General features: G+C 41.9%; 71 protein-coding genes (2 of these 71 only partly in view). 32 read left to right on the forward strand and 39 right to left on the reverse strand.

The window, feature by feature from the left end; translation table 11 throughout:
- From IRQ78_RS12255 to IRQ78_RS12335, 18 genes are all read right to left on the reverse strand, one after another.
- Positions 1-172, reverse strand: partial view of a hypothetical protein gene (locus tag IRQ78_RS12255; RefSeq protein ID WP_194442357.1) — the 5' portion only. The gene continues 287 nt to the left of window position 1, outside the view; only the first 172 of its 459 coding nucleotides appear in the window; it begins with the start codon at positions 170-172; the stop codon falls past the left edge of the window.
- Between the two features lie 2 nt (positions 173-174).
- Positions 175-594 (reverse strand): phage tail tube protein, encoded by a 420-nt coding sequence (locus IRQ78_RS12260; RefSeq protein WP_194442358.1) that lies wholly within the window; start codon positions 592-594, stop codon positions 175-177.
- A gap of 3 nt (positions 595-597) precedes the next feature.
- Positions 598-993, reverse strand: a complete 396-nt coding sequence (gene gpU / locus IRQ78_RS12265; protein ID WP_194442359.1) for a phage tail terminator protein — start codon at positions 991-993, stop codon at positions 598-600.
- Between the two features lie 2 nt (positions 994-995).
- The gene (locus tag IRQ78_RS12270) at positions 996-1,544 is read right to left on the reverse strand and encodes a phage tail protein (protein WP_194442360.1); all 549 of its coding nucleotides are present in this window, start codon (positions 1,542-1,544) and stop codon (positions 996-998) included.
- A gap of 2 nt (positions 1,545-1,546) precedes the next feature.
- A complete protein-coding gene (locus tag IRQ78_RS12275) occupies positions 1,547-1,828 on the reverse strand; it encodes a hypothetical protein (protein ID WP_194442361.1) in 282 nt (93 codons plus the stop codon).
- Entirely contained in the window at positions 1,829-2,080 is a 252-nt protein-coding gene (locus IRQ78_RS12280; RefSeq protein WP_062570614.1) for a hypothetical protein, read from the reverse strand. It abuts the gene before it with no gap.
- Between the two features lie 58 nt (positions 2,081-2,138).
- On the reverse strand, positions 2,139-4,019 hold the full coding sequence (locus IRQ78_RS12285; protein ID WP_194442362.1) for a phage major capsid protein: 1,881 nt from the start codon (positions 4,017-4,019) through the stop codon (positions 2,139-2,141).
- A gap of 1 nt (position 4,020) precedes the next feature.
- Positions 4,021-5,574, reverse strand: a complete 1,554-nt coding sequence (locus tag IRQ78_RS12290) for a phage portal protein (RefSeq protein WP_194442363.1) — start codon at positions 5,572-5,574, stop codon at positions 4,021-4,023.
- 5 nt (positions 5,575-5,579) lie between these two features.
- Complete coding sequence (locus IRQ78_RS12295; RefSeq protein WP_062570611.1) at positions 5,580-6,101, reverse strand: hypothetical protein; 522 nt, start codon at positions 6,099-6,101, stop codon at positions 5,580-5,582.
- Between the two features lie 2 nt (positions 6,102-6,103).
- Positions 6,104-8,161, reverse strand: coding sequence for a phage terminase large subunit family protein (locus tag IRQ78_RS12300; protein ID WP_194442364.1), 2,058 nt, complete (start codon positions 8,159-8,161; stop codon positions 6,104-6,106).
- Positions 8,106-8,555: a hypothetical protein gene (locus tag IRQ78_RS12305; protein ID WP_062570609.1), complete on the reverse strand. Its 450-nt coding sequence runs from the start codon at positions 8,553-8,555 to the stop codon at positions 8,106-8,108. Before IRQ78_RS12305 ends, IRQ78_RS12300 begins: the two co-directional genes overlap by 56 nt.
- 144 nt (positions 8,556-8,699) lie before the next feature.
- Positions 8,700-8,996, reverse strand: a complete 297-nt coding sequence (locus IRQ78_RS12310) for an HP1 family phage holin (RefSeq protein ID WP_194442365.1) — start codon at positions 8,994-8,996, stop codon at positions 8,700-8,702.
- Positions 8,977-9,261, reverse strand: a complete 285-nt coding sequence (gene lysC, locus IRQ78_RS20910) for an Rz1-like lysis system protein LysC (RefSeq protein WP_456107210.1) — start codon at positions 9,259-9,261, stop codon at positions 8,977-8,979. Before lysC ends, IRQ78_RS12310 begins: the two co-directional genes overlap by 20 nt.
- Positions 9,155-9,583 (reverse strand): hypothetical protein, encoded by a 429-nt coding sequence (locus IRQ78_RS12315; protein ID WP_194442366.1) that lies wholly within the window; start codon positions 9,581-9,583, stop codon positions 9,155-9,157. Before IRQ78_RS12315 ends, lysC begins: the two co-directional genes overlap by 107 nt.
- On the reverse strand, positions 9,576-10,049 hold the full coding sequence (locus tag IRQ78_RS12320) for a lysozyme (RefSeq protein WP_194442367.1): 474 nt from the start codon (positions 10,047-10,049) through the stop codon (positions 9,576-9,578). The genes IRQ78_RS12315 and IRQ78_RS12320 overlap by 8 nt, the downstream gene beginning before the upstream one ends.
- A 188-nt stretch (positions 10,050-10,237) precedes the next feature.
- Positions 10,238-10,597 carry an antiterminator Q family protein gene (locus tag IRQ78_RS12325; protein WP_194442368.1) on the reverse strand — a complete coding sequence of 120 codons (360 nt, stop codon included), beginning with the start codon at positions 10,595-10,597 and terminating at the stop codon, positions 10,238-10,240.
- Between the two features lie 314 nt (positions 10,598-10,911).
- On the reverse strand, positions 10,912-12,270 hold the full coding sequence (locus tag IRQ78_RS12330) for a virulence-associated E family protein (RefSeq protein WP_194442369.1): 1,359 nt from the start codon (positions 12,268-12,270) through the stop codon (positions 10,912-10,914).
- Positions 12,270-13,319 carry a PriCT-2 domain-containing protein gene (locus IRQ78_RS12335; RefSeq protein ID WP_194442370.1) on the reverse strand — a complete coding sequence of 350 codons (1,050 nt, stop codon included), beginning with the start codon at positions 13,317-13,319 and terminating at the stop codon, positions 12,270-12,272. Before IRQ78_RS12335 ends, IRQ78_RS12330 begins: the two co-directional genes overlap by 1 nt.
- 81 nt (positions 13,320-13,400) lie before the next feature.
- Here IRQ78_RS12335 and IRQ78_RS12340 point away from each other — a divergent pair, with 81 nt between their 5' ends.
- Positions 13,401-13,841, forward strand: coding sequence for a hypothetical protein (locus tag IRQ78_RS12340; protein WP_194442371.1), 441 nt, complete (start codon positions 13,401-13,403; stop codon positions 13,839-13,841).
- Here IRQ78_RS12340 and IRQ78_RS12345 read toward each other — a convergent pair.
- On the reverse strand, positions 13,801-14,040 hold the full coding sequence (locus tag IRQ78_RS12345; RefSeq protein ID WP_194442372.1) for a hypothetical protein: 240 nt from the start codon (positions 14,038-14,040) through the stop codon (positions 13,801-13,803). The genes IRQ78_RS12340 and IRQ78_RS12345 overlap by 41 nt on opposite strands.
- Before the next feature lie 108 nt (positions 14,041-14,148).
- Positions 14,149-14,370, reverse strand: a complete 222-nt coding sequence (locus IRQ78_RS12350) for a YdaS family helix-turn-helix protein (protein ID WP_194442373.1) — start codon at positions 14,368-14,370, stop codon at positions 14,149-14,151.
- A gap of 127 nt (positions 14,371-14,497) precedes the next feature.
- Here IRQ78_RS12350 and IRQ78_RS12355 point away from each other — a divergent pair, with 127 nt between their 5' ends.
- The 14 genes from IRQ78_RS12355 (at position 14,498) to IRQ78_RS12425 (ending at position 21,780) form a co-directional block, all read left to right on the forward strand.
- Entirely contained in the window at positions 14,498-15,136 is a 639-nt protein-coding gene (locus IRQ78_RS12355) for a LexA family protein (RefSeq protein ID WP_194442374.1), read from the forward strand.
- Positions 15,137-15,171: 35 nt separating this feature from the next.
- A complete protein-coding gene (locus tag IRQ78_RS12360; protein WP_194442375.1) occupies positions 15,172-15,915 on the forward strand; it encodes a zinc ribbon domain-containing protein in 744 nt (247 codons plus the stop codon).
- 152 nt (positions 15,916-16,067) lie between these two features.
- Complete coding sequence (locus tag IRQ78_RS12365) at positions 16,068-16,472, forward strand: helix-turn-helix transcriptional regulator (protein ID WP_194442376.1); 405 nt, start codon at positions 16,068-16,070, stop codon at positions 16,470-16,472.
- Positions 16,473-16,489: 17 nt separating this feature from the next.
- A complete protein-coding gene (locus tag IRQ78_RS12370) occupies positions 16,490-16,654 on the forward strand; it encodes a hypothetical protein (protein ID WP_158679763.1) in 165 nt (54 codons plus the stop codon).
- 100 nt (positions 16,655-16,754) lie between these two features.
- Positions 16,755-17,018, forward strand: a complete 264-nt coding sequence (locus IRQ78_RS12375; RefSeq protein WP_105182034.1) for a hypothetical protein — start codon at positions 16,755-16,757, stop codon at positions 17,016-17,018.
- Positions 17,019-17,126: 108 nt separating this feature from the next.
- Positions 17,127-17,891, forward strand: a complete 765-nt coding sequence (locus IRQ78_RS12380; RefSeq protein ID WP_194442377.1) for a hypothetical protein — start codon at positions 17,127-17,129, stop codon at positions 17,889-17,891.
- Positions 17,878-18,048, forward strand: coding sequence for a hypothetical protein (locus tag IRQ78_RS12385; RefSeq protein WP_194442378.1), 171 nt, complete (start codon positions 17,878-17,880; stop codon positions 18,046-18,048). The genes IRQ78_RS12380 and IRQ78_RS12385 overlap by 14 nt, the downstream gene beginning before the upstream one ends.
- Positions 18,049-18,059: 11 nt before the next feature.
- Positions 18,060-18,647, forward strand: coding sequence for a 3'-5' exonuclease (locus IRQ78_RS12390; protein ID WP_194442379.1), 588 nt, complete (start codon positions 18,060-18,062; stop codon positions 18,645-18,647).
- A gap of 101 nt (positions 18,648-18,748) precedes the next feature.
- Entirely contained in the window at positions 18,749-19,120 is a 372-nt protein-coding gene (locus IRQ78_RS12395; protein WP_194442380.1) for a hypothetical protein, read from the forward strand.
- The gene (locus IRQ78_RS12400; protein WP_194442381.1) at positions 19,120-19,389 is read left to right on the forward strand and encodes a hypothetical protein; all 270 of its coding nucleotides are present in this window, start codon (positions 19,120-19,122) and stop codon (positions 19,387-19,389) included. The genes IRQ78_RS12395 and IRQ78_RS12400 overlap by 1 nt, the downstream gene beginning before the upstream one ends.
- Positions 19,390-19,398: 9 nt before the next feature.
- Positions 19,399-19,563 carry a hypothetical protein gene (locus IRQ78_RS12405; RefSeq protein WP_194442382.1) on the forward strand — a complete coding sequence of 55 codons (165 nt, stop codon included), beginning with the start codon at positions 19,399-19,401 and terminating at the stop codon, positions 19,561-19,563.
- The gene (locus IRQ78_RS12410; RefSeq protein ID WP_105182039.1) at positions 19,550-19,771 is read left to right on the forward strand and encodes a hypothetical protein; all 222 of its coding nucleotides are present in this window, start codon (positions 19,550-19,552) and stop codon (positions 19,769-19,771) included. The genes IRQ78_RS12405 and IRQ78_RS12410 overlap by 14 nt, the downstream gene beginning before the upstream one ends.
- Position 19,772: 1 nt before the next feature.
- Positions 19,773-20,948, forward strand: a complete 1,176-nt coding sequence (locus IRQ78_RS12415) for a tyrosine-type recombinase/integrase (RefSeq protein ID WP_194442383.1) — start codon at positions 19,773-19,775, stop codon at positions 20,946-20,948.
- 310 nt (positions 20,949-21,258) lie between these two features.
- Positions 21,259-21,780, forward strand: a complete 522-nt coding sequence (locus tag IRQ78_RS12425) for a KilA-N domain-containing protein (RefSeq protein ID WP_194442385.1) — start codon at positions 21,259-21,261, stop codon at positions 21,778-21,780.
- Between the two features lie 45 nt (positions 21,781-21,825).
- Here IRQ78_RS12425 and IRQ78_RS12430 read toward each other — a convergent pair whose 3' ends face one another.
- The 10 genes from IRQ78_RS12430 to lrp form a co-directional block, all read right to left on the reverse strand.
- Entirely contained in the window at positions 21,826-22,320 is a 495-nt protein-coding gene (locus IRQ78_RS12430; protein WP_194442386.1) for a DUF4468 domain-containing protein, read from the reverse strand.
- A gap of 108 nt (positions 22,321-22,428) precedes the next feature.
- The gene (locus tag IRQ78_RS12435) at positions 22,429-22,836 is read right to left on the reverse strand and encodes a LexA family protein (RefSeq protein ID WP_194442387.1); all 408 of its coding nucleotides are present in this window, start codon (positions 22,834-22,836) and stop codon (positions 22,429-22,431) included.
- A gap of 365 nt (positions 22,837-23,201) precedes the next feature.
- On the reverse strand, positions 23,202-24,527 hold the full coding sequence (locus IRQ78_RS12440) for an ABC1 kinase family protein (RefSeq protein ID WP_194442388.1): 1,326 nt from the start codon (positions 24,525-24,527) through the stop codon (positions 23,202-23,204).
- 166 nt (positions 24,528-24,693) lie between these two features.
- Positions 24,694-26,238 carry an arylsulfatase gene (locus IRQ78_RS12445; RefSeq protein WP_194442389.1) on the reverse strand — a complete coding sequence of 515 codons (1,545 nt, stop codon included), beginning with the start codon at positions 26,236-26,238 and terminating at the stop codon, positions 24,694-24,696.
- Between the two features lie 175 nt (positions 26,239-26,413).
- The gene (gene serS, locus IRQ78_RS12450; RefSeq protein WP_166340717.1) at positions 26,414-27,718 is read right to left on the reverse strand and encodes a serine--tRNA ligase; all 1,305 of its coding nucleotides are present in this window, start codon (positions 27,716-27,718) and stop codon (positions 26,414-26,416) included.
- A gap of 9 nt (positions 27,719-27,727) precedes the next feature.
- Positions 27,728-28,114: a fluoride efflux transporter CrcB gene (crcB, locus tag IRQ78_RS12455; RefSeq protein WP_082389253.1), complete on the reverse strand. Its 387-nt coding sequence runs from the start codon at positions 28,112-28,114 to the stop codon at positions 27,728-27,730.
- The gene (locus tag IRQ78_RS12460) at positions 28,107-29,444 is read right to left on the reverse strand and encodes a replication-associated recombination protein A (RefSeq protein ID WP_194442390.1); all 1,338 of its coding nucleotides are present in this window, start codon (positions 29,442-29,444) and stop codon (positions 28,107-28,109) included. The genes crcB and IRQ78_RS12460 overlap by 8 nt, the downstream gene beginning before the upstream one ends.
- 3 nt (positions 29,445-29,447) lie before the next feature.
- Positions 29,448-30,074: an outer membrane lipoprotein chaperone LolA gene (gene lolA / locus IRQ78_RS12465; RefSeq protein WP_194442391.1), complete on the reverse strand. Its 627-nt coding sequence runs from the start codon at positions 30,072-30,074 to the stop codon at positions 29,448-29,450.
- Positions 30,074-32,566 (reverse strand): DNA translocase FtsK, encoded by a 2,493-nt coding sequence (locus IRQ78_RS12470; protein ID WP_194442392.1) that lies wholly within the window; start codon positions 32,564-32,566, stop codon positions 30,074-30,076. The genes lolA and IRQ78_RS12470 overlap by 1 nt, the downstream gene beginning before the upstream one ends.
- A 141-nt stretch (positions 32,567-32,707) precedes the next feature.
- Positions 32,708-33,187, reverse strand: coding sequence for a leucine-responsive transcriptional regulator Lrp (lrp, locus tag IRQ78_RS12475; protein ID WP_054552971.1), 480 nt, complete (start codon positions 33,185-33,187; stop codon positions 32,708-32,710).
- A gap of 142 nt (positions 33,188-33,329) precedes the next feature.
- On the opposite strand from lrp, the gene ald reads away from it, so the two are divergent.
- Entirely contained in the window at positions 33,330-34,451 is a 1,122-nt protein-coding gene (ald, locus tag IRQ78_RS12480) for an alanine dehydrogenase (RefSeq protein ID WP_054552970.1), read from the forward strand.
- Between the two features lie 94 nt (positions 34,452-34,545).
- Here the strand turns inward: ald and rluB are convergent, their stop codons facing one another.
- From rluB to IRQ78_RS12500, 4 genes are all read right to left on the reverse strand, one after another.
- Positions 34,546-35,418, reverse strand: a complete 873-nt coding sequence (gene rluB / locus IRQ78_RS12485) for a 23S rRNA pseudouridine(2605) synthase RluB (protein WP_055198703.1) — start codon at positions 35,416-35,418, stop codon at positions 34,546-34,548.
- A complete protein-coding gene (gene scpB, locus IRQ78_RS12490) occupies positions 35,415-36,005 on the reverse strand; it encodes an SMC-Scp complex subunit ScpB (protein WP_194442393.1) in 591 nt (196 codons plus the stop codon). The genes rluB and scpB overlap by 4 nt, the downstream gene beginning before the upstream one ends.
- Before the next feature lie 130 nt (positions 36,006-36,135).
- Positions 36,136-36,657, reverse strand: coding sequence for an EF-hand domain-containing protein (locus IRQ78_RS12495; RefSeq protein ID WP_194442394.1), 522 nt, complete (start codon positions 36,655-36,657; stop codon positions 36,136-36,138).
- Between the two features lie 206 nt (positions 36,658-36,863).
- Positions 36,864-37,295, reverse strand: coding sequence for an exonuclease III (locus IRQ78_RS12500; RefSeq protein ID WP_194442395.1), 432 nt, complete (start codon positions 37,293-37,295; stop codon positions 36,864-36,866).
- A gap of 243 nt (positions 37,296-37,538) precedes the next feature.
- On the opposite strand from IRQ78_RS12500, the gene xthA reads away from it, so the two are divergent.
- From xthA to IRQ78_RS12515, 3 genes are read left to right on the forward strand one after another with little or no spacing between them, the layout of a single operon-like run.
- Entirely contained in the window at positions 37,539-38,348 is an 810-nt protein-coding gene (gene xthA, locus IRQ78_RS12505) for an exodeoxyribonuclease III (protein ID WP_138615750.1), read from the forward strand.
- Positions 38,345-38,995: an energy-coupling factor ABC transporter permease gene (locus tag IRQ78_RS12510; RefSeq protein ID WP_194442396.1), complete on the forward strand. Its 651-nt coding sequence runs from the start codon at positions 38,345-38,347 to the stop codon at positions 38,993-38,995. Before xthA ends, IRQ78_RS12510 begins: the two co-directional genes overlap by 4 nt.
- Positions 38,992-39,789 carry a putative RNA methyltransferase gene (locus tag IRQ78_RS12515; RefSeq protein WP_138600088.1) on the forward strand — a complete coding sequence of 266 codons (798 nt, stop codon included), beginning with the start codon at positions 38,992-38,994 and terminating at the stop codon, positions 39,787-39,789. Before IRQ78_RS12510 ends, IRQ78_RS12515 begins: the two co-directional genes overlap by 4 nt.
- Here IRQ78_RS12515 and yfbV read toward each other — a convergent pair.
- Positions 39,786-40,232, reverse strand: coding sequence for a terminus macrodomain insulation protein YfbV (yfbV, locus tag IRQ78_RS12520; protein ID WP_054552963.1), 447 nt, complete (start codon positions 40,230-40,232; stop codon positions 39,786-39,788). The genes IRQ78_RS12515 and yfbV overlap by 4 nt on opposite strands.
- Positions 40,233-40,522: 290 nt before the next feature.
- Here yfbV and IRQ78_RS12525 point away from each other — a divergent pair, with 290 nt between their 5' ends.
- The 7 genes from IRQ78_RS12525 to IRQ78_RS12555 all read left to right on the forward strand — a co-directional run bounded on the left by IRQ78_RS12525 (position 40,523) and on the right by IRQ78_RS12555 (position 47,158).
- Entirely contained in the window at positions 40,523-41,737 is a 1,215-nt protein-coding gene (locus IRQ78_RS12525) for an acetate kinase (protein ID WP_138600089.1), read from the forward strand.
- 4 nt (positions 41,738-41,741) lie between these two features.
- On the forward strand, positions 41,742-43,898 hold the full coding sequence (gene pta / locus IRQ78_RS12530; protein ID WP_138615758.1) for a phosphate acetyltransferase: 2,157 nt from the start codon (positions 41,742-41,744) through the stop codon (positions 43,896-43,898).
- Positions 43,899-44,107: 209 nt separating this feature from the next.
- A complete protein-coding gene (locus tag IRQ78_RS12535) occupies positions 44,108-44,500 on the forward strand; it encodes an ACT domain-containing protein (protein ID WP_054552960.1) in 393 nt (130 codons plus the stop codon).
- A 3-nt stretch (positions 44,501-44,503) separates the two neighbouring features.
- The gene (locus IRQ78_RS12540; RefSeq protein ID WP_054561267.1) at positions 44,504-45,001 is read left to right on the forward strand and encodes a PTS glucose transporter subunit IIA; all 498 of its coding nucleotides are present in this window, start codon (positions 44,504-44,506) and stop codon (positions 44,999-45,001) included.
- Between the two features lie 5 nt (positions 45,002-45,006).
- Entirely contained in the window at positions 45,007-45,351 is a 345-nt protein-coding gene (locus tag IRQ78_RS12545; protein ID WP_054561266.1) for an ArsC family reductase, read from the forward strand.
- Entirely contained in the window at positions 45,351-46,481 is a 1,131-nt protein-coding gene (gene dapE / locus IRQ78_RS12550) for a succinyl-diaminopimelate desuccinylase (RefSeq protein ID WP_194442397.1), read from the forward strand. Before IRQ78_RS12545 ends, dapE begins: the two co-directional genes overlap by 1 nt.
- Positions 46,478-47,158: a M15 family metallopeptidase gene (locus IRQ78_RS12555; RefSeq protein ID WP_194442398.1), complete on the forward strand. Its 681-nt coding sequence runs from the start codon at positions 46,478-46,480 to the stop codon at positions 47,156-47,158. Before dapE ends, IRQ78_RS12555 begins: the two co-directional genes overlap by 4 nt.
- 1 nt (position 47,159) lies before the next feature.
- Here the strand turns inward: IRQ78_RS12555 and IRQ78_RS12560 are convergent, their stop codons facing one another.
- Positions 47,160-48,032, reverse strand: a complete 873-nt coding sequence (locus IRQ78_RS12560) for a DMT family transporter (protein WP_228482621.1) — start codon at positions 48,030-48,032, stop codon at positions 47,160-47,162.
- Positions 48,033-48,166: 134 nt separating this feature from the next.
- Between IRQ78_RS12560 and IRQ78_RS12565 the strand changes: the two genes are divergently transcribed.
- From IRQ78_RS12565 to IRQ78_RS12580, 4 genes are read left to right on the forward strand one after another with little or no spacing between them, the layout of a single operon-like run.
- Complete coding sequence (locus IRQ78_RS12565; RefSeq protein ID WP_194442399.1) at positions 48,167-49,531, forward strand: COG3014 family protein; 1,365 nt, start codon at positions 48,167-48,169, stop codon at positions 49,529-49,531.
- Between the two features lie 8 nt (positions 49,532-49,539).
- Positions 49,540-49,965, forward strand: coding sequence for a YcfL family protein (locus IRQ78_RS12570; protein ID WP_054552954.1), 426 nt, complete (start codon positions 49,540-49,542; stop codon positions 49,963-49,965).
- 10 nt (positions 49,966-49,975) lie between these two features.
- Positions 49,976-50,587, forward strand: a complete 612-nt coding sequence (gene lpoB / locus IRQ78_RS12575) for a penicillin-binding protein activator LpoB (RefSeq protein ID WP_054552953.1) — start codon at positions 49,976-49,978, stop codon at positions 50,585-50,587.
- A 12-nt stretch (positions 50,588-50,599) separates the two neighbouring features.
- Positions 50,600-51,067 (forward strand): outer membrane lipoprotein, encoded by a 468-nt coding sequence (locus IRQ78_RS12580; RefSeq protein ID WP_194442400.1) that lies wholly within the window; start codon positions 50,600-50,602, stop codon positions 51,065-51,067.
- Positions 51,068-51,092: 25 nt separating this feature from the next.
- Here IRQ78_RS12580 and IRQ78_RS12585 read toward each other — a convergent pair whose 3' ends face one another.
- The gene (locus IRQ78_RS12585) at positions 51,093-52,310 is read right to left on the reverse strand and encodes a pyridoxal phosphate-dependent aminotransferase (protein ID WP_187490321.1); all 1,218 of its coding nucleotides are present in this window, start codon (positions 52,308-52,310) and stop codon (positions 51,093-51,095) included.
- A 93-nt stretch (positions 52,311-52,403) separates the two neighbouring features.
- Positions 52,404-52,748, reverse strand: coding sequence for an Hpt domain-containing protein (locus IRQ78_RS12590; RefSeq protein ID WP_054552950.1), 345 nt, complete (start codon positions 52,746-52,748; stop codon positions 52,404-52,406).
- Between the two features lie 121 nt (positions 52,749-52,869).
- Between IRQ78_RS12590 and IRQ78_RS12595 the strand changes: the two genes are divergently transcribed.
- Entirely contained in the window at positions 52,870-53,469 is a 600-nt protein-coding gene (locus IRQ78_RS12595) for a tRNA-uridine aminocarboxypropyltransferase (protein ID WP_138600097.1), read from the forward strand.
- A complete protein-coding gene (locus tag IRQ78_RS12600; protein WP_194442401.1) occupies positions 53,469-54,245 on the forward strand; it encodes a CLCA_X family protein in 777 nt (258 codons plus the stop codon). The genes IRQ78_RS12595 and IRQ78_RS12600 overlap by 1 nt, the downstream gene beginning before the upstream one ends.
- Here the strand turns inward: IRQ78_RS12600 and IRQ78_RS12605 are convergent.
- Positions 54,211-55,266 carry the final stretch of an EAL domain-containing protein gene (locus IRQ78_RS12605; protein ID WP_194442402.1) on the reverse strand. The gene runs 1,440 nt beyond the window's last position, so the window shows 1,056 of its 2,496 coding nt (coding positions 1,441-2,496); its start codon lies off the right edge, out of view; the stop codon is at positions 54,211-54,213. The genes IRQ78_RS12600 and IRQ78_RS12605 overlap by 35 nt on opposite strands.

A 55,266-nucleotide genomic window follows, 5' to 3' on the forward strand; every position in this document is an offset into this window, starting at 1 on the left:
TATCTTCTGCTTGGATTCGGCCTAACATGTCATGAATGATCACATAATCACTCGCGCCTAACTCCACTATAAAAAAATGACCAAGCTTTTGCTTGGCCACTATTCGGTGTTTAAAGTTCGGGTCAACTGGCATTGCGCGCTCTGCAAGCCATCTTTTAAGCCATGCAATCATAATTATGCCAATGATGATTCGGCAATAGGACCGTCAACTTTTACCTTGATTGAGCGTTTTACATGCTCACCAACAGGTGTTTGGTCGCCGACTTCAGTAACCAGGCATCGGAATGACTTTGACTTACTAATTGGCGAGGGAAACTGGAGTTGTAAATACTCTTTCGTATCGTTATCTAATGCATCAGCAATCGCTTCCATATCACTGTTGCCTGGCTCATATTTAAAAACAAAGGTGTATTCACCGCCATCCTTTAAGCCATAATCATATTCTTTGTAATCATGCTCAGCGCCATACGTGGTGTTTTCATGAGTCTCAGCTGTTTTTGCACCTGGTTGAAGGTCAACAATATTGGCAATCTTTTCGCCATAAGCTGTGCCGTTATCAGTTGAACGATGTAAAGTTACTTTATTGCCTAACATTGTTTAGTCCTCGTCTTCATATTGAACTTTAAAAAATAAGGTAAGTGATGCAGTTAATGATTCAGGGTCTCTGTCGTACTGAAAACCGACTCTGTAAATTGCATCGACCAAGCCATTTAAGGTGTTATCAGCTCGAATGGCAGCTTCAACTTGGCTAGCAAATACATCTAACTCTGTATCCTGCTTACCATTGCTATCTATAATTATTTCAATTGATAACTGCGCATTGGTGTCAGTATCATCATCAAAATCCCTTACAGATTCACCGCTATCAAAAAACACCGCACTGCATGGCAGCTCTTCTTTGTAAAATTGGGCTGGTCTAAAATCAAACGTTGCTGTAAAAAAGCCAGCTATCAATTGCTTGATGCTGGCTCTAATTTGTTGTCTGGTTGCCATAACTATTTTCTTAATATTCGCGTGTAACGTTTATTTATTTCTTTAGCCAACTCACGGCCATATCGACGTTCAAAGCGCGCTCGCGCATTTTCAAGCCCTCTTTTCACTTCTCGGTGTACAAAGCTTTTACCAATTTCCGTAGGTTGAAGTGGGTACCTTTTCTTACCATAACGTTTAACCCCCACCCTCTTACCGTATTTGCTTGTGACAATAAATCCACCATCCCATTCATAGGGCCCTAAGCTCAAACCGGTATCGGTTTCTTTTGCGCCGGCAACGACAGCGTTAATAGCGCGGGTCCTTGCAGTAATGATAATCCGCAATTTTTTAGGGCTTGCACGGCGTGTTGATGTACGCTTTCGCAGCACCTTCTGAGGCACAGCTAAGGCAATAGCAGACTCTTTAACAGCTTCTTTTCTAATTGAGGTTAGTCCACGATTCAGAACAGATTGGACAGCACGATCGCCTTCTTTGGTGATGCGCTTTAAATCTCTGTTTAACTCGTTCATCCCATAAGTAAGCTGTTTATGGTTTATATTAATAATGGTCATAATTACCCTGGTACCACTATTAGGTGAGTAACGTTGCCATGCTGGCGCTTAGTAACATACTTGTATAACTTCCCTGAAATGGTCAGTGTATCGTGACGCTGCAGATTAAAACCGGCACTCTGGGGAGTGATAAAAATATGCTGACTTGAGTCAACATCAGCCCATTGATATGCATTGATATCTAAAAACCCGATAACCTCAATGCCATCAATTACACTAACATCAGTAAAATCAGCAAAAAATACATTGGTCAGATCTGCATTAAGGTCATCGGAAAAGTTCATTTATTCTTCACCCTCTGGACCAAATGCAGCATCAAGATCTGCATCTTCCGATGAAGGCTCTTTCACCTGAGTGGTGACTTTATCATTTACAATTTCGCCTTTACTTGCATTCACAAGTTCCTTGGCCAGAGTTTCACGAATCGAGATAATCGTTGGTTTCTTTTTATCTTTGCCAGGATAAATACTTTCACCATTGATACGAATACCGCGGTCAACGCGGAAATTAACTTTTTTAACTGTTTGCTTTGCCATGATTTATACCTTTTTAAAAAAGAAATAAGGCACCAACTGGCGCCTTATTAAAGGGAGATTAAGAGCCGTAGCTGAATGCTTGGGCGTGACGAACCGCAACATCAACGTCTTGGAAAAGACGCATTACTAAACCACCAGATTTAACTTTAGTGGCGCGGTCAGGTACCACATCAAGCGCTCCCCACATACCAAACATAAGCTGTGAGAAGTCACCAAATAAGATTGAACCTGCATCCATTTGAGTACCAACGACACCTTGATAACCATTTACACGGTTATCATCACCCCACAAGAACTTAGCCGTGCCTGCTGCCTTTTCTGTGGTTTTTAAAGTGCCACGCATACTTGGGCGCATTAAGTAAGCCATGCTTTCTGAATCTGCATTTGCTTCTGCTACATCAGTTTCAAACTCAACAATTTTTGCCCAGTTAACGCCACCGGTTAAATCAACTGCGCCAATGCCTGCAGTGTTGATAATACCTGTTGGCTGATTTGCAGCACCGGTACCTTTAATACCAGCGCTATCTAATGCAAGCGCTAAACCTTCCATAATATCGTTGCGAACCAACGCTTCGATATCAGGAGTAGATTGGATCATCATTCGGCGGGTCATTGGCACTGCAGTAGCAACTGTATGCGGTGACATTTGAACTGTTGTAAAGCTAAGATCTGAATCAGTAGCTTCACCATCTTCACCCACCCAATAAAATGTCGCTGAGCCAGCATGCTTAGGAATATCTAAGTTACCTACTAAACCACTCATATATCGAGCACCTAAACCACCCAGCATTGCTTTTGCCCGTAAAGCCTCAATAAACAGTTCACTGTGTAGCTCAGTAGCAATTAACTCGGCACCCTTACCAGCGGTTCCAGCAGCCTGTTGGCGCATTAGCATCTGACGCTCTAACTGCTGACGAATACCAAAGCCCAATGCTTCAGGGCTTACATAACAACCATCAGGGTCTTTACCTGTGCGCTCAGCAATGGCATTTGATAGTTCACGCTCTAGGCCTGCTTGCTTAAAGTTCCCAGTTGCAACCGCACGGAATAACTTAAGAACGCTATAACGCTGCAGGTCCTTTTGCTCAACCCCCAAGTCAAACACTGTTGACTGTGCATCAGGTGCATTACGCTTGTTTTGTAGCTCACGTAATAAGGCCGAATTAAACTCTTCAAACGATTTACCATCACGGATACATTCGTTCGCAAGTGTTTCAGCACCATATTGAGAACCGGTCTGCGCTATACGCTGAGCATCATTTACTGGGGCACTAAATGGTGCTTGTTGCTGTGAGCGCTGATGTGTTTGTTGATTAAGAGCCGGAGTTTGACGAGTTTCATCTTCTGCCGGGGTGATGTCATCTAGGATTTCGTTCTCATCCATTTTGATTGCCTCTCTGATATTGACATTATTGCTATTTTCATCTGAACGACCCACCCCGACAGTGGGGTCGGCTGGTACAGAAACGGAAGATATTTCCATAGGTTGCCACTTGGTGATCCGATAATGCTCGTTATCACCTTCTCGCTTGGTTAGCGTGGCTTCTAAAATGCGGTAACCAACACTGATATTGGTGCGTATACTGTCTTGCATATCTATCAGTAATTGTTCACCTAAAGGATTTCGCGATAGTTTTATCTCGGCGTAGCCTCGGCCATTTTCTACCCAAGCCTTAGTGATTACGCCTCGTTGGTCTTGCCAATTGTGATCACATAAAAATGGGCCATTTTGTTCTATTCGTGATAAATCAACTTCATCTACCTCATGACCCAATGTTTCAAACCAGCCCCAGCGTTCAACTTCGTACTCACTTGAAAATGAAATTGTGACTGTGCGCTCTTCAACATTGATGCTGTCTTGCTCAACTTCTGCAAAACGATAGGCAATAGGACACTTACCGCCGACCAACATGTCACGGGTAATTTGATTAACTTTCATATTATTCCTCGTCTTCTTTTGGAGGGGGTTCGTTGGCCTTAACCGATGAGCCTTTGATCAGACCGATAGATTGAGCTAATTGAATGTTGTCGCCCATTAGCTCCAAGAAGTTTTGCCAACCCTCAGCGAGTTCTTGTGGATCAAGGCCTTTGTCTTGAAGAACTTCCATAGGGTTAACAGTGAAGTTTTTATAGCTTTCTGAAATTGCTTGTTCGTCTTTTAGTGGGTCAACCCACTGCCACCGACGGCCATAAAATTGATAATGATTTGCACGCTCTAGATCATAAGCATACAAACCTTTAATTTGATTTCTAATGAGCGCGTTACGAAGCCAGCGCTCATAAATAACATTCTTGATTTGGCTGATATACCAACCTTGCAAGCGTTTCCAATGCTCACGATCTTCAATGACAGCTTGCCTTAAGGTTGACCAGCTGACACCTTCAAAGTCGTTTGCTAGAACATTGTAATTTGCATCTACCCCACTTGCTGCACCACGCAAGATTGCTTTTTGAAAATCACCTGTTGAATCATCAGGCATGTCAAAGCGGCTCTCTCTGGCTTTGAAACCATCTGGTACCACATTACTTTTACCTGGTTCGAGTTCCTGAATAAACTCGCCATTCTCCCAATTTTCGTCATCTTCAGGAGGTGGCTGATCCGGGTCCCGCTCATAAATAAGCATATTGCTTGCACCGACTCGTGCACTAACAAGTGTTGCTTCACGAAAACCACGAATGTCATGCATATCTAGTAGCGACGCATGGGCCCAGGGTACGCCTCGTGTTTGACCTGGGCGCCACATAGGGAATGGCAATACAATCTCATCTGCAGGTACCCGAATATATCGTCTACCGCCCGTAGACCACATATATTCACCTGGGTGATTGGTAAGAATATGGTACGCAAGGTGACGACCAAAACCGTCCTGCTCAACCCCCATTTTGATAACGTGGCCATTAGACAGAACTTTATAGAGATTCACATCGAGCAAATCAGCTTCTATAAGCTGAAAAGCATAACCAAACTTATTAGGTGCGTTGTCTATATGCCTGATCAACATATCACCGTCTTGGCTGACGGTCTTCGCTATCAATTGGTCAGCTTCGGTCATATTCATACGACCTGATATTTCGCAAAAACCTTTACGACAAAACTCTTTATAAGCTAACTCGACAGATTTATTCGCATCTTTATCAAGTTCCCCTTGCGCATTTCGTATCTGCGATTGAAGACGAAAGCCCTTATCCCCGACAATATGCGTTTGCACCATGCCAAAGTACTTTTTGATATACCCAACATCCTCACCTGCAGATCGACTTGCAGCTCGTAAGCGCTCCACATCTCTTCGCAAGGTTTCATCAACACTTAAACCATAACCGATAGGGTTTTTAAACAAACGATCAGATTTAGATGCAGCATAGCGTTTTTGTGCCGCAATTTGTTGAGGTGATAACTTACGTGCAGCTTGCTCTGGTTGTTCGTAATCACGAACTTCAGGTGTTTGTTGCTGAGTGTTATCACCACGCCCCAGTATCTTATCCAATAAACCCATAATCTTTACCGAAACCTAATTGAACGTCGGCGAGTGATTTCACCGCGTGCTACTTTTTCGTTATGAACTTTCCAGGCGTAGTCATTTTCAAACTTCTTTAGACTCTCAAATGGAATGCGCGACAAGCTACGACCGTCAATACTGTAGTTTTCATGATCAGTTAAAACCCGCCCTTCTAAGCGCTTACGTATTGCAACTAACATTTTTTCGTTATGAGTTAATACAGTGCTTGTCTGAGCTGCTGTTGGATCAGCTTTAACTTCTATGCGTCCTTCATTTAACTGATAGTTCTCACCATGTAACGTTTGGATTAAATGCCAGGTGTAATGCCCTGCTTGAATAGCTGCGCTATCAGCTGAGCTCATGCTTACAATTACTTCGCCTGCAGCAAAGGTTGCATCAATTGATACTCGGTTTTGTTCTGATAAGAGAACATACTGAAATTGAGACACATCGCCTTCATCGCCAGTAAATTGAGCTGTCCAAACAACTTTGGTACCAGCAATGATGCTCTTTGGTTCTGACATAATTAATGACCTGAAATGAATCCTGAACCACGCCCAGCGCGCTGACTAGAACGCTTGGGCTTCATTGGTTTCTTAACTACTTCTGTTTCTTCTTGCTGAGGTGCAAATAAATCTATTTGAGACAAGCGTTGCTCTAACAAGTCCCAATCTTTAGGTTTTTTAGTGTGAACTTTTGTGGCCATTGCCGCATGCAATGCATAAACTTCGCAGTCTAACGCTTCATTTCGACGGCCTGACTTTACTTGCCAAATTCGAGCACCACGTAAGTTTCTTGATGGCGCTTTTATTTCCGATGTAACCTGCTCCCAATAATCGACTCGGGCATCTGAATAGCTGTGCATATAAGCACTTGTCCCATTTAGCCGTTTAGAGATCAGGTCTTTTGCTTTGTGCGTCCCAACCATATAAACCTGCACGCCATGTTTATCAGCTTTAGTGGCTTTACGCGCATTGTTATGGTCTAGCTTTTGTGGCAAACGAAATATTTCTCGCTTGCCGTTATCATGACTATCGCCCTTGCCTGCCATAATTAAGATGCGGCGATGTTTAGCGCTACGGGTTCTTACCCAATGATAGACAGAGTGGTTCGTAGAGCCGTCTGATGAATCTATAGTTACTGCGCTTAAATGTAAGTTTGCAAATGACTCATGCTGAAAACCACTAAATAAGATCCCGTCCAATTCTTTCCAAACAGGGTCATTCTTATCTGCAGTATCGCCGGCTATTTCTCGCCAAAGCATTAGCCAGCTTTCTTCATTCCTGCCAAATGCCCTGATGATAATTGCAAGTCTGTCATGCTGAACATCGATACCAGCAGTAACAATCAGCCCACCTCTTGGGCAAACTAACTCAGGGTAGTCTTCCGCCTTTTCTTGCAACTCTTCATGGTTAAGTGAGTCTTTATCCTTGTACTCATAAGGCTTACCAAGCTTTGAGTTTTGAAAAACAATACGGCCATTCTCATCCCCTAACCTCGCTTCGTACTCAGCTTCTAAGTAATCACGAACAATACTGGCTATTGATGAGCCTGGAATACATACGTACAGCTCAGACAAATCCTTAAAGGTTTCAACTACTCCGTCATTTTCAACAGTGGCTACCCAGCCACAATACTCATCACCCGCCTCTTTTGCATTTTTGCAGGTGTTAAATATATTCTGCTGACGCTGCCAATCAGACCAGGCCGACCCACAATGAGGACACGCATATAAAGCTGACTCTGGTATGTGGCGCCCAAAGATGGGATGAACCGGGCCATCTTCTTTTTCAATCCAACTCACATTTTCCCAATCAAGAATGTGTGATTCGCCACATTCATGACATATGATCGGTAATACTCTTTGCGAACCTAAGTTAACGTAGTGCTCAACTTTTGATAGGCCAGCAACACTTGGGGTTCCACCTAACACAAACTTACGTTTTCTAAAACGCTTGTTCCGCTCTCTTGCCAAGCGAATAGCATCACCTTGATCACCTACACTGTCATTTGTGTCATCGGGTTCTTCAACGACAACAACTGGCGAAGGTGTCGACTTAACGTTTGAAACAGAGTTAGAACCAAATACCTTAAGTGAACCACCAGGAAAGTTCTTTTTATTGTTTCGATTACCCGACTTACGGCTTGTTGATACATCAACACGCTTTGCTAGCTCAGGCGTCGCCTCTACGCAAGGTGTAAATTTCTCTTCCATGAAGTCAGTCGCTTTAGAGTCTTTAGGGAACAGACCCAACATACGACTTGGTTCAACACATATATTTTTAGATAACCACCCACATAACAGCATGGTCCAGCCAATTTGAGCGGCTTTAGTTAACCCAATGAACTCAACATGCTCATTATCTAAAGCATGCATTACGCCCCAAAAGTAAGGAACAAAGTCAGCGTTATATAAACCTGAAAAGTCTGAATCTTCAGCTGGTAGCCTAAAGTAAGTTTCTAACCACTCTTTGGTTGGTAAGCGCTCTACTGGCAACCACCCATCAGCTACCTCTTTGATAAGATCGTCAAGATTGGAACTGGAAATCTCCAATAACTCGGCAGGTAGACTCAACGATTCCATTAATAGATTCACGGTCTATCGATACCTCATACTGATCTTCAATAAGTGCAATGATTTTATCCACTGAGTTTTCATATTCAGACTTAGCAATAATGGTCCACTGGTCCATTGCATCGCGAACTTGAGTTCGGTCTAAAACAAGTTTGTGTTCTTTGAAAAGTTCGAGCTCTTTCATTTGCGCGCTAGCGATTGCTTCGCGCGTTTTTGCTTCATCAAGCTTTTGACGATGAGTCGTTGGCGTGCGCCCAGCGGCTTTTTCGCGCAAATCGCGAATATATGCCAAACGAATTTCTTCCAATGAATTTACTTTGTGGTCTAGCTTCAAACGTGAGAGCACATCACGAAGTTGTCGCTCTGAAATATCCAGATGTTCTGCAATTTCAACTTGATTCAATTTGAAACCTAACTATCTAATATCAATGAAAAACCGGAACCCCCTTATAGGAAGTTCTAGCTGTTAAAAATTCGCGAGTTCTGCTTCGTATACAGGGTATTGCTCAAAGGACCCGTGAATATATTTTTCAATTGAGCAGAGAAATTAATTACCATCTGAATCAGCCTGGCATAACAGCTGTGCATGATCGCTTTGTTGTAGCGCTTCCATTCTTGCTCGATGGAACTCTCTATCATCTTCATGCTTACGTGCTTCACGTTCGTCACGCTTATGTTGAAACCACGCATTAACTAAGAATGTTAATGCTGCGAATATAATCCCCAGTAATATAGCCCACTCATTCAAGCTAAATATCCCTCCAGCTGCAGTGCCTAAGCTTGCGCTGTAGGTCGTTACACTGACGGCCTTTTGCATAGCTATATCACTTGTTTCTATTCGCATTGTTCCACTCTCGCGCTCTTGATAGCTGCTCATTGCAGGTATCAATAACGGTCTCTAAATACACTGTGTACTGACTGTGAGATGTATTGTCTCCAACAACTTGAATGCTAACCTCACAAGGTTTAATGAACTCGTTAGGCATCCGCACAAACTCATACTCAGTTTGTACGACTGTTTTGATTACAGGCTCTAGCGTTGGCGTACTTGAACACGCTGATAACAGCGCTAGGCACACAGTCATTAGCCCAGTTTTTAGTTGTTTCATTAGTCGATAGCCTTAATGCATCAAGTTGTGAGTTAGTTGTTTGAAGCTTATTTTCGATAGAGGTAAGTTGTGCTAAGTGCTTTGCACGAATTTGTTCCAGTAAAGTGCGCTCTTTTAGTAATCGCTTATTTTGCTTCTCAGCATTCACTAAGTTGTTAGCTAGCATCTCAACCTGATTCTTATAGCTTTGAATGGTGCCGAGTAGCTGTTCGTTACTATCACGCGCTTCATCAAGCTCAGCGCTAACACCTAAATATCGAAACACTGATATCGCAAGCATCACTCCCAAGCCTGAAAACAATACTTTGTTTAAACTAAACATCGCTGAGCTCGCTTAAGCATAACTGGCGTTCTGCTTCACGGCGCTTAATTAAGCCTGGTAACTTCTGGCCATCAGCGTAAACCCAACGCGATAACTCATTACACGCTTTCACTCGTTGGTCATTGTTCAAAAGTTTTAATAACGTGCTACTACGAAAGTTCCCAGCACCCACGTTGTAATGAAATGACAAGTAAGCAGCATGTTCGCTTGCTAACATTGATACGCTAACAGCTCTTAGCAGCTGCTTGTTATGTTCGCCTAAGTCTTTAGCAAACAAACTTAAACATTCGTTCTCTGTGTAGTTCTTGCCAAGCTCAGCTGTCGCTGTGTGACCAAAACAAGCGGTAACCACACCAACAGGATCGACATAGCCCGTTCTTACCTCACCTTCAAACTGTGCAATCGTAACGCCTGCAAGCGCAAGTACACCGGTAACACCAGCGGCTAATAGCTTGTTTACTTTCATAGGGGCCTCAAACGAAAAAACCCGCTCAGGCAAAGCCAAAGCGGGTCAACAACAGGAACGTGAGCTAAAAAGCAGAAACAAAAAAGCCCAAGGCGTTAACCTCGGGCTTTATGTTGTAGCTTTGCTAAGCTTACCTGAATCAGTATAGTTTCTGTCTGGACAAAAGCAACAGTTTTTGAAAAAAAGATCTACGCCGCTTTAATAAGATCACTAGCAACCCAGCTCACAATCTCACCAACAATAGAAGACACCTTGTCTTTATTGATATCTGTTTCCTGAGCAATTATTCGGTAGCTCAACCCCAAGCTAAAGTACTGGCGAGCAATAAGCGGGTAAGTAGGATCTAAATGTCGCATTCTTGCAATACTGGCATCGAGTACTTGTGCATAGTCATCTTTTATCACTAAAGGGCAACCGTTAATATCTAGCTTCACTGAACGCGATGTAACGAGGTTCTGAGCCTTTAGCGTTGGTAAGTTCTTCTCTCTCGCCCAAAGGCCCCATTGTGCTAAATCGTTTTCAGCTTGTTCTCTTAGATCTAATTGCATCTTACATCCCCGCCGTATTGCTAATAACTTTAAAACTGTTTTGGTCACCCTGATTTTTACCGTGACCACCCACCGTGACCGCTACAACCCTTATAAATACTACTATGGTCATACTGGTCATAGTGGTCATAGTGTTTTTACATACATTAGGAAGTAACATTATTAAATAGAATATAGATATCAGATGCGTCCGCTCGCACGCGCGCGCGTATGTGTGCGTGAAAACACCGTGACCACCGTGACCACCATGACCAATCCAGTAAACACGCGGCTTACAGAGGTCACCCCCTGCGGTCATGGTCATAGTAAATAGGCTATCTAGCATCCCAAAAGCCCTCCGGCGGGTAATAAAAGGCAGGTCGTTTGCCATTTACGCGCTTTTTCTTTTTCTCAAAACCAAGGCGATGCATAATTTGGCCAACACGTTTTTGTTCAGGTGGACGCATAGCATGTGGGTCCATACTCAATGCTTCCCCCATAATGTCAGCGATTGAATAATCAACACGTCTGTTCTTTTGTAGCCAATCATAAATAAGCCCCTCCCATACATCGGAGTCGAACCTATCCTCTTGTTGCTCTTCAAATAGGTGTTTGTATTCATCAGTAGGCCACCAAGGTGTCCCCTCATTTAATAGGTGAACCGCCTCTGCCCATAACTGATCCCTATCTCGCTTTATGGCCTCTTGGCATATCTTTGTACACATCACAGGCCAATAGCGCCGGTTACCCGTTGAGTCTTTTAAATACCTATCTTGATTTGTGGTACCAATAAAAACACACTGTCGCGGGAACTCTTGAACCATGCGCCCATAACTGGGGCGATACCTATCAACCTGGGAACCAAAGAACTGTTTAGCTTTAGTGTTCTCAGCTTTATTAAACGCATCAAGCTCTGCAAGTTCAATTCCCCACATCCCCTGCATTTGTTGAAACGTATCTTTTTCACCCAAAGCCATCGGAGTATCAGTGAACCAATCACCAAATAGGTTGTGGCACATTGTCGATTTACCCAACCCCTGCAAGCCCTCTAAAATCAACACCGAGTCAACTTTTACAGGTGGCCGCATTACCCGAACTACAGCAGAAACCAAAAAGAATGTGCCAACCATAGCCGCATAATCTGAGTCTTCTACACCTAAGTAATCATGTAACCACATAGCCACCCGTGGCTTACCATCCCACTTTATTGACGTTAAATAATCCTGAACGGGATGAAAGGCATGCTCTTCGGAATGAACCAAAATAGCACCAAGTACATCACTGGGTTTAGGTGTAAAACCATAGCTTTCAGATAAGTAAATACGTAAGCGCTCAGTATCGGCATCAGTCCATTCACCAAGCTTTGCCATTTTAAACGGCGGTAACTTACGCTTAATGATCCGATAGCTAAAATTGCAATAACCTAAAACACCATCAAAAGCAGGATCATGTTCTAAAACCAACTTTGTATTACTGATATTCGCTTGCGGATTGCCAGCATTCGTTCTTTGGAAAAGCCGTTGCCACGGCTCATCCCCCAGTGAACGCTCCCGCGCGTCAGCGTTTTTCGGCGGAGGGTTATCACCATCATTAGCGCTAGGCTTATCAACAACAGCAGATAGCTGCTTTTTAACCTCAGCTAAACCTGCACTTACATGTAAGTCATTCCAATCTGTTAAAGAACGCGAGGCCATCAAGCAGCCTCCTTATTTAAAATACCAGAAAAATCTGGTGCAGCAACAAGGCCATTAACCGCAGCTGCTGCTTCATTCGCTTTAGTAATGCCAGGATTTCCCTTTGTATTAACGTCGTTATCTGCACAAAACAAAAAGGTCTTATCTTTTAGCTTTTCAGAAAATGCCAAAGCCACTGGTAACAAATTACCCGCATCAAGGGCCACCGCACACGGCCAACCAGTCGCCATATGAATGCTCGCGCCTGTTGCATACCCTTCACAAACAGCCAAAATATTACAGCTACTTGCTTTACCAATAAAATGAAACAGCCCTGATTTACGGCCATGCTTTAAAAATAACTTGGTACCAGTATTGTTGATTACTTGGATGTTCCAAATCTGCTTATTAATATCAATGAGGGGAATGGCCAAACTGCCACGCTTGATATGTAAAAACGAAAAATCTCTACCTTCATCTTCGCTAGGTAAAGTATCAAAGAAGGCTTTAATCTCTTTACCACCTTCAACTAACTCAGTAGTAAAGTTATCGCGAATAATCAAAATAAACGACTTCTTAAATCCCAGTACTCCATAGGCATTTACTTTTTTATCGCTTAAGTACTTATTTGATTTTATCGGTATAGTGAAGTTATCAATGATATATTTGGAAAAATCACTAATTACCCCATGCCAACGCTGGCGCGCTGCTCCTTCTTCTGCTTCTTTCGCTTCGCGCTCTTTTGCTCGTTTAGCGTAATCAGCGTTGAGTTTGGCTTGTTGTTCCACCGTCATAGGTTCTCGGCTAAATGTAAAGCCCTTATCTTTAGCCATGCCGATTACAGTACCAATCGTAACACCGCCGCCCGCTTTTACGCTGCGCCACATGCTTTTAACATCGCTTGGCTTATAACGCTCACCGCCAGCGCTCCACGAATCAAAAATATCAAAGCCTGCATCGGCAAACTCATTTTTAATGCCCATGGCAATTCTAACCCAGGTATCACGATCTAAATTTGGGTCAAGATACTGCAAAGCATCCCTTACATCATCTAACGTTGCCTGCTGCATAATTAAAATTCCTGTTAAAAAACGCTTCCCTAAATTAGTATGTTTAGTAACCACACCAACAAACTAAGATAAGGAAGCTAAATGTCGATATCACTAGACCCACAAAATAAATTTGTCTTAATTAGTTCACTTGTACTGCACCACACAGCCAAAGGCTTTCCCTTTGAAGTTGAATTAACCGATGAACAACTTAAGTCTTTTTTGTCAGAGCATGGAATCAACCGGCTTATAGAAAATCTAGAAGAAGTCTTTTTGCCAACGATTAATTGGCTTAAAGATGAAGGGTATATTCGCTTCGCAATAGATAGCCAAAACTCATACATTATTACTGAAAAAGGGTTAGAAGCAGCCCAGTTCAAAATAGAACAAGCGCCCGGCTGGTTTAACGAATTACTTGTAACCAAGCAAGGTGAAGAGTATTTCTTTGAAAACGATGAGCGCATATACGGTCGGACTAAATTGAAATGCACAGGCCCTGCCCTCAAACTTTTACCTGAGAACTGGCTACCGACTGACGAATAACGGCTAGTTTGTTTTCTAAATTAGCTTTTTCTTCAGCCACTTGCTCCAGGTGCTTTGATGTTTTATCAATTCGTTCTTGGAGCTTCATTTCTCTTTCTTTCAAAAGATCAAAGTCCTCTTGAGTTAAACCGAACTGCTTTGTTTCACCATCGATGTTAAAAGTCGCAACACCAATACATTCGCATTTTTCGTTTTCCATAAATCACCTGTATAAAAAAACATATATTCGTTTAGCTAAATTCCTTAATGCTGAATGGCTAATCTAAAAGCTCAACAACACAGGAACCAAACCATGAAAACAATCCAATCAAGCAGCTTGTTTTGTATCCTCTGGCGGATAAATGTCAGGTCTCAACTCATGACGAGAAACGCCCGTTACCCTCTCAATCAAAATAACTTTATTCGGGGCAATATTTCCCGTACGAAGCCAATTAGAAATATTTTGCTGAGAAGTATTAATTGCCTTAGCTAATTTTACTTGCCCACCAATGGTAGAAATGGCTTTTTGTAACCCGAGATGAATACTCATTTTAATACCTATTTTTGCATAACTCTCGAACAGGATACAACTTAAATTGTATTAATCAACAATTTATATTGTTTTTTATTGTACAAATTATTTTGTAAACTAAGTAAAACTAATAAAGTACTTTCTTATGAATACATTAGCTCAACGTTTAAACTATGTTTTAAAAGATAAAGGGGTCACCCAAGAGCAAGTTGCCTCTGCTGTAGGTTCCAGTCAGCAATCAATCCAAGCTATCTGTGCTGGAAAAACGCTAAAACCAAGAAATTTAGTGGCGATAGCTAGGTTTTTAAATGTTTCAGCTAACTGGCTTGAATCTGGACATGGTTATATGGAACTTTCCGAGGGTAATACACAAACACTTCCTCAGAACAAATCTGACGTACCCCTAATTAGTTGGGTACAAGCTGGCGCTTGGACAGAAATCAGTGAAGCATTTCAAATTTCTGAAGTTGATGAATTTTACCCATGCCCTGAAAAACATAGCAGTCATACTTTTGCTTTAAAAGTTCTCGGTGAATCAATGTCTCCTGACTTCATAAATGGCGAAATAATTTTCGTGGATCCTGAAGTTGAAGCAAGAAATGGTTCCTGCGTTGTTGTTAGACAAAACGGTAATTTAGAGGCTACATTTAAACAACTTATCATTGACGGAAGTCAAAAATACTTAAAGGCGCTTAATCCAAACTGGCCTTCGCCGATTATAGAAATGCTGCCTGATGCAACCATTTGTGGTGTTGTAATTGGTAGTTATAGAAAAAGAAATTAATTTAAAATAAATATAAAACATACATAGGGAATGATATGGCACTAATAAAATGTAAGGAATGTGGTCACCAAATAAGTAAAAAAGCAGCAAGTTGCCCTAATTGTGGTGCTGTGCTTAAGAAGAAAAGAGGTAATATTGGCTGTGGTGGTTTAGTTGTTGTATTAATCATATTGTTTTATTTCTATTCGACTATCCAAGACTCACGTGAAGAGTCAGCCAAGCAGCAAGTTCGTTCTTCCCAATTAGCCCAGTACAATCAAAATAAAGCTCAACTACTCGAGCAAATGAAACAGCTAATTGATCAAGGTGAATACCTAAAAGCAAAAAGATTAGCTGGCGCATATAACACCGTTACAGACCCCGAATTAGTCAAACTAAAAAATAAAGCTACTGAGCTCGAATTGGTAGAAAAAGTTGCGAAAATACCAACCGCTGAAACAAAAAAGAACTTTGAAATATATGAAAAGCTTATAAAGTTAGCGCCAGAAAATAAGACTTATAAAGACAAGTACTCGTTTTACAATGAAAAAATGGACCGGGTTCGCTCTATAGAAAAGCAATTTAGTCAATTTGATGGTTCACATACTTTGCTTGAAAAAATGATCAAGCGAAGTTTAAAGAACCCCGATAGTTATGAGCACGTTAAAACTGTTTACTGGGACAAGGGTAATTACATATTAGTAAAAACGACATATAGAGGGACTAATAGCTTTAACGCGGTAGTAACAGATTCAGTAGAGCAAGCTTTTACTATTGAGGGTGATGTATATAATAAATAATTAGATAACTTAACAACTCTCTCTTAAACCGCCTTCTGGCGGTTTTTTTATACCTATCCCACACACCAGAATACAATTAAAATTGTTTTTACGTTGACATTTACAATTTATATTGTAAATTTAAAAAACAAATTAAATTGTTATTTGAAGTTATGAACCCATTACGCACAGAAACTGGATACCAGCTTGACGATATGCACGTAAGTGCAAAGCCACATTCTCGCTTACCTGCACAGCAAGCACGTACGCTGCTGCTTGTAGCAAAAGGCCTAACACAAAAGTCTATTGCTGAATCATTGGGTGTAAAGCCCACCACAGTTCGCCAAGCCTGTAATGAGCTCAGCTTCAAATTTAACACCCATTCAATGCGCCAAACGGTACACCAAGCAATTAAGCAAGGTGTGTTGCGTTACACCATGTGCCTAGTGCTTGTGTTGTTAAGTGCAACTAACAGTGACGTTGAGCGCAGTTTTAGAACGATTCGAGTAACCCGAACTGTTCGCACCACCCGTTTACGCCGACTGCGTGAACTGCAAAACGACTTACTAGCAGCCTAAGGCCAAGGAGAGTGAATATGACCAAAGTATTTATATTCCCAACAGCACGAAATAACGCAGCAACAGCCCCGTTATTACACAAGCTAAAACAAGCTCAAAAGGTCAGCCCTTTTGAATTAGTGATCCCAAATTTAAAAGCAGCTAATAACCCGCCGCCAGAGCCACCGCCACAAGCGGCCTAAAGCAAAGTTTCACAGTTCGCTGGTACGCACTTGCCCAATCAAACCAGCCGAGTGGTTGCCGTAAGCAACTAAAACAACACAACAGGAAAAGGAAAAAGCTATGTTAAACGTATTCACATCACTGGTGATCAACCAGCTAAAACAACGCATTAACTTCATGAACCAACGCATGCATGGTGAAGAGCTACGCATTTACGAGTCAGGTACCAAATACTGCTTAATCATTTTATTTGATATCAACAACCAAGTAGTGCTTGGCTCAATTGCTTTAAACGCTAGCGCCCGCCGTGATTTATGCATGACGAAAGCCTTTTTAAGTCTGATTGAAAACACACGCATCCCAAAAGCAGTTTTGGCAGCATGAAACCCCTTAAGAAAGCCCTATCAGCAATGCTATTCATCACGCTATTAATCGCATTGCTGATTTTTGAACAGAACCTAGAAAGCTGGGTTTAACACCAGGATAAATACCATGAGTAATCACCCTTTATCAGTCGTAGATGCAATAGATAATTTAGTTGCGGCTTATAACCAAGAAGTTGCTGAGTTTGATCAAATGGTTGAAAACGAACAGCAGCTACAAATACAAAATGACAAGCTTACTGCTTTGGTAAAAGACTATGAGCAAGGTGCTGCAGTTGTACTTAAAAATGCAAAAAGTGCCGATCAACAGCTGGCGCAAGCACAAAGAGAACGCGATCAAGCATTAGCTAAAGTAAAAGATTTAACGATTACGCTAACAGCTTATAAAGAAATTGCCGGCACACTTAAAAAGCTTCGCGACAAAATTAAAAGCTACAAAGACAAGCTAGAAAGCCAGCGCTTAGCGACTGAGCAACAGAAGCGCCTTTATCAAAGCGAACGCAAAACAACGGCCCAGCTTAAAACCGAAATAAGCGAACTTAAAAACCGTTTAGCTGCCGCTGACATAGTGCAAATCTACCGTGGTGATACCGACATTGTACAAACCTACCCGTATCACATTGGTGGAATGGTCGAAGGCCACGATGCAAGGCAAACCCCACTACTCTACCTACACCAAAGTGGCCGTGGTGGTTTAATCATCCTCAACAAAGATGATGAAGCCGAATTAGTCGAAGCCCCTAAAGGCGGCTTGCGCCCTAAAAAAGACACCTTAAAGCTCTGTGGTAATTGGTTACGCCGTGTTAAAGCAAATAACTGGGAGCTAACAGCTACAGACCTACTTACTTTAAGCAATGAAGATGAACAGCTTTGAGCAAGCCACGCTTGAAACCTTGGTCAGCTTTAAAGCCAAAGACCAAAAAGAGATCAGCCGCTTACTAACTAGCAAAAAGCTTCAAAAAGAAGCCTGCCAACTGGTTAAAAAGTGGAACGATAAACGTCAACAACTGGGCTTAGTCCCTTGGACATAACAGGAAACACCATGAATACAGAACTCAACGATGTCATGCTCGACCTAGAGACTATTGGCCAACAATCTAATGCGGTGATCGTATCAATAGGCGCCGTATTCTTTAACCCACTTACAGGCAATATTGGTGCAGAATTTTACCAAGTCATCGACATAGAAGATGCCATGAAATACGGCAAGGTAGATGGCTCAACACTTAAATGGTGGATGAAGCAAAACGATGATGCCCGTTCGATTTTTAACACCAATGACACCATGCCGCTTAAAGATGCCCTGCTCGAATTCAACGAATGGATGTACCAAATCGAAGGGTTTATAAATCGTGTTGTTTGGGGTAATGGCGCCACATTCGACAACACCATTTTAACCAACGCCTATAAAGCCACCAATATGACTAAACCATGGCATTTTAGCAATGACCGTGATGTTCGCACCATGGTTGATGTTGGCCGTCGAGTACTCGGTATTGACCCTAAAAAATCAAATGCATTTAAAGGTAACCCACACAACGCATTAGATGATGCAAAACACCAGGCTAAATACATTAGCGATATCTACAAACAGATATCACATTGCCATTCAATCTATTTGAAACAGTAAGCGATGCACAAATTTAAACGCAACTGTGTAGCCCAACAAAGGGCCCGCATACGTCAATATTATCAACGTAAGAACCAGGCTGAAAAACGAAAGGAGGCATCATGGCCAAAAGCAAAATACAAATAACAGCAGGCGATGTATTTAACAATTGGACAGTGCTATCTGAGGAAGCATGTGGCCAATATTTTTTATGTCGCTGTGTTTGTGGCACTGAGCGTTCAGTTAAAAAAGGTAACTTAGGCAGAGTACTTGGTTGTGGCTGTGTTCGTAAGCCTTATAAAAAACGAAGCGCTACACCTAAAACCAAAAACAAACCAATCACGGTGAGTATCGCAAAGCAAACTTCACCTAAGAAAGACGCTCCGCGAGCAGCTCCTTATAGCGAACGTCAAAAATCAGCTCGAGAAAAGTTAGAAGAACGTTTAGACCACTACCGACTTGAGCGGGAACTCAGTGAGCTTTGGGCTGCATAATGGGTAATTTAATCACCATGCCAAAGGCCTGTATTAGCTGTCAGGCCTATAAGCACATTGGTAAGGCAGATGATAAACACTGCCCTCACATAGATAGGTGCGGCCAACAGCAAACTAAAACTCGATATGGCCAATGCCAAGTACACAAAACCCAAGTGTTCATCACAGAGCTTTGTAACCAATATCAGCAAGAGCCATTTATAGAAGTGGTTGATGCTGATAATAGGCCTGAGGCTAAACAGCCAAGGCAAGAACGACTCTTATTTTGAGGTAAAACTATGGCTAAGAAAGTAATCACTATTTTAGAAGAGGCCGATGGCGTCGTTATTGAAATTCGCACCAATGGCCGCCGCGTTAAATATGAGTGTGAAGACCTAGACGAAGCACTTGAAATTCTTCCCCACTTAGATGAACTGCAAGAGGTGCCAAATGAAGAAGCCTAAATTAATGAAAGCCCGTTGCTGGGCTAAAATGTATTTCCATGAAGATTCATTACCTAGCTATAACTCTCTGCGAGATTGGGTAGCAACTGGATATGTTCAAGGAGAGTTAGTAGGCCCTGGTCAACAAGTGTATATTTATGATGATCAACAACCCGGCACTAACGCTAAAGCAAAAGAAATAGCATTAAAACTAGCAGCGAATAGCTAAAATGGCACCAAGAAAACGTCTAAACAAAAACCGTGACCTGCCGCCGTTTTTATATTTTGTTAAAAACGCCGGCTATCAACTTAAACTTGTTAACGGTAAACGTAAAATCGTCAGTCAAAATAGAACTGAAGCTATCATTATAGCCAATGAGTACAACCGTATTAAACGTAGCAACTCTAAGCTAGATGAACTGCTTACAGGCAGTGAATCTCAAGGTGGTTTGAACCTAATAGTTGACTCTATTATTGAGCGAATGACTGCCGACAAATCCCCAGGTAATAATTTGCTATCTACCTGGACTAATGATGCCGAACGTATGAAAAGTTATTTCACGATGCCAGGCGAAGATATCACGCTTAGTGATGTAACCGAATACATGGAGCACTTTCACAAAGGTGCAAGTAACAACGTGTATAACCGAAAACTCAGCTTTTTAGAACTGGTTTTCGATTATGCAAAAGACAGCGGCCACATGACAACCAACCCCGCCGCTCTTAAAATCAAAAAACCCAGTGAGCGTAAAAAACGTAAAGCGTTAGATGTTGATGCATTCGAAAAAATACGTGCAGCTGCCCCACTATGGTTGAGAACAGCAATGGATTTAACCATGCAAACTACACATGCCGTGTTAGAAATATCACGTATTGAGTATAAATTAAGAAAAGCAGAGCCTGGGCGCTGTGGTTGTATTTGGTATAAACAACCACAACAAGACCAATTTGGTACCATATATGGTGAGTTAGCAATTCACCGCCAGAAAACACATAAAAGCGAAGCTTCACATGTGATCATCCCAATCAACGAAACCATTAAAACAATTATCGACAACAGCCGCGATAGAATTGTTTCACCTTATGTTGTACACAGGCTACCAAAGAAAAACTCAAACCCTACTAGCGCTTTAGTAAATCACGTAACTCAAATAGTTAGCAAAAACATAAGCACAGAGTTTTCAAAAGTAAGAGACAAGCTAGGTGTATACAACCACCTAAAGCCTGAAGAGCGCCCCACTTACCACGAAATACGTGGTTTATCTGCAAGGCTAATAAAAGCCCAAGGCTGGGACCCACAAACTCGTATGGGCCACTCAGACAGTAAATCAACCAAAGTCTATACCGAATTTGGTAAACAAGTTGAATGGGTTCAAGTGCCTAATTTGACGGTGAATCTTAACTAAATCATCAATGCACATAGAAGCCATGATATTGACAAAAAACAACAGCCAGCCCATACTGAGCACGTACCAGCAAAATCTGGTATCGGGTTTGGCGACCTGAAATATTCAGCAGAGACACAACACGCCTCTGACCTTTGCGTGTTTTTTTGTGTCAGTGCATTCGTGTACCTACATTATGGTGGCACGGGTGGGGAGACCTTCGGGTCTGCCGGTATCTGTTGAAGCCGGTTCGCCAACCCTGCTCGTGTCACCACCACCTGTTTGGCGACTTTGGTGGTGATGTTAAATCACTATTCAACAGGAGTCAGCAATGACTAACTTAACAATTCTATCGAAACCGGTTCGTAATTTTGACGGTAAATATCTCTTAAACGATTTGCATAAAGCTGCAGGTAATAACCTTAAGCACCGCCCTCAATATTTTTTAGCCGGTCAACAAATCCAAGAATTAATTAACGAGTTAGAAAAAGACGGAATTCCGGCTATTAGTAAAAAGCAGCGTATTGGCACATATGCATGCAAAGAACTGGTTTACGCCTACGCCATGTGGATAAGCCCACAATTTCACTTAAAAGTTATCCGCGCATTTGACGCCCAGCAACAAATGGCCATTAGCAAAGCGCCCGACCCACTCGACTACCAACGAATTCTACTCACCATAGAAAACGGCCAAACAACCCGAACCCAAGCACTCGCACTTGATGATATGGTGACATCATTCGATAAACTACCCAACGTCATCCGTGAGAGCATGGCAATACAGCCCTATCAGCTGCTCGAAATTGCCAAAGCCGCCAACGAAAAACTTAGCCGGCTAATCCATAAATACTAAGGCACAAAAAACCCGCTAATTAAGCGGGTTTTTCTTTAACTTTAGCTACCAGCTAGATTTTGTATTATGTCTTTCACTAGTTACATAGCTTTCAATATCACTAACAATCTCTTTGACTTTTTGCTCAGCTGCTGCACTTCTCTCATCGGTTACATACGAAACCGTATAGCTACTTTTATGGTCTGTATTTGTATGCTCTACTATTTTAGTAATAGCGCGGAATTTACCGTCTTTAGTATCGATACGAACGTTATATTTAAAGCTATATCGAATTACTCCCATAAAGTCAGTGCCGTTTTCAGCGATACCATTACCAATAATAGTGCCTGTTTTCGGATCTTCGTAATCAACAACAGACTCACCAGAAACAAAATACTGTGAAAACCATTGACGAGTTTTATTGTAAATTTCTTCTTGGCTTTGATTTGGAATGTTTACAACGTCTGTAACTTCTACAGGTTTATATTGAGTAGATTGACAACCTGCAACACCTGATAGTACGCCGACGAATAATGCAGTTTTTAGAATTGATGTTTTCATATTTTCCCTTTGTTATTTTAAGACTTCCGCGAGTGATTATGCAGTAAGTTAAACCACATTAAAATGATAAACATCAACAAACTTTAGTATTACTAAGTTTTGAGGACCTTACCTACTAGCAAACTCCAAACAAGGCTTATGAAGTCTGATACTTCTTGTAACAACCCCTTCTAAACAAAAATCATCCTCCGGTGAAACATACACTGGTTTAAATTCATCAGAGGCTGATAACAGCAACCGGTTATCTTTATCTATGATCTTACATACAAAGCACCCATTGTAGCTTGCAACAACAATATCACCGGTACTAACATCCACCGCCCTATCAACTAAAAGTAAGTCACCATCATATATTCCTACTCCCTGCATAGACTGGCCGGAAGCCATACCGATAAAGGTAGCATCAGGATGCTTAATTAAGAGCTGATCGAGCGATAAACCGAGCTCTTTGTATTGAGCCGCAGGAGATTCAAAGCCTGTAATACCAGCTTCGATATAAATTGGGATAACGAACATAAGTAACAAAACCAAAGTACTGTACACACATACAGTATAGTGAAAAATTTGATTGTCTGAAAGTGAATTTTGAAGTCGCTTGAACTTAGGCTTGCACAATTAGATTTTCTAATATGTTGTTTAGGAAAGGCTTTATAAAAAAGCTGAGAATTGCATTTGTAATAAGCGCTCTAACCGCTTGATTTTACAAAAGTATAAAAATGAGAAAAAATGCACTTTTTACTGTGTAAAAAAACAGTGGTAAATTTGTAATGTTACATAATTTCAATAGGTTAACTTAATTTTGAAGAAAATCATGGGGTGTCAGGGGTCGCAGGTTCAAATCCTGCTTTGCCGACCATTTTTTCTCTACCCCAAACTCTGTTCTATTCTTTATCCCTCTGTACTTCAAACTCCTTAAAAATACTGTTCACATTCACTTTTGCTCCTAGCTTTGCAGCGATTAAAAAGAGGCCTGCTAGTTTTCTGTGAACGAACAAGGCATCTACGGGTGGTGCGTGCCAGTGCTCTGAGGCGGTGCTCATTTTTAGGCCGAGCTCTTTAATTCGTTTTGGTAAGTCGCTATTTGCAAAATCATACTCACCTTGTTGACGCAGTGGCTCACAGGCGAGTAGAAATATATCAACGACATTATCTATATATTCTTGAGCAAGCCCTTGTTGAAAATAGCCAATTTGCTGCGCTGCTGTTGCAACGCCTGCTCTGTCGTTACTAATCGCTCCAGATAATAACTGTAAGTAACCAGCACTAATATGCTGAGGTAGTTCTCGGGTAGCGCCAAAGTCTAAAAGCACTAAGCGTTGATTGTCGATTTGATATTGATAATTAGCAAAGTTTGGATCTGTTTGAACTAGTTTAAAGCTAAATAATTCGCGTAAGAATAAACTGAGTAACTGTTCAACCGCTTTATTACGAAGCGCTTGCTCAGTGCTTGCCAGCTCATCTAGCTCTTGCCCTTCAACAAAGCTCATGACTAAAACTTGAGAAGAACTAAGCGAATCTACCACAGTTGGAATAAGGTAATTGTCGTCATCCTTTAAACACTCGCTGTAGCGTTTTAAAAAACTCGCTTCTAATTCGTAGTCAGCTTCGTTTATAAGCTGTTGTTTTGCTTCATCGATAAGAGGCTGTATTTCTACCTCTTTGGGTAATAAGCCACTGAGCTTCAGAAGGTAAGCTAAGTTATCAACATCACTGGCAATGCCTTTTGCAATACCTGGGTATTGCACTTTAACTGCTAACTTTTCGCCCGATTCTCGATAAGCAATATGCACTTGCCCTATTGATGCCGCAGCAAATGGTCTGAGTTCAAAATGCGATAATTGCTCTAGCCACGCATCCCCCCAATGCTCACGCATTACTTTAACTAGCTGCTTTTGTGGCATGGGCGTCGCTTCTGAACGCAGCCTTGCTAAAATTGCAGATAGCTCAGGAGTGAGTAATTCACCGCTATCCATAGATAACAGCTGCCCCAATTTCATTGCAGCACCGCGAAGATTTGCAAGCTGCTCTGCAAAGCGCTGAATATTCTTAGGCTGTAACAATAACTCTTGTCGTGATGTTTGCTTGCCCGTCGCCCATGCTTTTGTGCCTTCAAACAACATATTACCTGCGACTTTACCAGCTAAAGAGCCAAGCCGAGCAGCGCGTGAAAATCGTGATATTGGCACAGATTTTTGTTTATTACTCATATTGCTTCACACTATTAAATTTATGCTTTGAATACGTTAATTGTTCAGGTTTAGATCCACTTTGGCTTTTACTATCTACAGTCTTTTCGCCAAAAGTAAAAAGCCGCATGGCTTCCCGATGCGGCTATTTATTTAAAAACAACTTAATAAATCGTTTTATTAAGTGTTACTGCTTACCAGACATCAACTGTTCCATTAACTGACTAAAGTCGAAGCTAGCCGCTTTTTGTAGTGGTGGATATTTTGATAATGACTGAATATGCTCACCAAGTAAGTGTTGTACGGGCTCATTTAGCCATTGTTTAGCTTGCACTATGTCTGAACGGTCAGTTAAACCATCAAAGCTTTCAAACGGATCCATGCGTAAGTTATAGATAATCGGGAACTTTTGCTTTTCGTACTGAGCGTAATAGTTTTCGCTTGTTTCGAAATGAAGTTTCCACTGTTTGTAACGTACAGCTTTGATGCTTGATTCGTAATAATACAGAAAACTATCACGCGCACTTTCGTCTGTTTTACCTAACCAATAATCTAAGTTGTTTACACCATCAATCGGTTGCTTGTGTTCTTTAAGCGCTTTTTTCACGATATTTGGTTCACCCGCTGCTGCTGCAAGGGTTGTATAAATATCCATGTGCGATTGAATACCGTTTAATACTGTATTTGCAGGTACTTTACCTGGCCAGCGAACAATCATAGGCACACGTACACCACCTTCATAGGTCGTCATTTTCTCACCACGGAAAGGCGTTGTACCACCATGTAATCGAGCACTGTGCTCCGGGCCATTATCTGTAGAATAAACAACAATAGTGTTATCAAGCACACCCATATCATCTAGTGCAGCCATTAACTCGCCCACTTGTTGATCATGTTCAATCAGACCACTGCCGTATAAATCATGCTCTGTGGTGTATTCTTCTGCTAAATAACGGCTCTCATCACTTAAACGCGTGTACATATGCATTCGGCTTGGGTTAAACCAAACAAAGAAAGGTTTATCTGCTTTTTTCGCTCGTTTAATAAAGTCTATGCTTGCGTCCATAAACTCTTTATCAACGGTTTTCATACGCTCACGAGAAAGCTGGCCAGTATCTTTAATTTTTTGTTTACCCACTTTGCCAAAACGTGGATCAACTGTTTTGTCATCTACATTTGTGGCGTAAGTATGTAAAACACCTCGCGTACCATATTTTTTGAAGAATTCAGGATCTTTCGGGTAATCACGTTGCTCAAACTCTTCTTGAGTATTTAAGTGATATAAATTCCCGAAAAACTCATCAAAGCCATGCACGGTTGGTAAGTGCTCGTTGCGATCACCTAAGTGGTTTTTACCAAATTGCCCTGTTGCATAACCCTGCTCTTTTAATACCTCGGCAAGGGTATAAGAACCCGCTTTTAAACCAAGCTCAGCGCCAGGTCGTCCCACTGTAGTCATGCCACTACGAATTGGATATTGACCTGTAATAAGTGCAGCGCGCCCTGCAGTACACGATGGTTGCGCGTAATGATCGGTAAACATTGCCCCTTCGTGGGCGAGTTTATCGATGTTTGGCGTTTTATAACCCATGGTACCAAGTCCATAAGCACTTACATTTTGCCAGCCAACATCATCGGGGAATATAATTAGAATATTGGGTTTGTCTTTAGCAAAAGCGACAGAGCTTGCTAAATATAAAGCAGCGGATGCTACGGCGAGTAGTCTTTTCATAACAGCAGTCCTTCGTGTATTTTAATAAAATACTATGTAGTTTAGTTTTTAAACTTGTAGTACTTTTTTTAGTCTACTAAAAATACTGTGTACCGCAATTATTATTAATGCTAGGCATAAAAAAACCGTATTTTCTGATCAAAATACGGTTTTTAAAACGTTATGAACTTAAACGTTATTTAATAACTTCTAAGCCACCCATGTAAGGGCGCAATACTTCTGGTACAACAATCGAGCCGTCTGCTTGTTGATAGTTCTCTAAGATTGCTACCAGTGTACGACCAACTGCTAAACCTGAACCATTTAGTGTATGAAGTAGCTCTGGCTTTTTCTCACCTTGACGACGGAAACGCGCTTGCATACGACGCGCTTGGAAATCAACCATGTTTGAACATGATGAGATTTCACGATAGGTGTTTTGTGCAGGTAACCATACTTCTAAATCATAAGTTTTTGCTGCACCAAAGCCCATATCACCCGTACATAAAATCACTTTACGGTATGGAAGTTCTAATGCTTGTAAGATTTGCTCAGCGTGACCTGTTAGCTCTTCTAGCGCTTGCATTGAATCTTCTGGTTTTACTAGTTGTACTAATTCAACTTTGTCGAATTGGTGCTGACGAATAAGACCACGTGTATCACGGCCATAGCTACCTGCTTCGCTACGGAAACAAGGCGTATGCGCTGTTAAACGAATTGGTAAGTCGCTTTCGTCGTAAATTTCGTCACGAGCACTGTTCGTAAGCGGTACTTCAGCTGTAGGAATTAAGCTAAAACCTGGTTGTTGCTGACCGTCGTCATCCACTAAACCTAATGTGTGGAATAAGTCACCAGCAAACTTAGGTAATTGGCTAGTGCCGTATAAGCTTGCGCTATTAACTAGGTAAGGCACATACATTTCTGTGTAGCCGTTTTTGTCTGTGTGCGTATCAAGCATGAACTGCGTAAGAGCACGGTGCATACGTGCAACTTGACCACGCATAACAGTGAAACGCGCGCCACTGATTTTAACGCCCATTTCAAAGTCTAGGCCGTTTACGTCTTGACCAACATCAACGTGATCTTTTACTTCAAAGTCGTATGACTTAGGCGTACCCCAGGTTGAAATTTCAACGTTTTGATCTTCGTCTTCACCTACAGGAACAGACTCATCAGGTAAGTTTGGAATAGCAAGTGCAATTTGCTTAAGCTCTTCAAGTACTGCGTCTTGCTCTGCTTTTACGCTGTCTAATTGATCGCCAAGGTTACTGACTGAATCAAGCAGTTGTTGTGCTTTTTCGTGCTCGCCTTTCGCTTTTGCTTGGCCGATAGCTTTGGAACTTGCATTACGCTCGCTTTGAAGTTCTTGCGTTTTTACTTGTAATGTTTTGCGTTTTTCTTCAAGTGCAGTTACCGCTGCAGTATCAAGTTCGTAACCGCGTGATGCTAAACGTGCAGCCGCTTGTTCGATATCTTGACGTAAATATTTAGAATCTAACATGTTCGATTTTTAACCTTTTTGCATTACCAGCTGAAGGCCCAGCCAAGCCATAAATATACACACCACCACGTTTAAGGTGATATTGAGGGCCATTTTAAAAAAGTGACCTTGTTGCAAGAGCAACAACGAATCCATTGAGAATGTTGAAAAGGTGGTCAATGCACCTAAAAAGCCAATACCAATTAAGGTTTTAGCGGGGCTAACAGCGATTATTTCTTTTTCAATCAAGCCGTATAAAATGCCCATTAACAATGAACCAAGAATATTAACTGTCAACGTGCCAAAAGGGAATCCCCTACCGAGCAGTTTTAGCATGGTTTCGCTAAGAAAATAGCGTAAACATGCCCCTGAAGCGCCACCCATTGCAATCATCATGTAAAGTTTCAAACTATTCATAACGTTTAATATCACTTTGCTCGTTGCGCTGGGTTAAATATTCCAGCTTTTGTTTTATTTTTTGTTCAAGCCCGCGGTCGGTTGGGAAGTAATACTGGCGATCATTAATTGCCTCAGGGAAATACTTTTCGCCTGCTGCAAACGCACCTTCCTCATTGTGTGCATACCGATATTCAGCGCCATAACCTAAGTCTTTCATTAAGCTGGTTGGTGCATTACGTAGATGCTCTGGCACCGGATGGCTCGGCTCATTTTTAGCATCTTGCATTGCTTGATTAAACGCCATATACACAGCGTTACTTTTCGGGGCACTGGCTAAATAAATGGTGGCTTGTGCAATAGCGCGCTCACCTTCACTTGGGCCAACACGTTGAAAAATATCCCACGCATTGAGTGCCACTTCCATTGCTCGCGGGTCGGCATTGCCAATATCTTCTGTAGCAATCGCTAATAATCGCCTTGCCACATAAAGCGGGTCGCCACCACCGGCTAAAATACGGCAATACCAATATAAAGCACCATCAGGTGAACTACCTCGCACTGACTTATGAAACGCTGAAATCAAGTCATAAAACTCATCACCGCCTTTGTCATACTTGGCTAAGTGAGTTGGTAGAACTTGACTTAGAACATGTTGATCAACAAGGTATTTACCCTGCTGCTCCGAGGTTAAATCAACAGCTTGTTCTAACAGGTTAAGCACTTTACGCGCATCGCCATCACTTGCTTGGCAAAGCGCTTGTTTAGCGTTTTCGGCAATTTCAATGTGTTTTTGGCTAAGCTCTACGTCTTCACGTAAAGCGCGTTCAATGACGTTAAATAAGTCGGCTTGTTCAAGCGCTTTTAAAACGTACACACGAGCACGAGACAGAATCGCGTTATTAAGTGCAAATGATGGGTTTTCGGTGGTCGCGCCAACAAAAATAAAAGTACCATCTTCGATATGTGGTAAAAATGCATCTTGCTGAGATTTATTAAAGCGATGCACTTCGTCAACAAACAATAAGGTGCGCTGCCCTCGCCCGGCAAGGTTTGCTTTTGCTTCGCTTACGGCCTCACGAATGTCTTTTACACCTGCTGTGACTGCCGACATTTGAATAAGGCTGGCATCGGCATGATTTGCAATAATCTGCGCTAAGGTGGTTTTACCAACGCCTGGCGGCCCCCACAAAATGAGGCTGTGGCATCGACCTGCAAGAATCGCTTGGTAAAGAGGTTTATCGGGGCTTAAAAGGTGCTGCTGACCTATGTAGTCATTGAGTGTTTCGGGTCGCATGCGCGCCGCAAGTGGGCGCACATCAGGACCAAAATTAAATCCGAGATTACTCAAGCCTTAATCACCTTGGCTTTGGTCGTCAACTTCAACGCCTTCAGGAATGGTAAATTCAAAGGTTTGAGTTGCAAGTTCTTCGTTCACTTTAGCATCTTTAAAGGTAAATAAAGACTGCTGACCAGAGGTATCTAATACTGTCAGTGATGCTAGGCCTTGCTCTTTAGCGTTAAAGCTAATGTCTAACTTTTCAACTTGGCTCTCAACGCCTTTGTTTGGCGTGACGCTAAAACCTGCATCAGTTGCCACAACTTGGTATTTAGCCCACTGCTCTGGATCTTTTGAAGTCAACAACACAAATGGAGTTGAATCAATCAGGCTGTGGGTATTCATAATCGTTACTTGCTCTGCAAAGCTGTCGAAGTAATACGTTTTGTCGCCATTTGATACAAATAAAGTATCGTCTGGGCTTTGCTGTTGCCAGCGGATCATCATAGGTTGCTGAAGAGCAATATTCCCCTCACCTTGCATGATAACTTCGTCTTGCGAATCGGTAACCTGCTGTGAAAACTCTGCTTTAAAACTTTTAATCGCAGCCAGCTGTTGTTGCAACGCTTCGCTGTCGTCTGCAAAACTTTGACCGCTTAATAAACAGCCCATAATTAGGGCCAGGTATTTAATTTTTTTCATTAATTTGCTCCACCATTTGGCACTAAGACTTCGCGGGCACCGTTGTGTCCTGGTGCGCTAACAATGCCTGATGTTTCCATTTGTTCAACTAAGCGTGCTGCGCGGTTATAACCTACACGAAGCTTACGCTGTACACTCGATACCGACACTTTGCCGGTTTCAATTACAAATGATACTGCTTCATCGTAAAGCGGATCTGACTCTTCATCACCGTCTTCACTGGTTTCTCCTGGTAGTAAAATTTCTTCTGTGGCATCGCCACTTAAAATTTCATCAATATAATTTGGTTTACCACGTTTCTTCCAATCGTCTACAACCGCATGTACTTCGTGGTCGTCAACAAACGCGCCATGCACACGCACAGGCACACTGGTACCCGGCGGTAAGTAAAGCATGTCACCCATACCAAGTAAGTTTTCAGCACCTTGCTGATCTAAAATGGTACGCGAGTCAATTTTACTTGAAACTTGGAACGCCATACGGGTTGGAATATTCGCTTTAATCAAACCGGTAATTACGTCAACCGATGGGCGCTGTGTTGCTAGCACTAAGTGAATACCTGCAGCACGGGCTTTTTGCGCGATACGTGCAATCAGCTCTTCCACTTTTTTACCCACGATCATCATCATGTCGGCAAATTCGTCAATAACCACCACAATACTTGGCAGTTTATCTAGCTCTTCAGGGCCATCGGCCATGCCATCGGTGTCTTTAAACAGTGGATCTAGAATCGGTTGACCCGCTTCTTTGGCATCCAACACTTTTTGGTTGTAACCTTTTAAGTTACGAACACCAAGTGCCGACATCAGCTTATAACGACGTTCCATTTCGCCTACACACCAACGCAATGCATTGGCTGCTTCTTTCATGTCGGTCACAACTTCACATAATAAATGTGGGATGCCTTCGTACACAGAAAGTTCAAGCATTTTCGGGTCGATCATGATCATACGAACATCATCAGGGCCCGATTTGTACAGTAAGCTTAATATCATTACATTAACGCCCACTGACTTACCTGAACCTGTGGTACCCGCAACAAGTAAATGTGGCATTTTGCCAAGATCAGCACATACTGGCTCGCCAGCAATGTCTTTACCTAACACCATAGTCAGTGGTGATGGGTTTGATTCGAACTTAGGCGCGTTAATAACTTCACTTAAGCGCACAATTTCACGGTGTTTGTTAGGCAGCTCTAAACCAACATAAGTTTTACCCGGAATAACTTCTACCACACGTACGCTTACAGCAGACAGTGAACGTGCTAAATCTTTCGCTAGGCCAGTGATTTTAGCCACTTTAATACCCGGTGCTAAATCAAGCTCAAAACGCGTTACAACCGGACCTGGGTATACACCCACAACCGCAGCTTGAATATTAAAATCAAGTAATTTGGTTTCAACTAAACGCGAGATTCCATCAAGCTCTTCTTGTGATAATGGGTTTTTCGCTTTGTCTGGGCGGTCTAATAAATCAAGTGACGGTAACGGGTTTGCAGGCGGCTGCTCTTCAAGCAGTGCTTCAAATTTTTCTTTTGCCGTTGGTGGTGGCTCATATGAAGGTTTTGGTTTAGGCATAGGGCGCGCAGGCGAAACAACCGTTGTAACAGGTTTTTCTGGCTCAACGACTGGGCTCTGATCAAGCGCATTCAGTGCCGATACGGTATCGAATGATTCATCATCAAGGGCACTGAAACCAATTTCTTGGTCAAGAATATCGTCTAGTTCATCAAAGCCTTTAAAGTCATCATCGGCTTTTTCAGCAGGCTTTTGCTTAGGCTTAGTAGGCTTTGGCTCTTCTTCATCAGCGCTATTAAAGCTAATAGCTGGTTCGTTTTCTGGTTCTACAAAGTTAGCGTCTGGCTCTGTCGTGGCAATATCTTTAACAGCTTCTTTTTCACGATGTAGCCAAGCAGAAAATTGCTCACGTAAAAAGTAGAATGCTTTCATCACCCACTTACCGACAAAATCGACAAATTGCACCCACGAAATACCGGTTAATAGGGTTAAACCAGCAAAGAAAAAACACAGTAGTAAAATGGAGGTGCCGGTAAAATTAAAGGTAGGCATCATTGCTGTCGCAATAACATCTCCCACTACCCCACCAGATGAGAAGTTATAAATATCATCAAAATTAATACTGCTGATGGCAGTTGCTGAAGTAATAAACAGCGCAAAACCAATAACACGTAAGGCAAGCGTGGTGTAATCAAGCTGGAAAATACGGTGTGGTTGCTTAAACAATAAATAACCGAACAATTGAATAGCAACAGGCACTAAATAAGCAAGCCAGCCAAAAGTGAGTAATAGGATATCTGCAACCCAAGCTCCCGCTGTGCCGGTAATATTCTTAACATTAACAAATTCACCGGTTTGCGACCATGAAGGGTCCGCAGGATCAAAACTGATTAATGCACATAAAATAAATACTGCAGCAAAGGTGCTGATGATTAGCCCCGTTTCTAACAGTCTTTGAACACCATTTAGGCGCATAGCTCCCTATTCCTTATTATTCTTTACTGATCGATTAGCAGTGAAATACCTTAGCAGGAAATGCCGTTTGATGCACTTTATCTTAGCCTTGATGGACTGATAATGAACAAGTTTTTGTTACTCAATGTATATTTTAACAGTTTAGGCAATATATGGGCGAATAATGACCCCTTCTTCACCTTTTACTTCTTCCATTACCACATAAGTTCGGCTTTCACTGACATTTGGTAGTTTTAGTAGAATATCACCCAGTACATTTCGATATTCCGACATATCATTTACACGTGTTTTTAATAGAAAGTCGAAATTACCCGATACTAGATGGCATTCGATTATTTCGTCGTGCTTTTTAACTGCAGCGTTAAATTCTTCGAAAACATCTGGTGAGGTTTTAGTGATGGTTACTTCTACATAAACCGACAAACCTTGGCCAAGCTTAGCAGGATCCACTACTGCTTTATATCCAAGTATATAGCCCTCTCTTTCGAGCTTTTTTACCCGCTCCAAACAAGGGGTGGCACTTAGTCCTACACGCCTTGCCAGCTCTACGTTAGAGATCCGACCATCGAGCTGTAATTCCATTAAAATTTTACGGTCTATTCTGTCGAGTAATTGATGCATAAGCCAAACCAGAGTTTTGCACTGTTTAAAATATATTTTTAGATTATATCACTAGAATACCACTTAAAAAAGGTGAGACACACTGGCTGGTCATGAATATAATAGTCAAAAATTTTATCCCGTTCTATTAAGGCGAAAAACTATGATTATTGGTGTACCTAAAGAAATCAAAAACCATGAATACCGTGTAGGTATGGTTCCTGCGAGTGTTCGTGAACTAGTAAACCATGGCCACCAAGTGTTTGTTGAAACTGATGCTGGTATGGGCATTGGCTTCACTAACGAAGATTATGTTGCAGCTGGTGCTGAAATTTTACCAACAGCAGCGGACGTTTTTGCTAAAGCTGAAATGATCGTTAAAGTAAAAGAGCCACAAGCTGTTGAGCGTGCAATGTTACGCGAAGACCAAATTCTATTTACTTACCTTCACTTAGCACCGGATCTTCCACAAACTGAAGACCTAGTTAAAAGTGGCGCAGTGTGTATCGCTTACGAAACAGTAACTGATTCACGTGGCGGTTTACCTCTTCTAGCTCCTATGAGTGAAGTTGCTGGTCGTATGTCTATCCAAGCTGGTGCACAAGCGCTTGAAAAATCAAACCACGGTCGTGGTATGTTACTTGGTGGTGTACCAGGTGTTGAGCCAGCTAAAGTTGTTGTTATCGGCGGCGGCATGGTTGGTCGTAGCGCAGCGCAAATGGCTGTTGGCCTAGGTGCTGACGTTGTTGTTCTTGACCGTAACATCGACGTACTACGTGCATTAGACGCACAGTTCGGTAATAAAGTTAAAGCTATCTACTCTACTGCTGACGCACTAGAAAAACACGTACTAGAAGCTGACCTTGTGATCGGTGGCGTACTAATCCCAGGTGCAGCAGCGCCTAAACTAGTGACAGCTGAGCACATCAAAGCAATGAAGCCTGGTTCTGCAATCGTTGACGTTGCAATCGACCAAGGTGGTTGTATCGCAACGTCTAAAGCGACAACTCACGCTGATCCTACTTACATTGTTGATGACGTTGTTCACTACTGTGTTGCTAACATGCCAGGTGCTGTTCCACGTACTTCTACGTTCGCACTTAACAATGCAACATTACCATTCATCATCAACCTTGCTAACAAAGGTTATAAGAAAGCGCTTCTTGACGATGCTAACTTCTTAAAAGGCTTAAACGTAATCAAAGGCCAAGTTACTTATAAAGAAGTAGCTGAAGCTTTCAACATGGAATATGTTGACCCACGTACAGCAGTCGAAAATGCTTAATTAGCATTGTGAAACAAAAAAAGCAGCGAAATCGCTGCTTTTTTATGCCTGTTTGCAAATAAATTAGTTTATCTGCGAACAATTATATTTCTGATTAACGACGCTTAGTTTGTTTAGCGCGTTGATTGTGCTTTTTAACCGCCTTACGGATTTGGTTGATTTTGGCACGTTTGTCTTTACGCTTTTCAGGAATAACCGACAGCTTAGTTTGCGTTTCGCGGCCTAGTTGTACTGTTTTGCGTAAATAGTTAACCGTGTCTAAATCAAGCTCAGCCCAACCACCTTGTGGCAAGCGCTTATCAAGCTCTAACTTACCGTAACGAATACGGATAAGGCGCGATACTTCAACATCTTGTGATTGCCATAAACGACGTACTTCGCGGTTACGACCTTCTGTTAAAGTCACATTGAACCAACGGTTGATACCTTCACCACCCATAGGTTTGATGTTTAAGAATTTTGCAGGACCATCTTCAAGCTCAACGCCTTTTGTTAAAGTGCGTAGCGTTTCGTTAGTCACTTCACCAAACACACGAGCTGAGTACTCACGCTCTACTTCGTAGCTTGGGTGCATTAAACGGTTAGCAAGTTCACCATCGTTAGTAAACAGCATTAAACCTGCGGTATTAATATCTAATCGGCCAACTGCAATCCAGCGTTCGCCATCAACACGTGGTAAACGGTCAAATACCGTACGACGACCTTCTGGGTCTTTACGCGTACATAACTCACCTTCTGGTTTGTTATACATAAGCACACGACAAATACGGTCGGCTTTGTCTTCGATTTTCACTACGTGACCGTCAACACGAATTACATCGGTTGCTTCTACGCGGTCGCCTAAACGAGCCACTTTACCATTCACGCTCACGCGGTTGGCATCGATGTATTTTTCCATTTCACGACGTGAACCCACGCCAGCACGGGCTAATACTTTTTGTAACTTTTCAGTTTCTACATTACTCATTCAGATAGTTCTCTCACAGAAGGATCGCTCAATAACTGGTTGATTTTACTCTCCTGAAGTTCAGGTAACGGCGGTAATTCATCTAAACCAGCTAATGAAAAATAATCTAAGAAAGCGGATGTTGTGGCATACAACGCTGGGCGCCCAGGCACCTCTTTATGGCCAACAACCCTAACCCACTCTCTTTCTAATAAGGTTTTAATTATTCCTGAGCCAACAGCAACCCCCCGTACTTGTTCAATTTCACCACGGGTAATAGGTTGTCTATAAGCAATTAAGGATAAAGTTTCTAGTAGTGCTCGTGAGTATTTAGGTGCGCGCTCTTGCCATAAGTTTGCCAGCCAAGGCGCTAAACTAGCGCAGGCTTGAAACCTGTAACCGCTGCCTACTGCAACAAGCTTAATGCCTCGGGTTTGATAATGCGTTTGAATTTGTTCAATTGCATTATTAATGCGCGGCATAGATACGCTTAAATCAGCTAATACTGACTCTTTTAAATGACGTTTAGACACAGGTTTTCCAGCAACAAAAATCGCGGCTTCTATGATTTCGACTAACTGTTCATCACTGATACGTTTTGTGGCCATTGCTACTAAAGGTCATTTTAAATCACTAACGCACTATTATGACAGAAGTCAGCCAAGGTTGGAAAAATTATTGTAAAAAAGCCAGTGTAAAACACTGGCTTTGGGGGATTTTTATGAATGAATATTGAAATTAGCTCTTTTTAACCATTTCAAGGGCATCATCTTCGGCAACGTCGCTGCCATATTTGCTAATGTAATTAACAAATTCAGTGCGGCTTACACGCTTATCTTTGTTGCTATCCATATAGCCAAAGTGATTTGCGATATCGTCGTCATCGGCTTCTTCAATAGAAACATAACCATTTTTGTCGTTATCTAACGATTTAAAGTCATTTTCGATTGGGTCAAATTTAGCGATTTCAGCTTTAAATGCTGATTCAGATACCTCACTATCAGTTGCTACCTTGCCCGTATTTAATTGCATGTATGCATTAAATTCAGTACGGCTGATTTGCTCATCCATATTGGTATCGATATTTGAAAAATGCTCCCAAATTGCATCATCGTCAGCTTCTACCTTAGAGATATAACCGTCATTGTCATTATCTAGGCTGCCAAAATCACTGTCGATTTTTGCTAAAGAGTTACTTGCAGAACATGCTGAAAGACTTAGTGCTGCTAAAATTGTTGATGCTAAAGTTAACTTGTTCATAAGACATTTCCTTGTAGTCGATTAGATTCACTTCGACTGTTACAAGTTGAATGCCAAAATGCCTTATTGGCTAAAATCAAGCACTTACAGCTCGGTTAAGTTGAGGTTAAGCCTATGATTTAGCAAGCTTTTCATGGAGTGCTGTAATTTTTTCATAAAAAAAGCGCTCCGAAGAGCGCTTTTTACAAATAACAAAAATGCCGCTATTAGATAGCTGCGTTTTGGTAACGCTTAACGAAGTCTGTTACTGCTTCGCCATTACATTTTAACGTATTTAAGTTACCAATTTTTTCACGCACAGGTGTTAAACCTTTTTTAAGTGCAGTGATGCAAAGTTGAGTTTCTTTTTGCTCATTTTTAGCAAACACTTCAACAGCTGCTTTTGCTGCTTCTTGTGATTGTGCTTTTTTAGCAATCTCACGGATGTCAGTACCGTTACATAAAATGCTTTTTGAAAAACGTGACATTGAAATGCCATGCTTTGCTGCTTCTTTACGTGCAGCGGTAAACCCTTCGTTTGCACTTAAGCTACATAACTTCGATTCAATACTGTTATCAGCTGAAAAGTAGTGCGGGTTGCTTGCTAATGAGCCAAATGAGATACATGCAAGAGAAAGCATCACTAATTGTTTTTTCATGGTTTACCTTTAAATAGTACATAATATGAACGGGTGGTTTGCGCGCATTATATAAACAAAAATAAGCAGATCAACTGAATTATTTATTTAATTTAATAATTAATAGTGAGTTAACAATGTTTTTAAATTAAGCAGCAATTGATCAACATTTACCCAATTTGATTTTCGTAATTAGCTCATGAATAAGCCCTAGTTTGATGATAGAATTGCGCTAAACACTGAAACAAAAATAATAGGTGCACCATGAAGGTAATCTCATTTAACATTAACGGCCTGCGCGCTCGTTTACACCAATTGCAAGCCGTAATTGATAAACATCAACCAGATATTATTGGCTTACAAGAAATCAAAGTACATGATGAAGCCTTCCCTCTAGAAGACGTACAAAAAATGGGTTATCACGTTTATTTTCACGGTCAAAAAGCACATTACGGCGTGGCAATGTTATGTAAACAAGAGCCAAAATCAGTTGTTAAAGGCTTTGCAACCGATACCGACGAATCACAGCGTCGTATGATCAGTGTTACCGTGACACAAGAAAATGGTCGTGACCTAACGGTGATGAATGGCTACTTCCCGCAAGGGGATAATATTGCCCACGAAACCAAATTCCCTTATAAGCGTCAGTTCTATAAAGATTTAATGACTCACTTAGAAGATAACCACACGGCTGATCAAGATGTTATTGTGATGGGCGACATTAATATTTCACCGACCGATCTCGACATTGGTATTGGTGAACCAAACCGTAAGCGCTGGTTAAAAACAGGTAAGTGTTCTTTCCAACCTGAAGAGCGTGAATGGTTAAGCACTTTATTAAACTGGGGCTTTAAAGATACCTTCCGTGAACTTTACCCAGAAAAAACTGAGCAATACTCGTGGTTTGATTACCGCTCAAAAGGTTTTGATGACAACCGTGGTCTACGTATTGATGTGATCTTAGCAACTCCAGCTCTTGCTGAGCGTTGTGTTGAGTCTGGTATCGATTACGAATTGCGAGGTATCGAAAAACCATCTGATCATGCGCCAATTTGGTCAACATTTAACGCATGATAGACACATTGCAATGGCAGCTCCCTTTGTGGAGCTGTGTGGCTATAATACTCTGGCTCAGCTTTGATAAGCAAAGCGCATCACAATTATTGGCAACGCCAATAAGACAAGTTGGTGTGCTCGCATGTGCTTTAGTACTTGCGGTACTGTGGCGCATTAAAGCGGGGATATTACCAGGCCTCGAATTGCATATTTTAGGGGTTACTGCAGTGACCCTAATTTTAGGTTGGCGACTGGCTATTTTTGCAAGCCTTCTTGCAAGTTTACTCTTGGTATTAGTCGCTCAGTTGCCAGTATCAATACTGCCAGTGCATTTATTGTTTACTGCTTTTTTACCAATTACATTGAGCTATTTGTGTTTTGTGCTTTGCTATAGCTACCTGCCGAGACACTTTTTTATTTATATCTTTTTATGCGCGTTTTTAACCGCTGCTGTTATCGCCTGTATTAAAATACTTACCAGCGGTGTGTTTTATTACTTGCTTGGTGATTACAGTTTTATTGAGATTTCAGAAAATTATCTGATTCTGTGTGCCATAATTTGGTTTCCTGAAGCAATGCTCAATGGCATGGCCATTACCTTGATGATCACCTATCGCCCTCATTGGGTTAAAACCTTTTATGATAAGGACTATTTAGACTCATGAGTCTTCACTACCACTGCCCGCTTTGCAAACTTGAACTCACTCTAAACGACAAAACTTACCGTTGTGACAATAACCACAGTTTTGATATCGCCAAAGAGGGTTATGTCAATTTACTTCCCGTGCAAAATAAAAAGTCGAAACAACCGGGCGATAACCTTGAAATGGTGCAGGCTCGCCGCGCTTTTTTAAGTGCCGGACACTATTTGTTTTTACAGCAGGCTTTAGCTGAGTTAGTGGCATCTCTCGAACCAAGTTCAGTGATTGATTTAGGCTGTGGTGAAGGTTTTTATACTCAAGCTATAGCAGCGCAGTCGAGTGCCGATGTATATGGTGTCGATATTTCTAAGCCCGCGGTCAAATACGCTGCTAAGCGTTACGAAAATGCGCATTTTAGTGTCGCGTCGATTAGCCAAGCCCCTTTTGCAGATGCGCAGGCTGATGTGCTTGTTAGTGTGTTTGCCCCTTTATTTGCACAAGAGCTTGCCCGCCTTGCCAAGCCGCAAGCTAGTTTAATTGTTGCAAGTCCTGGCCCTTGGCACCTTAAAGAGTTAAAAGCGTTTATTTATGCCGATGTGAAACCGCATACAGAGATAGAGCCACCAGCAGGCTTTAGCAAAGAGTCGATAAACTTATTAGAGCAACAGGTGCTGTTGTCTGTCGATGAGATTAAACATTTAATTATGATGACGCCGTTTGCGTGGAAGTTTCGCCCAGAGCATTGGCAGCAGATAGAGCAACAAGGCCCACAAAAAGTAACTTTATCGTTTTATGTGAGCCAGTTTGTTCGCGATTAGAAGTGTTCTTTAGTGAAGGCTTTATCCATTTTTTCGAACATATCTTTTAATAATTGAGCTAAGTCAGTGTAGCGTGGTTTTTCAGTCGTTAATTGTGACTGATAACCATGCGCCTTCATTTTACTGTGCAGCTCGGTATACCAACTTAGCATTGCTGGCTCTAAACGGGTTTCTGCACGGCGGCCTAGCCACAACAAACCTTGAAGCGGTAGTGATAAAAAGAAAAGCGCGATAGTGATAGCTTGTGGAAAATAATCACTACCTAAGTAATTCACTTGCATAAATACGGTCAGCATTGCCAAAATTGGCATCACTGTAATTGCCAGATCAGTGGCCTTGATCACTCTAAATTCGGCAAACAATGGAGCGAGCTCTTGTCGCATCGGCCATTTTTTAGCGTATTGACGACCTGTTTGCACTTGTGACATGACACCTTTTTGCATCATCACTCCTAGGGTTTTCAACTTGTTTCACAACCGAGTGTAACACACTCCCGGATACAATCCCTGCAAAACCTGTCCTAGTTTTAATACCAAATTAATGGTTAGGAGACTAACGTTTAAAGTCTAAATGAGATAAAATGTTATCGGCTTAAGTCAACCAGACTTTAGTATAATTACAGCCTAGCTTTGTTAAGTGTAGCAACAAAATACTTATTTACTATACTGGCAAAGAATTCTAATTATCAAGCCTTAATATACACTGACTGATATCGTACTTTTAGGACCTAGCTATGTCGACGCCCCTTTGCTCACCACAACATGTTTTAGTACTGAACTGTGGTAGTTCAAGTTTAAAATTTGCCATTTTAGATGCCGCCACTTCTGACGAAGTTATTTCTGGTTTAGCTGAGCGCCTTGGCTCAGACACGCCTTCAATCAAATATAAATATAATGGTGAAAAACAACTTATTGAGCTTGCAAAGGGCCAAGCCCACGATGCAGCAATTGCTGAGCTTGTGAAGCTAGTTAATGAGCTAGGCCTTGCAGATAATTTAATTGCTGTGGGTCATCGTGTTGTACACGGTGGTGAGCATTTCACTGAATCTGTGCTTATCGACGATGATGTACTTGCAGCTATCGAAAAAACAGCCGCACTTGCTCCACTTCATAACCCAGCCAACTTATTAGGCATTCGCACTGCACAGCAAGCGTTCTCAGCGCTGCCACAAATTGCTGTATTTGATACGGCATTTCACCAAAGCATGCCAAATATTGCTTACTTATACGCCCTGCCTTACTCGCTTTATAAAGAGCACGGCGTAAGACGTTATGGCTTCCATGGTACAAGCCATTATTATGTTGCAGGTGAAGCAGCAAAAATGCTCGGCAAAGAGCGCGACCAAACCAATGTGATCAGTGCGCATTTAGGTAATGGTTGTTCAGTGTGTGCGATTAAAGATGGTAAGAGCGTTGATACCAGTATGGGTCTAACACCGCTTGAAGGCTTAGTGATGGGCACGCGCAGTGGTAGCATCGACCCGGGTTTATTCACGTTTTTAACTCAGCAACTAAATTATTCAGTGCAAGAAATTGATGACTTACTTAATAAGCAAAGTGGCCTGTTAGGTATTAGTGAACTATCAAATGACTGTCGCACTATTGAAGAAGCCGCTGTTGAAGGCCACCCGCAAGCGAACCTTGCACTCGATATTTTTTGCTACCGTTTAGCAAAACAAATCGCCGCATTCTTAGTGCCTGTGCAGCGCCTTGATGCGCTTATTTTCACCGGTGGTATTGGTGAAAACTCAGATATCATTCGCGACAAAGTGATCACCCAATTAGGCTTTTTAGGCCTTGAGTGTGACGAAGCTGCAAACTTAGCGGCACGTTTTGGTAAAGAAGGCTTAATTTCAAAAGGCCAAACGCATGCTAAAGCGTTTGTGATCCCGACCAACGAAGAATGGGTTATTGCTAACGATGCAGCCCGCATTGCAAAGGAGGGTTAAGTAAATGGCACGTAGAATTATGTTGATCCCTATTTCGACTGGGGTTGGTTTAACATCTGTTTCTGTTGGTTTAGTGCGTGCGCTTGAGCAAAAAGCGCTCAAAGTGAACTTTTTCAAGCCAATTGCACAGCCACGTTCTGGCGATACAGGCCCTGAAAAGTCGACGCAAATTGTCACCCATGGCTCACCAATTAATCCGCCGACACCATTTGAGCTTAGCTATGCAGAGCAAATGATTGGTGATGGTAAAGGCGACGATTTACTAGAAGAAATCGTAGAGCGCTTTGAAAGCACTATTAAAGAAGACGAAATTGCTATTATCGAAGGTATGGTGCCAACACGCCGTCAGCCTTATGCAGGCCGTGTAAACCGTGAAATCGCGCAAACACTGGGTGCTGATATTGTTTTTGTTTTAACGCCTAGTAACGATAGCAACGACCAAATTGAAGACCGTTTAGAAATCGCCTCAGGCAACTATGGCGGTGTTAACCACCCTCGCGTGTTAGGTTGTATTTTCAATAAAGTTAATGCACCTTTAGATGACGAAGGTCGTGCCCGTGCTGACCTTGTTGAAGCCCATGAGCCTGAGCAACTTGAAAACGAATTAAACCGTTTAGCATCACTGCCTATTTTCAGAAAACACCCATTTAAGTTATTAGGTTCAATCCCGTGGGATTTCGACCTAGTGGCGCCGCGTGTGCGTGATTTATGTGAATACCTAAAGGCTGAAGTTATTAATGAAGGCGACATGGCTCACCGTCGTTTACGTCGCGTTACTTTCTGTGCTCGTACTGTATCGAATATTTTAAGCCACTTTACCCCGGGTGCATTACTGGTCACTCCGGGCGATCGCTCTGATGTACTCGTTGCCGCTTGTTTATCGGCTATGAATGGTACCAAGCTTGGGGCTATTTTATTAACCGGTGGCTTTAAACCTGAAGATCGCATCATGAAATTATGCGAACAAGCGATGGATACTGGCCTGCCAATTCTTGCTACAGAAGAAGATACATGGCGCACATCTTTATTACTGCACAACTTCAATATGGAAGTACCGTGTGATGATGACCAACGTATCGATAAAGTAAAAGATCACAACGCCAGCCATATTGACTCTGACTGGTTAGACAGCCTGGCACAAAGTGTTGGTCGTACTCGTAAAATGTCTCCACCAGCGTTTCGCTTCTTACTGACAGATAAAGCTCGTCAAGCGAATAAAACCGTTGTTTTACCAGAAGGTAATGAGCCGCGCACAATTAAAGCTGCGGCAATTTGTGGTCAACGTGGCATTGCAAAAACAATTTTACTTGGTGACAAAGAAGAGATTTTACGTATTGCTGAGCAACAAGGTGTGGAGCTTAACGATAACGTAACTATTGTTGAGCCAAGTGATGTGATCAACGATTACGTTGCGCCTATGGTTGAAATTCGTAAAAACAAAGGCCTAACAGAAGTGGTTGCCCAAGAGCAATTACTTGATAACGTGGTGCTCGGCACTATGATGCTTGAACAAGGTAAAGTAGATGGTCTAGTGTCGGGTGCGGTTAACACCACAGCGAATACGATTCGCCCACCGCTACAGTTAATTAAAACTGCACCGGGTTCATCGTTGGTATCGTCAGTGTTCTTTATGTTGTTACCTGATCAAGTTCTGGTTTACGGTGACTGTGCAATCAACCCTGACCCAACAGCAGAGCAACTGGCCGATATCGCGATCCAGTCAGCTGATTCAGCGGCTGCGTTTGGTATTGAACCGCGTGTTGCAATGATCAGCTACAGTACGGGTACTTCGGGTTCAGGTGCTGATGTAGAAAAAGTGCGTGAAGCTACTAAACTTGCCCAGCAAAAGCGCCCTGATTTAGTGATTGATGGCCCGCTTCAGTATGATGCTGCAATTATGGAAAACGTCGCAATTAAGAAAGCACCAGACAGCCCGGTTGCAGGTAAAGCAACGGTGTTTGTATTCCCTGATTTAAATACCGGTAATACAACCTATAAAGCCGTTCAACGGAGTGCCGATTTAATTAGTATTGGCCCAATGCTGCAAGGTATGCGTAAGCCGGTAAATGACTTGAGCCGTGGTGCATTAGTAGACGATATTGTTTACACCATTGCCCTTACAGCGATTCAAGCTAAGCAAGTTGAAAGCTTAGAAAATTAACCCTTCAAAATTTAGGCTAATTTATAAACCCTTTATAAATTAGCCTATTACCTTCTTTATACTGACCTATTCCCATATTTATCCACAGAATCTGTGGACAACCTCAACAGCGATATTGGGCAAAACCTCAGCAATCAAAATTATTGCGCTTTATCTTAACTTTGTTTACCTATACTATAAATTCAAAGGCTTCAAAGATAGGATCGCAGATGTCAAAACAAACGTTACAACTTCATAGTGAAGAACTTACCATTCATAGTTTAGATGTCGATGCGACGATTGATCCTGCCTTACTCCAACAAGCTATTTTCTTTATTGCAAAAACGGCTGATGAGCTGTCTATTGTCTGCCCAAGTAGTTTCCAGCTCGACAGTCTGGACCAAGAAACCGACTGGCAAGCACTGGAAGTCATTGGCCCACTTGGTTTTTCATTAACAGGTATTATGGCAAATATTTCTGGGGTGCTAGCAAAAGCGTCGATCTCGATTTTTGCTTTATCAACCTACGATACAGATTATGTATTGGTGAAAAAGCAAAGTATGGCCAAAGCCATTACAGCCCTGAAAAAAGACGGTTACCATGTGCTAGGTGATGTTAAATAAGCCATGACTAACGAAGTTCAATACTTACCCGAACGCAGCCTCAGAAAAGCGCGCTGCATGGCCATTAAAAGCCCATTTACTGGGCGTGTAAAAAGCATTAGCGAGCACCCTGAGCCATTTTTTCGTTTTGCCACCCTTGGCCCAGGGATTAGTGTTGAACTAACCAGCCACAACATCATCGCGCCATTCGATGGCACCCTATTACAAGTTAAAAATGCCGGTAAAGAATACATTTTACAGGCAAAAAACGGTTTAAAAGTTTTATTAAACTTATCGTTTTCATCGGTTGAAGAACATATCAACCACACCAATATTGCTAAATTAAACGGCAGTAAAATTAGCAAAGGTGAACGATTAGCCTATTTTGATTTACGCGAGCTGAGCAGTCCTATGCTTGGCACACTGTGCGTTCTCAATAGCCAACACCTTGGACCCCTATATTATTCACTATCTCAGGTCACTGCTGGGGTAGACACATTACTCACTGTAACTAAAAAGTAGAATTTATGACTATCATGTACGGTATCAGCAACTGCGATACAATTAAAAAAGCCAAAAAATATTTAACTGATAACAATCAAGAATTTACTTTCCATGATTACCGTAAAGACGGCATTAGTGCTGAGCTAGTTAATGAGTTTGCAGCGCACATTGATTGGCAAGACTTAGTTAATAAACGCGGCACAACTTACCGTCAATTATCTGATGAGCAAAAGCAAAACCTAGATAAAGAATCTGCATTAGCATTGCTGGTTGAGCAACCTGCGATGATCAAGCGCCCGGTACTTGTGCATAACGGCCAATACCACTTAGGTTTTAAAGCCGCTCAATACGATGAGATTTTTGCCTAATGACTCACCCTGTTATTGAACTTGCTCAAGCGCTTATTCAGCGTGAATCAGTAACGCCTGAAGATGCTGGTTGCCAAGCGTTAATGAACGAACGCCTTGAAAAACTAGGCTTTAATATTGAATCACTGTTTTTCACTGATACGCTAAATACTTGGGCTCGTAAGGGAGATGCGTCACCGCATTTTTGTTTTGCTGGTCACACAGATGTTGTACCAACAGGTCCTGCAAAAAATTGGCAGTACCCGCCTTTTTCAGCACTGGTAAAAGACGGTATGTTACATGGCCGCGGTGCAGCCGATATGAAAGGCTCTTTAGCTGCTATGGTGGTTGCCACAGAGCGTTTTGTGACTAAACACCCAGATCATAAAGGGTCAATTTCGTTTTTAATTACGTCTGATGAAGAAGGCCCGTTTATCAACGGCACAACCCGTGTTATCGATACTCTTGAAGCACGAGGTGAGAAGATTGATTTATGCCTAGTTGGCGAACCTTCTTCACGAGATGTACTTGGCGATGTGGTAAAAAATGGTCGTCGTGGTTCATTAACTGGCTTTTTAACTGTGAAAGGTGTGCAAGGCCATGTTGCTTACCCGCATTTAGCACAAAACCCAATTCATTTAGCTGCTCCTGCGTTAACTGAGCTGAGCCAAACCGAGTGGGATCAAGGTAACGAATTTTTCCCTGCAACAAGTTTTCAGGTTTCGAATATTAACGGTGGCACCGGTGCCGGTAATGTGATCCCAGGTGAACTTGAGATTCAATTTAACTTTCGCTTTAGCACCGAAGTAACTCACCAACAGCTACAGCAACGAGTGGTTGATATTGTTGAGAAACACAACCTCAATTACGAGCTAAATTGGATTATTAATGGACTACCGTTTTTAACCGACCATGGTCCGTTAGTTGATGCCACCGTGCACGCTATTAAGCAGGTGACTGGACGCGACACCGCACTTGAAACCACCGGCGGTACTTCTGATGGTCGCTTTATCGCACAAACGGGTGCCAAAGTCATTGAGCTTGGTCCGCGTAATGAAACCATTCATAAAGTAGATGAATGTGTTAGCACCGATGATTTAATTCAACTTGCTGATATTTACGAAGTGATTTTAGAGCAGCTGCTTACATGAACCAAACAGAGCTTAAGCAATGCGCCACTGGGTTGAGTAGCTCACATTTAGTTGAGCTACAAAATCATCGCTTGCATCGTGATATTGTCGATGATTTTTTAGCTCTGCAGCAAGGGGCAAAAGAAGCAGGTATTGATCTGACAATTGCCTCAAGCTTTCGTGATTTTTATCGTCAAAGTGCAATTTGGAATGCTAAATTTCAGGGCCTTCGACCAGTTTACACCCTTGAGCAACAAGCAGTAGATTTAAAAAGCCTAAGTGATTCTGAAAAGTGCCACGCTATTATGCTTTACTCGGCACTCCCTGGGGCAAGTAGGCACCACTTTGGTACCGACCTCGACATTTACGATACCCGCCCTATTGACGATGATTATCAGCTGCAATTAACCCCTGATGAGTATTCGCCCACAGGGCCCTTTGCCAAGCTTGCTACATGGCTTGACGATAACCTAGAAAAGTATGGTTTTTATCGCCCTTACCAAGAATACAAAGGTGGAGTTGCCCCTGAGCCTTGGCATATTAGTCATATTGGTGCAGCTGCTAAGATGATGCAGTATTTGTCAGTTGCAACATTACAGCAATGTATTGAACAAAGTGAGCTTAGCGGCAAACAAGCGATACTAGCCGAACTAAACACCCTGTATGAACGCTACGTATTAAATGTTAATAAGCCCTAATCTAGACACTGCGCTTTTTAGCCATTAAAAACACCAATACAGCGCCAAGAATTAAGGCGCTGGCTACAACTAAACGCGCAGTTAATTGCTCATCTAATACCACCACCCCAGCTAATGTGGCAAGCACGGGCACGGTTAGCTGTACCACACCTGCTTGGCTACTTTTAAGCCTAGGCAGTGCAATGTACCAAATGCTATAACCAAGCCCAGATGCAAGCGCTCCTGAAGCTATCGCCAAATAAACGCCAGTTGCTGTGATACCCTGCCAATCAACCACGGCTAGAAAGACTAAAATTGGCACAAGTATTAAACTTCTTAGAAAGTTAAAGCTGGTTGCTTGCAAAGGTGAGCTGCATGATTTTCCGCGAATACTGTAAACACCCCACGCTACGCCACTTAACGCCATGAGCATTGCTGGCATGAAAGAAGGCACGGTGGCTGAGGGCAGCATTAAGTAAATAAAACCCGCAAAAGCAACAAACAAAGCCCCCCACTGCAATTTACTGAGTGGCTCTTTATTTAAAACACTATGACCTATCATAGTTAACTGCACTGCCGAAAATAAGATAAGTGCGCCTGTGCCTGTGTTTAAATCAACATAGGCAACTGAAAAGCACAGCGCGTAAACAAATAAACTAAGCGCACTGATATTGTTACCTTTATCGGTTAAAGGTTGTGCTGATTGTGATTTTGTTTGCTTTAGCTTTGTTTGCCATAAAAGTAAGCCAAGCAACATAAACGCGCCACTGGCTAAGCGAATGGCAGTAAAACTTAACGGATCAATATCACCACTTTGCAATGCCATTCGGCACAGCAAAGAATTAGCTGCAAACGCACAAAGTGCAATCAAGGTATACAGTACAGTGCTTAACAAATGCGGTGTTCCTTTAACATAAAAAATAAAAAGACCAGAAAGTTGTCTATTAACTTACGATTTTTTACATAATTTATCATATAAGGTTAAGCCGCGTATGCTAATCTGAGTACATTGTTTAAAAGGAGTGTTCAGTGCATCGACGTTTATTTATTGGAGCTGCTTTACTGTTATCTGGTTGCAGTACCATAGGTATTACTGATCTATTCCAAGATTATGCGACGCAGCTAAGACCTGTGCGCCAAGCTGTTTCTCAAAATAACATAGCAAGTGCTCAGCAGCTTTTGCCAAGTAACAGCCGTGTTCACAGTAACTATTTGTTAAATCAGCTTGAAACGGCCCGTCTTGAGTTTTTGGCAAAACAAAATTTGCAGGCTAATGAGACCTTTGAAGCTGTATATCAAAGTATGGAAAAAAAGCGTCAAGCAGCCAAAGTACAGCTAAGTGCAGGCCTTGAGCAAACAAACTCATTATTAACCAATGACTCTGTAATTGGTTATGAGCCAGCAGCCTATGAAATGACCATGCTGCATAGCTACAAAGCACTGAGTTATGTATTTGATAAACAACTTGAATCTGCATTAGTTGAAGTTAGACGTGCAAATAAAGTGCAAGAAGATGCACTTAAAGACAATCAAGCCGCACTTGATGAACAAGCGGAAAACTCCGCTGAAGGCTACCCTGATATGGCCGAGTTAATTGGTAATGTCAAAAATGGCTTTCAAAATGCTTTTACGTTTTATTTATCGGCCCTACTTTATGAGGCAGATAAACAATTTGATGATGCCTATATCGACTATAAGAAAGCGCTCGAAATAAACAGTGAGAATAGCTACTTACAGCAAGCAGTGTTACGCCTTGCCAAAAAACAAGGTTTTGATCAGGACTTTGAAGAATTTAGCAAACGCTTTGGCAAATTAAAGCAAGCTCAAGCAAACACAGGCCAAGTAATTGTAATTGCAGAGCAAGGTTTAATACCAGCAAGGCAAGAGTTTAATTTACGGTTACCTATTTATACTTCGCGTGGCGATGCACGCTTTTATAGTGTTGCCATGCCAGTTTATCGCGATACACCTTATGCTGGCGGTGATAACACTGTCAATATCGGTGGTGAAAGCATAATGTTAACTCCTATTGTTAGGCTCGAAGCGCTAGCGGCGAAGACATTAAAGGATCAAAGTGCTGGCAGAATAACCCGACAAGTAATGCGTCTGGTAGCAAAAGAAAAGGTACGTGCAGAGTTAGCAAGAAGTGGCGGCGATGTTGGTAACATTTTAGCCAACATTTATAACGTTGCATCTGAGCAAGCTGATACACGAAGCTGGTTGACTTTACCAAGCCAACTGAGTATTGCTCAGCACCCAATGCCCACAGGTCAGCACACTTTAACTGTGCCAGGGCATGGCGAAATAACTTTTACGGTTGGTAAGCAAGGGTTAACCTTGATTTTTCTAACCTCCATAAATAACTACTACGACACACACGTTGTACAACTCTAGGAGCAATGATGAAATACTTAGTGCCACTATTAACCATTTTACTTGTTGCGGCTTGCTCCTCACGCCCTACCACTTCTGGCATTGGTGTTGAGCAGGCATCACAACAGTATAACCAACAACTGATTGTTAATAACCCTGAACTAGGCAAGAAATTAGCCATTACAGATGTAAAAACACGCCAAACGAACGGCTTAACTGATGTGGTTGTGACACTGGCAAGCCAATATAAAAAGTCTCAATACTTACAATATCAATTTACTTGGTATGACGCTGATGGCTTTGTTATTCGTGGCAACCACTCACCTTGGCAACCCATTACTTTATTTGGATTTGCTAAAACTCAATTACCGGGCCTAGCCCCGACAGCAAATGCTGTCACCTTCTCGCTTGCAGTGCGTGAAGTGTCAACAGAAGCACAAGAATTTGAAGATTAAGGATACTACAATGAAATTACTTTCTGTTAAGTCGGCTGCGGCCGTTGCAATGACAAGCGCTTTGTTACTATCTGGCTGTGCTAATAAAGCCGTTGTTAGCTATGGTGATGCGCAAGCTGTTGAAACCACAGACATCAATTTTGGCTCAACGGATCTACAAAAAGTAGCAAGCCAAATGACAGACTCGTTACTTGCTTCACCTGTGGTTGGCACCATGACAGCAAATACTCGCCCTATCGTGTTTGTTGAGCGTATTAAAAACAAAACGAGCGAGCACATTGATACTGAATCAATTACCGATTCAATCTCAACACAGTTATTACGCAGTGGTAAGTTCCGCTTTGTTGATATGACCCGTGTTGAAGCTGTGCGCGAACAACTTAATTTCCAAAACGTCGATCCACTAGTTGATCCAAATACCGCTATTGCCTTTGGCCAGCAAGTTGGTGCGCAATATATGTTATACGGCAACTTATCGAGCATTGTTAAATCAAATGCTGACAAGGCTGATGTGTATTACAAATTCACTATGCGTTTAATGGATTTAAAAAGCGGCCTAGTTGAGTGGGCTGATGAAACTGAAATCCGTAAAACACGTGAGAAATCAACTTTTGGCTGGTAGCCAGGAGGGTTTATGAAATACCTAGTAGCAATCTTAGCAAGCTGTTTATTACTGAGCTCGCCTAGTTATGCTGACTACCAGCGTAACAAAGCAGTACCAGTACAACAGGTGTTGTTTGGCTCAGTACAGTCAGTACGAGCCATTACTGAACAAGAACTGGTCAAAGATAAAACCAACGGCTGGGAAACCTTTGGCGGTGCACTTATTGGCGGTGTAATCGGTAATCAGTTTGGTGGCGGTAGTGGCCGTACTGTAGCAACCATTTTAGGTTCGATGATTGGTGGCTCTGTTGCTCACAACCGTCAACAAAACAGTCGCGTAATACAATATCAGCTCGTTGAATTGATGATCAAAGTAGAAAGCGGCGAACAGTTTATGGTTGTGCAAGACAAAGATAACCAAATGCTGTTTAGCCAAGGTGATAAAGTACGTTTGGTGTACCTCACCGATAACACGGTGCGTGTTGATAAAGCGTATTAAAAAAGCGAGCCTCGGCTCGCTTTCTTTAGCTTTGTCGATAATCAGCGAAAAATCGCTGCATCTTACTCATGGCTTCTGTTAAATCATCTTTGTTTGGTAAAAACACCAATCTAAAATGATCAGGATCAGGCCAGTTAAAAGCGCGACCATGCACTAATAAGATTTTCTCCGCTTTGAGTAAATCTAAAATCATGCGCTCATCGTTTTTAATATTAAAGTGCGCCGTATCCACTTTCGCAAATGCGTAAAGCGCCCCTTTAGGCTTTTTACAGCTAATACCATCAATGGCATTTAAACCACGCCATGCAATATCACGCTGAACGTAAAGCCGACCACCTGGGTTTATCAGGTTATCGATTGACTGCACACCACCTAAAGCTTGTTGAATAGCATATTGTGCTGGTACATTGGCACATAAGCGCATTGATGCCAGCATGTCTAGGCCACGGCTCAAGTCGTCCATCATGCTAGTGCGACCGCTTAGCACCATCCAGCCCATTCGCAATCCCGCAGCGCGGTACGTTTTTGCTAGGCCATTAAATGTGATAATTGGTACATCATCACACAGTGCGCCAATTGAGCTGTGGCTGACACCGTCGTACAAGATTTTCTCGTAAATTTCATCGCTCAATAACAATAATTTATGCTCGCGAGCAATGTTGATCAGTTCCATCAACAGATCATCGCTATATACCGCACCGGTTGGGTTATTTGGGTTAATAAGCACCAATGCTTTGGTCTTTGAGGTGATCTTCGATTTAATATCAGCAATATCAGGAAACCAATCTTGTTCTTCATCACAAAGATAATGCACAGGGTTACCCCCTGCTAATTTAACCGATGCAGTCCATAGCGGATAATCCGGTGCAGGAATAAGCACTTCATCGTCATTATCAAGTAGTGCTTGCGTGGTCATTTGAATGAGTTCGCTGACCCCATTGCCGATATAAATATTATCGACATCAAGGTTATATAAGCCGCGTTGCTGATAGTGCTGATAGACTGCCACACGGGCTGAGTAGAGGCCTTTAGAGTCACAGTAGCCTTGGGCTGAATATAAGTTACGAATGATATCTTTGTGCATATCTTCAGGCATATCAAAGCCAAAGGCAGCTGGATTACCAATGTTTAGCTTTAATACTTTTTGCCCTTCGTCTTCCATTTTTCGAGCTTGTGCAAGCACAGGCCCACGTATGTCATAACAGACACCGTCTAGTTTGTGACTCTTTTTGATTTGTGACATGGTTACCTCTACTAATTAACCTTAAGACTAACCTAGTAAGGGGCCACCACGCCAGAGGATTTTTGCGGTTATAACTGAAATAAATTCAAGTTTTTAGCGAGTAGCGAACCAAGCTTGTAATTTTTCTACAGAGCCAGAAACTTGCTGATCGATACTTGCACTGTTTTGCTGTGCTATATCAGCATTCCCTTCATTGAGTGCATGCTCAATTGATTGAGCGAGCTCAGATAGACTTTGGGCTCCAAATTGGGCGGCATTTGATTTTAAGCTATGAGCATGACGCGCTGCAGCTTCGTTGTCTGAACCAAGATTAGCGTGCACCTCAGAGCCTAACCTTTGAAACTCGCTACAACAAAAAGAAAGCGTGTCAGCAAATTGATCACCCAGTAGCGACTCCATTCCTTCAAGCGCACTTTCATCGATAGTGATAGTCGTCATCTTTATCCCTTAATAAAACCAAATATTTAAATCGCAATTTTAGCTGTCTGCTTTAAAAATGCAAAATTACAGCTCTAGCTCATGTATACTAAAGAGACTTCAAATCTATACAAGAGTATCTATGGCTAGAGAATTATGCTCACATTGTGGCTTTTCAATTAAAACCTGTTTATGTGATTCAATAAGCATAATCAATAATAAACTAAAAATCATTATATTACGCCACCCAAGTGAGGAAAAAGTCACTAAAAATACGGCCAATTTACTGAATTTAGGTTTAGAAAATTGCCAGATCATCGCTGGTGAGTCAGAGCAAGACTTTTTACAGCTTGCAACATTGCCAAAAGCAACAACAGCGGTTCTTTACCCTACTGAGGATGCCTTAAGTCTAGATGAGCACACTGCCACTACAGATGCTTTCAAACAGTCTTTAAATCATTTAATCGTAATTGATGGTACATGGAAAAAAGCCTACAAAATGCTGCAATTAACCCCTAGCCTCCGTGCATTTCAAACGGTGAGTTTTAAGCACATACCACAAAACAAATACGTCATCCGTAAAGCACCTCGAGCAGATAGTTTATCAACTTTAGAAGCTGTAGCTCATAGCCTTAAATTAATTGAAGGCATTGATGTAACACCACTATACAGATTATTAGCAGCACTGGTCGATAAGCAAACCCAGCATATGCCGGATGATGTTAAGGCACGCTATCTCTAATGCGTGTATCAAAACGACTAAGCGCTGGTTTTCATCGTAAGGGACCTGATTATCGCTTTGATGATCAGATCGATTTTGACGATATTCGCGACACCTTTGGTTTTCGTACTATGGTGGTTGGTAATTGGGTTAATAAGCAAGAACGGCTATTAGCGGCGAATTTAATTTACGATGCTTTAGCCGATCTTGCGCAAATACTGACTTTACCGCCAACGGCAATTGGCCTTAGAGGGAAACTCAATTTTGCTTTTGGTCATGGCGGACAAAAAGGTGTGCAGGCTCATTATAATGCTCACAGCCAAACCCTTGCGCTGGCTAAAAATGCAGGTGGTGGCGCACTCGCCCATGAATGGTTTCATGCTTTTGACCATCATATTTGTCAGCACTTATTTAGCGGCAGAAAGAGCATGCAATTCTGTTCGGCGCTGTGGCTCGAACAGTCACCAGACTTGAGTCATCCACTTAATCAACGCTTAAATGAGTTTTATCATCAGGTATTTTTAGATAACTCTGGTAAAAATCCAAATGAATTCGTAAAACAATCTATCGCTTTTGATAAGCAAGTAAAGCAACTTTATATGAGTATGCCTGAGGAACTAGCTGCCCGCTGTTTTGAAAAGTGTATTAGCGTCCACCCTAACATCAAAAATAGCTTTTTAGTGAGTGGCTTATCGAAAAGTGGCTTAATCTACCCGGATGAGCAGCATACGATGAATTGTTTTGAAGCCTTGCTTAAATATTTTAATCAGCTAGGTTCGCTGTTGCATCAAGATTAAGGTCAAGTTTTTGCACCTTGCTTATCCAGTCTAAATAATCATCTGCGGCAAGGGGTTTTGAAAAATAATATCCCTGTCCAAACTGGCAACCATAGCTTTGTAACATAGCGAGGCTTTGCTCATCTTCAATACCCTCAGCAACAACATGTGCACCTAAAGTAGTGGCGATATCACAGGTTGCCTTACAGATACTTTGATCATTAACCGAAAACGGCAGATTTAACACAAATTGTTTATCTATTTTGACTTCATCAAAACCAAGTTGGCTTAAATAGGCAAGTGATGAGTAGCCTGTACCGAAATCATCAATAGCGAGTTTTAAACCTATTAAACGGTAATCATCAAGCATGGCTTTAATTTTTTTACTTTCTTCTAAGGTCGCTGATTCAGTGAGCTCTAACATCACTGATTCAGCCGCCACATTTTGCTCATTTAAAATGGTAATTAGCAGCACAGGTAAATTTTTATTTAATAAATCCTTTGCAGAAATATTGATGGAAATAACATGATCGGGTATCAGTTTGCAAAACTTCGCTTGCCATTCAACCCCCTTTTCAACGACCCACTCTGTTAGCTGATTGATCACCCCTGCTGACTCTGCAATTGGAATAAATATCTCAGGACTAACAATACCAAAAATTGGATGTGTCCAGCGCAGTAATGCTTCACAGCCAACTACTTTGCCCGTTTTCAAACATATCTGCGGTTGAAAGTGCAAACTTAGCTGATTTTCATCAATCGCAATTTTAAGCGCTGCCGCAATGGATAACCTTTGTTCAGAAAGCCGCGCACTTTCTGAGTCGAACATACGCCAACGTTCACCTTGTAGGCGCTTTTCAGTCATTGCTTGTATTGCACATTGCAATATTTGTTTCGCGGTATTGCCATGCATCGGGTAATAAGCAACACCAATATCAACACGGTCGACTAAGTTAATTTCTTCATGAGTAAGGCCCTCTTCAAACACACCATGGATCATGCAGGCAAATTGCTCAATATGGCTTAATTCTAGTTCGCCCAA

This window comes from Pseudoalteromonas simplex (genome assembly GCF_015278155.1).
GTDB classification, from domain to species: Bacteria; Pseudomonadota; Gammaproteobacteria; order Enterobacterales; family Alteromonadaceae; genus Pseudoalteromonas; species Pseudoalteromonas simplex.

Excerpts from the sequence above, each read along its gene's own strand:
- IRQ78_RS12260 (WP_194442358.1), bottom strand. The coding sequence starts at position 594 with ATGTTAGGCAATAAAGTAACTTTACATCGTTCAACTGATAACGGCACA.
- gpU (WP_194442359.1), bottom strand. The coding sequence starts at position 993 with ATGGCAACCAGACAACAAATTAGAGCCAGCATCAAGCAATTGATAGCT.
- IRQ78_RS12270 (WP_194442360.1), bottom strand. The coding sequence starts at position 1,544 with ATGACCATTATTAATATAAACCATAAACAGCTTACTTATGGGATGAAC.
- IRQ78_RS12275 (WP_194442361.1), bottom strand. The coding sequence starts at position 1,828 with ATGAACTTTTCCGATGACCTTAATGCAGATCTGACCAATGTATTTTTT.
- IRQ78_RS12280 (WP_062570614.1), bottom strand. The coding sequence starts at position 2,080 with ATGGCAAAGCAAACAGTTAAAAAAGTTAATTTCCGCGTTGACCGCGGT.
- IRQ78_RS12285 (WP_194442362.1), bottom strand. The coding sequence starts at position 4,019 with ATGAAAGTTAATCAAATTACCCGTGACATGTTGGTCGGCGGTAAGTGT.
- IRQ78_RS12290 (WP_194442363.1), bottom strand. The coding sequence starts at position 5,574 with ATGGGTTTATTGGATAAGATACTGGGGCGTGGTGATAACACTCAGCAA.
- IRQ78_RS12295 (WP_062570611.1), bottom strand. The coding sequence starts at position 6,101 with ATGTCAGAACCAAAGAGCATCATTGCTGGTACCAAAGTTGTTTGGACA.
- IRQ78_RS12300 (WP_194442364.1), bottom strand. The coding sequence starts at position 8,161 with ATGGAATCGTTGAGTCTACCTGCCGAGTTATTGGAGATTTCCAGTTCC.
- IRQ78_RS12310 (WP_194442365.1), bottom strand. The coding sequence starts at position 8,996 with ATGCGAATAGAAACAAGTGATATAGCTATGCAAAAGGCCGTCAGTGTA.
- lysC (WP_456107210.1), bottom strand. The coding sequence starts at position 9,261 with ATGAAACAACTAAAAACTGGGCTAATGACTGTGTGCCTAGCGCTGTTA.
- IRQ78_RS12315 (WP_194442366.1), bottom strand. The coding sequence starts at position 9,583 with ATGTTTAGTTTAAACAAAGTATTGTTTTCAGGCTTGGGAGTGATGCTT.
- IRQ78_RS12320 (WP_194442367.1), bottom strand. The coding sequence starts at position 10,049 with ATGAAAGTAAACAAGCTATTAGCCGCTGGTGTTACCGGTGTACTTGCG.
- IRQ78_RS12325 (WP_194442368.1), bottom strand. The coding sequence starts at position 10,597 with ATGCAATTAGATCTAAGAGAACAAGCTGAAAACGATTTAGCACAATGG.
- IRQ78_RS12330 (WP_194442369.1), bottom strand. The coding sequence starts at position 12,270 with ATGGCCTCGCGTTCTTTAACAGATTGGAATGACTTACATGTAAGTGCA.
- IRQ78_RS12335 (WP_194442370.1), bottom strand. The coding sequence starts at position 13,319 with ATGCAGCAGGCAACGTTAGATGATGTAAGGGATGCTTTGCAGTATCTT.
- IRQ78_RS12340 (WP_194442371.1), top strand. The coding sequence starts at position 13,401 with ATGTCGATATCACTAGACCCACAAAATAAATTTGTCTTAATTAGTTCA.
- IRQ78_RS12345 (WP_194442372.1), bottom strand. The coding sequence starts at position 14,040 with ATGGAAAACGAAAAATGCGAATGTATTGGTGTTGCGACTTTTAACATC.
- IRQ78_RS12350 (WP_194442373.1), bottom strand. The coding sequence starts at position 14,370 with ATGAGTATTCATCTCGGGTTACAAAAAGCCATTTCTACCATTGGTGGG.
- IRQ78_RS12355 (WP_194442374.1), top strand. The coding sequence starts at position 14,498 with ATGAATACATTAGCTCAACGTTTAAACTATGTTTTAAAAGATAAAGGG.
- IRQ78_RS12360 (WP_194442375.1), top strand. The coding sequence starts at position 15,172 with ATGGCACTAATAAAATGTAAGGAATGTGGTCACCAAATAAGTAAAAAA.
- IRQ78_RS12365 (WP_194442376.1), top strand. The coding sequence starts at position 16,068 with ATGAACCCATTACGCACAGAAACTGGATACCAGCTTGACGATATGCAC.
- IRQ78_RS12370 (WP_158679763.1), top strand. The coding sequence starts at position 16,490 with ATGACCAAAGTATTTATATTCCCAACAGCACGAAATAACGCAGCAACA.
- IRQ78_RS12375 (WP_105182034.1), top strand. The coding sequence starts at position 16,755 with ATGTTAAACGTATTCACATCACTGGTGATCAACCAGCTAAAACAACGC.
- IRQ78_RS12380 (WP_194442377.1), top strand. The coding sequence starts at position 17,127 with ATGAGTAATCACCCTTTATCAGTCGTAGATGCAATAGATAATTTAGTT.
- IRQ78_RS12385 (WP_194442378.1), top strand. The coding sequence starts at position 17,878 with ATGAACAGCTTTGAGCAAGCCACGCTTGAAACCTTGGTCAGCTTTAAA.
- IRQ78_RS12390 (WP_194442379.1), top strand. The coding sequence starts at position 18,060 with ATGAATACAGAACTCAACGATGTCATGCTCGACCTAGAGACTATTGGC.
- IRQ78_RS12395 (WP_194442380.1), top strand. The coding sequence starts at position 18,749 with ATGGCCAAAAGCAAAATACAAATAACAGCAGGCGATGTATTTAACAAT.
- IRQ78_RS12400 (WP_194442381.1), top strand. The coding sequence starts at position 19,120 with ATGGGTAATTTAATCACCATGCCAAAGGCCTGTATTAGCTGTCAGGCC.
- IRQ78_RS12405 (WP_194442382.1), top strand. The coding sequence starts at position 19,399 with ATGGCTAAGAAAGTAATCACTATTTTAGAAGAGGCCGATGGCGTCGTT.
- IRQ78_RS12410 (WP_105182039.1), top strand. The coding sequence starts at position 19,550 with ATGAAGAAGCCTAAATTAATGAAAGCCCGTTGCTGGGCTAAAATGTAT.
- IRQ78_RS12415 (WP_194442383.1), top strand. The coding sequence starts at position 19,773 with ATGGCACCAAGAAAACGTCTAAACAAAAACCGTGACCTGCCGCCGTTT.
- IRQ78_RS12425 (WP_194442385.1), top strand. The coding sequence starts at position 21,259 with ATGACTAACTTAACAATTCTATCGAAACCGGTTCGTAATTTTGACGGT.
- IRQ78_RS12430 (WP_194442386.1), bottom strand. The coding sequence starts at position 22,320 with ATGAAAACATCAATTCTAAAAACTGCATTATTCGTCGGCGTACTATCA.
- IRQ78_RS12435 (WP_194442387.1), bottom strand. The coding sequence starts at position 22,836 with ATGTTCGTTATCCCAATTTATATCGAAGCTGGTATTACAGGCTTTGAA.
- IRQ78_RS12440 (WP_194442388.1), bottom strand. The coding sequence starts at position 24,527 with ATGAGTAATAAACAAAAATCTGTGCCAATATCACGATTTTCACGCGCT.
- IRQ78_RS12445 (WP_194442389.1), bottom strand. The coding sequence starts at position 26,238 with ATGAAAAGACTACTCGCCGTAGCATCCGCTGCTTTATATTTAGCAAGC.
- serS (WP_166340717.1), bottom strand. The coding sequence starts at position 27,718 with ATGTTAGATTCTAAATATTTACGTCAAGATATCGAACAAGCGGCTGCA.
- crcB (WP_082389253.1), bottom strand. The coding sequence starts at position 28,114 with ATGAATAGTTTGAAACTTTACATGATGATTGCAATGGGTGGCGCTTCA.
- lolA (WP_194442391.1), bottom strand. The coding sequence starts at position 30,074 with ATGAAAAAAATTAAATACCTGGCCCTAATTATGGGCTGTTTATTAAGC.
- IRQ78_RS12470 (WP_194442392.1), bottom strand. The coding sequence starts at position 32,566 with ATGCGCCTAAATGGTGTTCAAAGACTGTTAGAAACGGGGCTAATCATC.
- lrp (WP_054552971.1), bottom strand. The coding sequence starts at position 33,187 with ATGCATCAATTACTCGACAGAATAGACCGTAAAATTTTAATGGAATTA.
- ald (WP_054552970.1), top strand. The coding sequence starts at position 33,330 with ATGATTATTGGTGTACCTAAAGAAATCAAAAACCATGAATACCGTGTA.
- rluB (WP_055198703.1), bottom strand. The coding sequence starts at position 35,418 with ATGAGTAATGTAGAAACTGAAAAGTTACAAAAAGTATTAGCCCGTGCT.
- scpB (WP_194442393.1), bottom strand. The coding sequence starts at position 36,005 with ATGGCCACAAAACGTATCAGTGATGAACAGTTAGTCGAAATCATAGAA.
- IRQ78_RS12495 (WP_194442394.1), bottom strand. The coding sequence starts at position 36,657 with ATGAACAAGTTAACTTTAGCATCAACAATTTTAGCAGCACTAAGTCTT.
- IRQ78_RS12500 (WP_194442395.1), bottom strand. The coding sequence starts at position 37,295 with ATGAAAAAACAATTAGTGATGCTTTCTCTTGCATGTATCTCATTTGGC.
- xthA (WP_138615750.1), top strand. The coding sequence starts at position 37,539 with ATGAAGGTAATCTCATTTAACATTAACGGCCTGCGCGCTCGTTTACAC.
- IRQ78_RS12510 (WP_194442396.1), top strand. The coding sequence starts at position 38,345 with ATGATAGACACATTGCAATGGCAGCTCCCTTTGTGGAGCTGTGTGGCT.
- IRQ78_RS12515 (WP_138600088.1), top strand. The coding sequence starts at position 38,992 with ATGAGTCTTCACTACCACTGCCCGCTTTGCAAACTTGAACTCACTCTA.
- yfbV (WP_054552963.1), bottom strand. The coding sequence starts at position 40,232 with ATGCAAAAAGGTGTCATGTCACAAGTGCAAACAGGTCGTCAATACGCT.
- IRQ78_RS12525 (WP_138600089.1), top strand. The coding sequence starts at position 40,523 with ATGTCGACGCCCCTTTGCTCACCACAACATGTTTTAGTACTGAACTGT.
- pta (WP_138615758.1), top strand. The coding sequence starts at position 41,742 with ATGGCACGTAGAATTATGTTGATCCCTATTTCGACTGGGGTTGGTTTA.
- IRQ78_RS12535 (WP_054552960.1), top strand. The coding sequence starts at position 44,108 with ATGTCAAAACAAACGTTACAACTTCATAGTGAAGAACTTACCATTCAT.
- IRQ78_RS12540 (WP_054561267.1), top strand. The coding sequence starts at position 44,504 with ATGACTAACGAAGTTCAATACTTACCCGAACGCAGCCTCAGAAAAGCG.
- IRQ78_RS12545 (WP_054561266.1), top strand. The coding sequence starts at position 45,007 with ATGACTATCATGTACGGTATCAGCAACTGCGATACAATTAAAAAAGCC.
- dapE (WP_194442397.1), top strand. The coding sequence starts at position 45,351 with ATGACTCACCCTGTTATTGAACTTGCTCAAGCGCTTATTCAGCGTGAA.
- IRQ78_RS12555 (WP_194442398.1), top strand. The coding sequence starts at position 46,478 with ATGAACCAAACAGAGCTTAAGCAATGCGCCACTGGGTTGAGTAGCTCA.
- IRQ78_RS12570 (WP_054552954.1), top strand. The coding sequence starts at position 49,540 with ATGAAATACTTAGTGCCACTATTAACCATTTTACTTGTTGCGGCTTGC.
- lpoB (WP_054552953.1), top strand. The coding sequence starts at position 49,976 with ATGAAATTACTTTCTGTTAAGTCGGCTGCGGCCGTTGCAATGACAAGC.
- IRQ78_RS12580 (WP_194442400.1), top strand. The coding sequence starts at position 50,600 with ATGAAATACCTAGTAGCAATCTTAGCAAGCTGTTTATTACTGAGCTCG.
- IRQ78_RS12585 (WP_187490321.1), bottom strand. The coding sequence starts at position 52,310 with ATGTCACAAATCAAAAAGAGTCACAAACTAGACGGTGTCTGTTATGAC.
- IRQ78_RS12590 (WP_054552950.1), bottom strand. The coding sequence starts at position 52,748 with ATGACGACTATCACTATCGATGAAAGTGCGCTTGAAGGAATGGAGTCG.
- IRQ78_RS12595 (WP_138600097.1), top strand. The coding sequence starts at position 52,870 with ATGGCTAGAGAATTATGCTCACATTGTGGCTTTTCAATTAAAACCTGT.
- IRQ78_RS12600 (WP_194442401.1), top strand. The coding sequence starts at position 53,469 with ATGCGTGTATCAAAACGACTAAGCGCTGGTTTTCATCGTAAGGGACCT.